Annotated in this window: 52 protein-coding genes (1 of these 52 running past the window's edge); 43 read left to right on the top strand and 9 right to left on the bottom strand. The window is 40.4% G+C overall.

What is annotated here, in order from left to right; translation table 11 throughout:
- The 3 genes from LG34_RS02955 to LG34_RS02945 all read right to left on the bottom strand — a co-directional run.
- Window positions 1-510: the beginning of a YgeY family selenium metabolism-linked hydrolase gene (locus LG34_RS02955; RefSeq protein ID WP_109214808.1), read on the bottom strand. The gene continues 801 nt to the left of window position 1, outside the view; 510 of the gene's 1,311 nt are visible here — the first part of the coding sequence; it begins with the start codon at window positions 508-510; its stop codon lies beyond the left edge, outside the window.
- Between the two features lie 78 nt (window positions 511-588).
- On the bottom strand, window positions 589-1,803 hold the full coding sequence (gene dpaL, locus LG34_RS02950) for a diaminopropionate ammonia-lyase (protein ID WP_109214807.1): 1,215 nt from the start codon (window positions 1,801-1,803) through the stop codon (window positions 589-591).
- A gap of 12 nt (window positions 1,804-1,815) precedes the next feature.
- Entirely contained in the window at window positions 1,816-2,466 is a 651-nt protein-coding gene (locus tag LG34_RS02945) for a helix-turn-helix transcriptional regulator (RefSeq protein ID WP_109214806.1), read from the bottom strand.
- 315 nt (window positions 2,467-2,781) lie between these two features.
- Here LG34_RS02945 and ssnA point away from each other — a divergent pair, with 315 nt between their 5' ends.
- The 19 genes from ssnA (at window position 2,782) to LG34_RS02850 (ending at window position 27,347) form a co-directional block, all read left to right on the top strand.
- Complete coding sequence (gene ssnA, locus LG34_RS02940; RefSeq protein WP_109214805.1) at window positions 2,782-4,113, top strand: putative aminohydrolase SsnA; 1,332 nt, start codon at window positions 2,782-2,784, stop codon at window positions 4,111-4,113.
- A gap of 152 nt (window positions 4,114-4,265) precedes the next feature.
- Window positions 4,266-7,256 (top strand): putative selenate reductase subunit YgfK, encoded by a 2,991-nt coding sequence (ygfK, locus tag LG34_RS02935; protein ID WP_109214804.1) that lies wholly within the window; start codon window positions 4,266-4,268, stop codon window positions 7,254-7,256.
- Window positions 7,257-7,332: 76 nt separating this feature from the next.
- Window positions 7,333-8,706 (top strand): dihydropyrimidinase, encoded by a 1,374-nt coding sequence (gene hydA, locus LG34_RS02930; protein ID WP_109214803.1) that lies wholly within the window; start codon window positions 7,333-7,335, stop codon window positions 8,704-8,706.
- A 191-nt stretch (window positions 8,707-8,897) separates the two neighbouring features.
- Complete coding sequence (locus LG34_RS02925) at window positions 8,898-9,275, top strand: RidA family protein (RefSeq protein ID WP_109214802.1); 378 nt, start codon at window positions 8,898-8,900, stop codon at window positions 9,273-9,275.
- Window positions 9,276-9,407: 132 nt separating this feature from the next.
- Window positions 9,408-10,022 (top strand): TetR/AcrR family transcriptional regulator, encoded by a 615-nt coding sequence (locus tag LG34_RS02920; RefSeq protein ID WP_109214801.1) that lies wholly within the window; start codon window positions 9,408-9,410, stop codon window positions 10,020-10,022.
- A 382-nt stretch (window positions 10,023-10,404) separates the two neighbouring features.
- Window positions 10,405-12,981 (top strand): selenium-dependent xanthine dehydrogenase, encoded by a 2,577-nt coding sequence (gene xdh, locus LG34_RS02915; RefSeq protein WP_109214800.1) that lies wholly within the window; start codon window positions 10,405-10,407, stop codon window positions 12,979-12,981.
- Between the two features lie 2 nt (window positions 12,982-12,983).
- Window positions 12,984-13,448, top strand: a complete 465-nt coding sequence (locus LG34_RS02910) for a 4Fe-4S binding protein (protein ID WP_109214799.1) — start codon at window positions 12,984-12,986, stop codon at window positions 13,446-13,448.
- Between the two features lie 37 nt (window positions 13,449-13,485).
- Complete coding sequence (locus LG34_RS02905; protein WP_109214798.1) at window positions 13,486-14,838, top strand: uracil-xanthine permease family protein; 1,353 nt, start codon at window positions 13,486-13,488, stop codon at window positions 14,836-14,838.
- A gap of 376 nt (window positions 14,839-15,214) precedes the next feature.
- A complete protein-coding gene (locus LG34_RS02900; RefSeq protein ID WP_109214797.1) occupies window positions 15,215-16,552 on the top strand; it encodes a uracil-xanthine permease family protein in 1,338 nt (445 codons plus the stop codon).
- Between the two features lie 109 nt (window positions 16,553-16,661).
- Window positions 16,662-17,801 (top strand): aminotransferase class V-fold PLP-dependent enzyme, encoded by a 1,140-nt coding sequence (locus tag LG34_RS02895; protein ID WP_109214796.1) that lies wholly within the window; start codon window positions 16,662-16,664, stop codon window positions 17,799-17,801.
- A gap of 326 nt (window positions 17,802-18,127) precedes the next feature.
- A complete protein-coding gene (locus tag LG34_RS02890) occupies window positions 18,128-19,447 on the top strand; it encodes a replication-associated recombination protein A (protein ID WP_109214795.1) in 1,320 nt (439 codons plus the stop codon).
- An 84-nt stretch (window positions 19,448-19,531) separates the two neighbouring features.
- A complete protein-coding gene (locus LG34_RS02885) occupies window positions 19,532-20,824 on the top strand; it encodes an aminotransferase class I/II-fold pyridoxal phosphate-dependent enzyme (RefSeq protein ID WP_109214794.1) in 1,293 nt (430 codons plus the stop codon).
- A 553-nt stretch (window positions 20,825-21,377) separates the two neighbouring features.
- Window positions 21,378-22,478 carry a helix-turn-helix transcriptional regulator gene (locus tag LG34_RS02880; protein WP_109214793.1) on the top strand — a complete coding sequence of 367 codons (1,101 nt, stop codon included), beginning with the start codon at window positions 21,378-21,380 and terminating at the stop codon, window positions 22,476-22,478.
- Window positions 22,479-22,538: 60 nt separating this feature from the next.
- A complete protein-coding gene (locus tag LG34_RS02875; protein WP_109214792.1) occupies window positions 22,539-23,495 on the top strand; it encodes a hypothetical protein in 957 nt (318 codons plus the stop codon).
- Between the two features lie 4 nt (window positions 23,496-23,499).
- Window positions 23,500-23,982, top strand: coding sequence for a hypothetical protein (locus LG34_RS02870; protein ID WP_242979787.1), 483 nt, complete (start codon window positions 23,500-23,502; stop codon window positions 23,980-23,982).
- A gap of 17 nt (window positions 23,983-23,999) precedes the next feature.
- Window positions 24,000-24,929, top strand: a complete 930-nt coding sequence (locus LG34_RS02865; protein WP_146190178.1) for a hypothetical protein — start codon at window positions 24,000-24,002, stop codon at window positions 24,927-24,929.
- A 36-nt stretch (window positions 24,930-24,965) separates the two neighbouring features.
- Window positions 24,966-25,244: a cyclic-phosphate processing receiver domain-containing protein gene (locus LG34_RS02860; protein WP_109214790.1), complete on the top strand. Its 279-nt coding sequence runs from the start codon at window positions 24,966-24,968 to the stop codon at window positions 25,242-25,244.
- A gap of 177 nt (window positions 25,245-25,421) precedes the next feature.
- Entirely contained in the window at window positions 25,422-25,811 is a 390-nt protein-coding gene (locus tag LG34_RS02855; RefSeq protein ID WP_109214789.1) for a thioesterase family protein, read from the top strand.
- A 141-nt stretch (window positions 25,812-25,952) separates the two neighbouring features.
- The gene (locus tag LG34_RS02850; RefSeq protein ID WP_242979786.1) at window positions 25,953-27,347 is read left to right on the top strand and encodes an MATE family efflux transporter; all 1,395 of its coding nucleotides are present in this window, start codon (window positions 25,953-25,955) and stop codon (window positions 27,345-27,347) included.
- On the opposite strand, the gene LG34_RS02845 is transcribed toward LG34_RS02850, so the two are convergent.
- Complete coding sequence (locus tag LG34_RS02845; protein WP_109214788.1) at window positions 27,325-27,912, bottom strand: TetR/AcrR family transcriptional regulator; 588 nt, start codon at window positions 27,910-27,912, stop codon at window positions 27,325-27,327. The genes LG34_RS02850 and LG34_RS02845 overlap by 23 nt on opposite strands.
- Window positions 27,913-28,192: 280 nt before the next feature.
- On the opposite strand from LG34_RS02845, the gene LG34_RS02840 reads away from it, so the two are divergent.
- On the top strand, window positions 28,193-30,229 hold the full coding sequence (locus tag LG34_RS02840; protein ID WP_109214787.1) for an FAD-dependent oxidoreductase: 2,037 nt from the start codon (window positions 28,193-28,195) through the stop codon (window positions 30,227-30,229).
- 140 nt (window positions 30,230-30,369) lie between these two features.
- Here LG34_RS02840 and LG34_RS02835 read toward each other — a convergent pair whose 3' ends face one another.
- Genes LG34_RS02835 through LG34_RS02820 form a run of 4 tightly spaced genes read right to left on the bottom strand, consistent with a single transcriptional unit; the run spans window position 30,370 to window position 33,249 of the window.
- On the bottom strand, window positions 30,370-31,104 hold the full coding sequence (locus tag LG34_RS02835; RefSeq protein ID WP_109214786.1) for an ABC transporter ATP-binding protein: 735 nt from the start codon (window positions 31,102-31,104) through the stop codon (window positions 30,370-30,372).
- A gap of 21 nt (window positions 31,105-31,125) precedes the next feature.
- Window positions 31,126-32,205 carry an ABC transporter substrate-binding protein gene (locus LG34_RS02830; protein WP_109214785.1) on the bottom strand — a complete coding sequence of 360 codons (1,080 nt, stop codon included), beginning with the start codon at window positions 32,203-32,205 and terminating at the stop codon, window positions 31,126-31,128.
- Window positions 32,202-32,984, bottom strand: coding sequence for an ABC transporter permease (locus LG34_RS02825; protein ID WP_181369272.1), 783 nt, complete (start codon window positions 32,982-32,984; stop codon window positions 32,202-32,204). Before LG34_RS02825 ends, LG34_RS02830 begins: the two co-directional genes overlap by 4 nt.
- On the bottom strand, window positions 32,953-33,249 hold the full coding sequence (locus LG34_RS02820; protein ID WP_109214784.1) for a thiamine-binding protein: 297 nt from the start codon (window positions 33,247-33,249) through the stop codon (window positions 32,953-32,955). Before LG34_RS02820 ends, LG34_RS02825 begins: the two co-directional genes overlap by 32 nt.
- A 604-nt stretch (window positions 33,250-33,853) precedes the next feature.
- Here LG34_RS02820 and LG34_RS02815 point away from each other — a divergent pair.
- From LG34_RS02815 to LG34_RS02805, 3 genes are all read left to right on the top strand, one after another.
- Entirely contained in the window at window positions 33,854-34,147 is a 294-nt protein-coding gene (locus LG34_RS02815; protein ID WP_109214783.1) for a hypothetical protein, read from the top strand.
- Window positions 34,148-34,285: 138 nt separating this feature from the next.
- Window positions 34,286-35,827, top strand: coding sequence for a hypothetical protein (locus LG34_RS02810; protein ID WP_109214782.1), 1,542 nt, complete (start codon window positions 34,286-34,288; stop codon window positions 35,825-35,827).
- A gap of 10 nt (window positions 35,828-35,837) precedes the next feature.
- Window positions 35,838-36,806 (top strand): glycosyltransferase family 2 protein, encoded by a 969-nt coding sequence (locus LG34_RS02805; protein WP_109214781.1) that lies wholly within the window; start codon window positions 35,838-35,840, stop codon window positions 36,804-36,806.
- On the opposite strand, the gene LG34_RS17440 is transcribed toward LG34_RS02805, so the two are convergent.
- The gene (locus LG34_RS17440; RefSeq protein ID WP_431602595.1) at window positions 36,690-37,226 is read right to left on the bottom strand and encodes a hypothetical protein; all 537 of its coding nucleotides are present in this window, start codon (window positions 37,224-37,226) and stop codon (window positions 36,690-36,692) included. The genes LG34_RS02805 and LG34_RS17440 overlap by 117 nt on opposite strands.
- 443 nt (window positions 37,227-37,669) lie before the next feature.
- Between LG34_RS17440 and LG34_RS02800 the strand changes: the two genes are divergently transcribed.
- The 20 genes from LG34_RS02800 to LG34_RS17435 form a co-directional block, all read left to right on the top strand.
- Window positions 37,670-39,109, top strand: coding sequence for a hypothetical protein (locus tag LG34_RS02800; protein WP_109214780.1), 1,440 nt, complete (start codon window positions 37,670-37,672; stop codon window positions 39,107-39,109).
- Between the two features lie 38 nt (window positions 39,110-39,147).
- Entirely contained in the window at window positions 39,148-39,612 is a 465-nt protein-coding gene (pssD, locus tag LG34_RS02795) for a PssD/Cps14F family polysaccharide biosynthesis glycosyltransferase (RefSeq protein WP_109214779.1), read from the top strand.
- An 11-nt stretch (window positions 39,613-39,623) separates the two neighbouring features.
- Window positions 39,624-40,121: a glycosyltransferase gene (locus LG34_RS02790; RefSeq protein ID WP_109214778.1), complete on the top strand. Its 498-nt coding sequence runs from the start codon at window positions 39,624-39,626 to the stop codon at window positions 40,119-40,121.
- Window positions 40,122-40,135: 14 nt separating this feature from the next.
- Window positions 40,136-41,236, top strand: coding sequence for a glycosyltransferase family 1 protein (locus LG34_RS02785; protein ID WP_109214777.1), 1,101 nt, complete (start codon window positions 40,136-40,138; stop codon window positions 41,234-41,236).
- Between the two features lie 113 nt (window positions 41,237-41,349).
- Window positions 41,350-41,802, top strand: coding sequence for an acyltransferase (locus tag LG34_RS17240; protein WP_181369271.1), 453 nt, complete (start codon window positions 41,350-41,352; stop codon window positions 41,800-41,802).
- A 14-nt stretch (window positions 41,803-41,816) separates the two neighbouring features.
- A complete protein-coding gene (locus LG34_RS16910; RefSeq protein ID WP_109214776.1) occupies window positions 41,817-42,962 on the top strand; it encodes an O-antigen ligase family protein in 1,146 nt (381 codons plus the stop codon).
- A 36-nt stretch (window positions 42,963-42,998) separates the two neighbouring features.
- Window positions 42,999-44,123 carry a glycosyltransferase family 4 protein gene (locus LG34_RS02770; RefSeq protein ID WP_109214775.1) on the top strand — a complete coding sequence of 375 codons (1,125 nt, stop codon included), beginning with the start codon at window positions 42,999-43,001 and terminating at the stop codon, window positions 44,121-44,123.
- Window positions 44,124-44,136: 13 nt separating this feature from the next.
- Window positions 44,137-44,952 (top strand): LicD family protein, encoded by an 816-nt coding sequence (locus tag LG34_RS02765; protein WP_207657017.1) that lies wholly within the window; start codon window positions 44,137-44,139, stop codon window positions 44,950-44,952.
- A 1-nt stretch (window position 44,953) separates the two neighbouring features.
- Window positions 44,954-45,460 carry an acyltransferase gene (locus LG34_RS02760; protein ID WP_207657016.1) on the top strand — a complete coding sequence of 169 codons (507 nt, stop codon included), beginning with the start codon at window positions 44,954-44,956 and terminating at the stop codon, window positions 45,458-45,460.
- 43 nt (window positions 45,461-45,503) lie between these two features.
- Window positions 45,504-46,955 (top strand): lipopolysaccharide biosynthesis protein, encoded by a 1,452-nt coding sequence (locus LG34_RS02755; RefSeq protein ID WP_109214772.1) that lies wholly within the window; start codon window positions 45,504-45,506, stop codon window positions 46,953-46,955.
- Window positions 46,956-46,981: 26 nt separating this feature from the next.
- The gene (locus LG34_RS02750; protein WP_109214771.1) at window positions 46,982-48,181 is read left to right on the top strand and encodes a CDP-glycerol glycerophosphotransferase family protein; all 1,200 of its coding nucleotides are present in this window, start codon (window positions 46,982-46,984) and stop codon (window positions 48,179-48,181) included.
- Between the two features lie 13 nt (window positions 48,182-48,194).
- Complete coding sequence (locus LG34_RS02745; RefSeq protein ID WP_109214770.1) at window positions 48,195-49,268, top strand: pyridoxal-phosphate-dependent aminotransferase family protein; 1,074 nt, start codon at window positions 48,195-48,197, stop codon at window positions 49,266-49,268.
- A gap of 33 nt (window positions 49,269-49,301) precedes the next feature.
- Window positions 49,302-50,639 (top strand): Gfo/Idh/MocA family oxidoreductase, encoded by a 1,338-nt coding sequence (locus LG34_RS02740; RefSeq protein WP_109214769.1) that lies wholly within the window; start codon window positions 49,302-49,304, stop codon window positions 50,637-50,639.
- 32 nt (window positions 50,640-50,671) lie between these two features.
- Window positions 50,672-51,526 carry a LicD family protein gene (locus LG34_RS02735; RefSeq protein WP_109214768.1) on the top strand — a complete coding sequence of 285 codons (855 nt, stop codon included), beginning with the start codon at window positions 50,672-50,674 and terminating at the stop codon, window positions 51,524-51,526.
- Between the two features lie 12 nt (window positions 51,527-51,538).
- Window positions 51,539-52,327 (top strand): GNAT family N-acetyltransferase, encoded by a 789-nt coding sequence (locus LG34_RS02730; protein WP_109214767.1) that lies wholly within the window; start codon window positions 51,539-51,541, stop codon window positions 52,325-52,327.
- Complete coding sequence (locus LG34_RS02725) at window positions 52,324-53,505, top strand: acyltransferase (protein WP_109214766.1); 1,182 nt, start codon at window positions 52,324-52,326, stop codon at window positions 53,503-53,505. Before LG34_RS02730 ends, LG34_RS02725 begins: the two co-directional genes overlap by 4 nt.
- An 18-nt stretch (window positions 53,506-53,523) precedes the next feature.
- Entirely contained in the window at window positions 53,524-54,831 is a 1,308-nt protein-coding gene (locus tag LG34_RS02720; RefSeq protein WP_146190177.1) for a hypothetical protein, read from the top strand.
- 80 nt (window positions 54,832-54,911) lie between these two features.
- Entirely contained in the window at window positions 54,912-56,060 is a 1,149-nt protein-coding gene (locus LG34_RS02715) for a hypothetical protein (RefSeq protein WP_146190176.1), read from the top strand.
- A complete protein-coding gene (locus LG34_RS02710; protein WP_109214763.1) occupies window positions 56,033-57,508 on the top strand; it encodes a flippase in 1,476 nt (491 codons plus the stop codon). The genes LG34_RS02715 and LG34_RS02710 overlap by 28 nt, the downstream gene beginning before the upstream one ends.
- On the top strand, window positions 57,498-57,671 hold a 174-nt coding region (locus LG34_RS17435; protein ID WP_146190175.1), incomplete at its 3' end, for a glycosyltransferase. The genes LG34_RS02710 and LG34_RS17435, both read left to right, overlap by 11 nt.

Raw genomic sequence — 57,671 nt, 5'->3', positions numbered from 1 at the left:
TGTGGAAACAACGAATTCCGGACGGATTTTATCTTCGTTGATGATGTACTGCCAGCAAAGACCATCACAGTCTTCTTCCTGAACAGTTCCGACTACCATGATCTTGCATCCTTCCGGAATCAGGTCAAGGTCTTTCATGATCTTAGCACCGTATGTAGCAGATACAAGACCGCCACACTGATCAGATACACCACGTCCACCGATCTCTTCGTCGTTCTCATATCCATCATATGGATCGAAGTTCCAGTTTTCAATGTTTCCGATACCTACTGTATCAATATGTGCATCGTAAGCGATGATCTTGTCGCCTGTTCCCATGTAACCGATGACGTTACCCTGCGGATCGATGACAACTTCGTCGAAGTCCAGTTTTTTCATCTCAGCAGCGATGGTCTCGATATGAGCTTTCTCATCACAGCTCTCGCCCGGATTCTTTACGATGGCACGTAAGAATTTGGTCATGTCGTCTTTGTAGCTCTCAGCGGTTGCTTTGATTTTGTTGTAATCCATAGTAGTAATACCTCCATACTATAATGTGAAATAGATTGATTGGTTAATCTAAAAATAACTCAAAAAATTTAAATCTGATTATTCATCTAAATAATCTTTTCCGTCCCAGACGATCTCTTTATAACGTTCCGGATCTGTATCTCCCTCAGTGGAGAAGAGCAGTACCTGTGAATTTTCATCTAACTGTAATGCTTCTTTCAGATCAGCGTATTCCGGGTTGGTCATGATCTCATTTAAAACTCCGAATGTAACGGCTCCTGATTCACCGGATGTTACCTGTGGATCACCTTTGATCGGAGCTGCAAGCATACGCATAGATTTTGCGGATACCCAGTCCGGAGCGGCAACGAATACAGATACATGGTTTTTCAGAATATCCCAGGAAGTTGTATTCGGTTCACCACATGCAAGACCAGCCATGATGGTTGGCATATCGCCTTCTACGTTGTACTCTGCGCCATCGCCTGCAACTGCACCTTTGTACAGACATGCAGCTGTATCAGCTTCTACTACACAGACGATCGGAGGATTGTCCGGATACTGATTTGCGAAATAACCCTGTACACCACCTGCTAAAGAACCAACACCTGCCTGAACAAATACATGTGTCGGACGTTTGATGCCAAGTTCATGAAGCTGTTCATTTGCTTCCATGGCCATGCTTCCGTATCCCTGCATGATCCAGGATGGGATTTCCTCATAACCTTTCCATGCAGTATCCTGTACAACGACACCGTTTTCTACTTTTGCAGCAGCTGCAGCAGCCATGCGGACACATTCGTCATAGTTTACTTCTTCGATGGTAGCAGTAGCGTTCTCTGCAAGAATGTGGTTCAGTCGGTTCTGCGTGGAACCCTTCGGCATAAATACAACCGCTTTCTGTTTTAAACGGTTTGCAGCCCATGCAACACCACGTCCATGGTTACCATCTGTCGCGGTAAAGAATGTAGCCTGTCCGAATTCCTCACGGAGTTTGTCGGATGTCAGTGTCTCAAAATCAAGTTCTGAGATATCGCGTCCAGTCTGTTTTGCAATGTATTTTGCCATTGCGAAAGATCCACCGAGCACTTTGAATGCATTCAGACCGAAACGGTAAGATTCATCTTTTACACAGACATCTTTCAGGCCAAGGCGGTCTGCCATGTGAGTCAGATGTGCAAGAGGTGTTCTCTCATATCCCGGAATTGTTTTGTGGAAAGCGCGGGCTTTTTCAACTTCTTCAAGTGCCATAACCGAAAGGTTTGCGTCATCGGTTTTTGGCATTGTGTTTTTTACCCATTTGATTTGTTTCATAAAAACCTCCTCCTAATTTTTATCTGCTTTGATGTAGCTGTACAAAGTATATTTTGAAATCCCGAAGTACTGGGAAACTTTGTCGCCCGATTTGGTAATAAGGAAAGCACCGGTATTATTCAGGAACTGAATGGCCTGTACCCTTTCATCCTTTGACATCAGGGATGCAGGTTTTCCAACCACCGCAACTGCCTGGGCGATCAGGTCGTCTAACAGGTCTGCCACGTTGGTGCAGATGCTTTCCGGTTCCTTATGATAGGAAGAAACCGCCGGTTCGCCGCTCTCACTGATGAGTGAGCGGACAGAATCCTGAAAATACAGGAGATTGGTAATGTCAAAATTGATGGCAAGGATATACTGGATTGGTCCACCTTCTTCTTCACGAACGAAAATCGTAGAAGATTTTAATGTTTTACCATCGTTTGTTTTGGTCAGATAACCGAGATGATCGGAAATCTTGGATGGATCTTTTCTCATGGTCTCCAATACGACTTTGGAAGGACCGTCACCGGTTTTTCTGTTTGTAATGTGGCCGTTTTCTATATAAACGATGGATTTATGAAGACTCTTGCGTGTCAGGTCATGAATCACAACTTCACAGTCATTTCCAAACTGAACAGCCAGTGCTTTTGCCAGTTGTTTTAAAAGCTCCAGTGTCATCATTTTGCTGTCTCCTTTTGTTTTGCTTTCTGTACTCATCATATCAGATTTTTTTCAGATGTCAACACTAAAATCAAAAATATTTTTAGGTATTTACAAAAAAAGTTTGAAAAGAATATTGCTTTTAATTTTGCGGTGTGGTAATATCATATTAGATTGAACGGTCAATAAAAACAGAGCCGTTGTGAATCGGAGAAAAACAACTTGGAAAAGGCAGGAATCTACCTGTTTCTTCTATATAGAAAGAGATATATTTTTGCTTTTTGAAAAGTTGTAAACATGATAAGAAACTACACGGGGAATGAAAGGAGAAGAAACATGATTCTGGTAGGAAAAGGAACCGTGATCACAAGAGATGAGACCAAGCCTCTGATCAAAGATGGTGGTGTTGTCCTTGACGGGGAACGAATTGTAAAGGTAGGCGATTATGAGACACTACGAAGCGAATATCCGCAGGCAGAGCTGATCGATGCAAAAGGTCAGATCATCATGCCGTCCCTTATTAATATGCACGAACATATTTACAGCGCATTTGCCAGAGGATTATCTATTAATGGATATAACCCAAACGGATTTTTAGATATTCTGGATGGACTGTGGTGGACGATTGACCGTCACCTGACACTGGAGCAGACATACTTAAGTGCTATTGCTACTTATATAGATTGTATCAAAAACGGTGTGACAACCGTATTTGATCATCATGCAAGTTTCGGTGCTATTGAAGGCAGCCTGTTTAAAATTGCGGAAGCATCTGAGAAGATGGGCGTAAGAAGCTGTCTGTGTTATGAAGTATCTGATCGTGACGGCGAGGAGAAAGCAAAAGCTTCCGTAAAAGAAAATGCAGACTTCATTAAATATGCCGCACAGCAGAACAATGACATGATCAAAGCCATGATGGGTATGCATGCACAGTTTACAATCTCTGATAAAACATTTGAAATGTGTCGCGAAAATATGCCGGAGGGCGTAGGCGCACACATTCATGTGGCAGAGGGTATCGAAGACCTGCATGACTGCTTACATAAATATGGAAAGAGAATCGTAAACAGACTGATGGATCACGATCTGTTAGGTCCGCAGACCATGACCGCACATTGTATTTATGTCAATGAGCAGGAGATGGATCTGCTGAAAGCGACAGATACGATGGTAGTGCACAATCCGGAGTCAAATATGGGAAATGCCTGTGGATGTCCGCCAACCATGAGAATTTTCCAGAAAGGCATTCTGACAGGACTTGGAACGGACGGTTATACACACGATATGTTTGAATCTTATAAGGTAGCGAATGTACTGCACAAACATTCCTTATGTGATGCAAACGCTGCCTGGGGCGAAGTTCCGGCAATGCTGTTTGAAGGAAATGCAAAAATGGCAAACCGCTATTTCAACATTCCGCTTGGCGTGTTAAAAGAAGGCGCAGCAGCAGACGTAGTTGTAGTCGCTTATGATCCGCTGACACCACTGACCGCAGACAATATCAACAGCCATATGTTATTCGGTATCAACGGTGCCATGACTCAGACAACCATCTGTAACGGAAAAGTTCTGATGAAAGACCGTGAGCTGACCGTGATCGATGAGGCAAAAGCAATGGCAGATTGCAGACAGGCAGCAGCAGAGCTGGCACACAGCATCAATGGATGATTTTATTGTGGGTTCCCGACAGTATGGTTTTGAATGTAGAGGAACTGTTGGGATTACAGAAAAACATATCTATTAGATGATGTAATAAATATTTAGGACGGGATAAGTTGAATTTATAAAACAATTATCATGACGAAGAGAGGTTAATTACAATGGGCGACAGAATGACACCGATTCCTTTCGGGAATCTGATGAACTGGGCGATGACAGAGCGCGCAAAGCGGCAGACCGTATTTGGCGTTCGCAAAGAGTATAAAGCAGATCCGGCGAAATGTCTTTCTATTTTCGGAGAGAAGATTGAGACACCGTACGGACCGGCGGCAGGACCAAACACACAGCTTGCACAGAATATCATAGCAGCATATCTGGCAGGCAGCCGTTTCTTTGAGTTAAAAACAGTACAGATCTTAGACGGCGAGGATCTTCCGGTAAGCAAACCGTGTATTCTTGCAGACGATGAATGCTACAACTGCGAGTGGTCTACAGAGCTGTATGTACCGCAGGCTTACGCAGAGTATGTCAAAGCATGGGTTGCATTAAAAGCACTCTCCAAAGAGTGGGGACTTGGTGCAACAGACGGATTTATTTTCAACATCAGTGTTGGATATGATCTGCAGGGCATCAAATCAGAAAAAATCGATACATTTTTAAATAATATGATCGAATCCAAAGACAATCCGGTATTTCAGGAGTGCATCCAGTGGCTGAAAGACAACAAAGACAGCTTCAGTAAACTGACAGATGCTGATATCGAGGCAATTCCATCTGATATCTGCAAATCTGTAACAGTATCCACTCTGCACGGATGTCCACCAGAGGAGATTGAGAGCATTGCTTCTTATCTGCTGACAGAAAAAGGATTAAATACATTTGTAAAATGTAATCCGACGCTGTTGGGATACGAAGAAGCCCGCAAGATCATGGACGATATGGGATATGATTACGTGGCATTCGGTGATTTCCATTTTAAAGATGATCTTCAGTTTGAGGATGCTGTACCGATGCTGACCAGACTGCAGGCACTGGCAGACAGCAAAGGACTTGCCTTCGGTGTAAAAATCACCAATACCTTCCCGGTAGATGTGACCAGAAACGAGCTTCCAAGCGAAGAGATGTACATGTCCGGAAAATCCTTATGTGCTTTGTCCTTAAGCGTAGCGCATAAGCTCAGTAAAGCGTTTGACGGAAAATTAAGAATTTCTTACTCCGGCGGAGCCGATGCATTTAACATTGACAAGATCTTCGGACTTGGCATTTGGCCGATCACAGTAGCTACAACTTTATTAAAACCAGGCGGATACAACCGTGGCATCCAGCTTGCAGACAAACTGAATGCAATGGAATTCAAACCGTTTGAAGGTGTAGATGTAGACGGACTGGCAGCTCTGATCGAGGAGATCAAACATGATCCGCATCATGTAAAACCGGTAAAACCGTTACCGAGCCGCAAGATGGACAAAGAAGTTCCGTTACTGGACTGCTTCACAGCACCATGTATGGAAGGATGTCCGATCCATCAGGATATTCCGGCATATGTAAAACTTGCCGGTGAAGGAAAAATGCAGGAAGCATTAGAGGTTATTCTTGATAAAAACCCGCTTCCGTTTATGACAGGTATCCTGTGTAACCACAGATGTATGAGCAAATGTACCAGAAACTTCTATGAAGAGCCGGTTGCGATCCGCGGTACCAAACTGCAGGCAGCAAAAGGCGGATATGACAGTGTTCTGGGTGGGCTGAAAGCAGAAGGAAACAGCGGCAAGAAAGTTGCCATCGTAGGTGGCGGCCCGGCTGGTATTGCCTGTTCCGCATTCCTTGCAAAAGGTGGAGCAGACGTTACCGTATTTGACAAAAAAGAGCATTTTGGCGGAACGGTTCGCAACGTGATCCCGTCCTTCCGTATTGATAACGAAGTAATCGCAAAAGATGTGGAGATTGCAAAAGCATACGGAGCAAAATTTGTAAATAACAGAAATATTGAAAATATTGAAAGTCTGAAAGAGGAAGGTTTTGATACCATCGTTCTTGCTATCGGTGCACACAAAGGTATGTCCATCGGTGTAGATACCGAGAAAGAACTGAATGCGGTAGACTTCCTTGAGGCAGCAAAAGAAGATCCGAAGGCACAGAACCTTGGCAGACATGTCGTTGTCATCGGAGCTGGTAACACAGCGATGGATGCGGCACGTATGGCGGGCAGAATTGAAGGCGTGGAAGACGTTACTGTGGTATACCGCAGAACCAAACGTTACATGCCAGCCGATGAGGATGAATTATTAGAAGCATTAGAAGACGGCGTTGTTATGAAAGAACTGTTGGCACCGAAGACACAGAAAGACGGCGTTCTGACCTGCAAGAAAGTAGTTCTTGGTGAGATGGATGCCAGCGGCAGACAGAAACCGGTGGAGACAGAGGAAGAAGTTCAGATCCCGGCGGACACGATTATCGCATCTCTGGGAGAGCGTGTAGACAGTGCACTGTATGAAGCAAACGGCATCAATGTCAACGAGAAAGGACAGCCGGTTCTCGATGCTGAAACCATGGAGACAAGCAAAACGGGTGTATACGCCATCGGTGATGGTGCAGGCGGAGCAGCAACCATTGTTTTAGCAATCCGTGATGCACAGAAAGCCGCAAGCCACATTCTTGGCGAGGCAGCAAAATCTGAGTATGTATACGATACAGATGTAGCCCGTGCAGCAGAAAAGAAAGGCATTCTGGTTCATTCCGCAGAAGGAAAAGCGGAAGAAGAGAGATGTCTGGAATGTAATCACATTTGTGAGAACTGCGTAGACGTATGTCCGAACCGTGCAAATGTAACAATCGCAGTACCGGGACAGAAAATGCCAGCCATCGTCCATGTGGATTACATGTGTAACGAGTGCGGCAACTGCAAGAGCTTCTGCCCGTACAGCAGTGCACCATATCAGGCGAAATTTACATTATTTGCAAATGAAGCAGATTTTGAAAACAGCAAAAATGACGGTTATGTGGTTCTGAACAGAGAGAACATGACAGTTAAAGTAAGACTGGCAGGTTTCGTGAAGGATTACAACCTGAAAGATGCTGACTGTACCTTATACGATGGATTAAAACAGGTGATTCTGACAATCGATGCAGATTATGATTATCTGTATCTGTAATAGATCAGAAATCAGTCTGAATGGAGAAATGTGAATCATGCTTGCATGAAACAGCATTTCAGATAAGGAGTTCATAATGGGATATTTAATCAAAAACGGTACCGTTGTTTACGCAAACGGCAGTTACACAGCCGATGTACTGGTAGAAGGTGAGAAAATAACCCAGGTGGCAAAAACCATTGATGCGCCGGGCATGACGGTCATCGATGCGTCCGGGAAATATATATTTCCCGGATTCATCGATACCCATACACATTTCGATCTGGATGCGGGAGATTTTCATACCGCAGATGATTTTTATACAGGAACAAAAGCTGCGATAGCAGGAGGAACCACATCGATCCTTGATTTTACCACGCAGGAAAAAGGGCAGACCTTAACCGAAGCGCTGGATGTCTGGCACAAGATGGCAGACGGAAAAAGTTCCTGTGATTACGGTTTTCATATGTCAATCACAGACTGGAACGACGAGTCAAAAAAGGAAATCAAAGAAATGACCCGTCAGGGTGTTACTTCTTATAAATTATATATGGCATATGATAATCTCAAAGTGAATGACAAAGAGTTATTCGAGATTTTATCAGCCATCGAGGAAGAACACGGTATCGTCGGTGTTCATTGTGAAAACGGTGACATCATCAAGGCGGTAACGGAAAAACTCAAATCCGAGGAACGCAACAGTGTACGCCTGCATCCGAAGAGCCGTCCGGCGGAGGCGGAAGCAGAGGCCATTAACCGGCTTCTGACCATTGCAAAGCTGGCAGGCACACCGGTGAATATCGTGCATTTAAGTTCAAAGCAGGGACTGAAAGTGGTCCAGAGAGCCAGAAAAGAAGGTCAGCAGGTATTTGTGGAGACCTGTCCACAGTATCTGATTCTGGATGAGAAAGAATATAATCGTCCGGGATTTGCAGGCGCAGCCTATGTATGTGCACCGCCCCTTCGAAAAAAAGAAGACCGGGAGGCACTCTGGGAGGCAGTTGAAAAGGACGAAGTTGATATGCTTGGCACTGACCACTGCAGTTTCAACATGGGTGGTCAGAAAACAAGAGGCAAGGATGATTTTACCAGAATTCCGGGAGGTATTCCGGGAACTGAACAGCGACCGATGCTGTTTTATCAGTATGGAGTGGTGGAAGGAAGAACTTCCATTGAGCGCATGTGCCAGCTTCTGGCGGAGCGTCCGGCAAAACTTTTTGGCATGTATCCGCAAAAAGGAGCCATTCTTCCGGGCAGCGATGCAGATCTGGTGATCTGGGATCCGGATAAGGCATGGACAATCTCAGCCAAGACACAGGTTCAGAACGTGGACAACACGCCATATGAAGGAATTTCGGGAACCGGAATGGCAGCACAGGTATTTTTAAGAGGCTGTCCGGTGGCAGAGTACGGAAAAGTACATACCGAATTAAAAGGAAAATACATCCACAGAACTGCACGGCAGTTATAGCATATGAGTAGAATGGAAACAGATTTTTAAATATTGTTTTCAAATATTACATAGGAATGATAGCAAATAGAATGTATATACGAATGTGTATTTACAGGATTGCTTGTAAAGCAGTGAGGTACTGCATTATAATAGAATCTAAATTGTTATTATGACAGTTTAAAAAGAATAAAAGAAAGAAGGAAATTATTATGAAACAGTCAATCAACGTAAACGGAGCACCGGCAGCAGTAGGTCCATATGTACACGCAGTAAAAACAGGAAACATGATCTTTATTTCCGGACAGTTAGGTTTAAACCCGGCAGATGGTACCCTTCCGGAAGGCATCGAGGCACAGACTGTACAGAGTCTTGAGAATCTGAAAACTATTCTGGAAGGTACAGGATCTGATTTTGATCATGTTGTAAAAACAACTATCTTCTTAGCAGACATTGCTGATTTCGGTAAAGTAAATGAGATCTATGCAAAATATTTTGCAAACGAAGTACCGGCCCGCTCCTGCGTAGAGGTTGCAAACCTTCCGAAAGCAGGTCTGGTAGAGATTGAAGCAGTTGCTGTAGAAAAATAAGAAATACAGGATTGTATACAAGACCGATAGGTTAACTCTAAAAAATTTTTAGCTAAATTCTTGACACTGCCTGTAAGAGAAAATACAATAGAATCCTAGTGCTAATGAATCTTATGGGCAGGAGGCAAGGACTTGAAAACAGAAACGTTACATGTTACAGAAACAGAAGAAAGAATTCTGAATGCGGCACTGAAAGTTGTAAATGATGTCACAATCAGTGGAACGAGAATGCATCTGATCGCAGACAAGGCAGATATGGTGCAGTCAAATGTTCACTATTATTATAAAACAAAGCAGGATCTGTTAAAGAGACTGCAGGAATGGATCTTAGAAGAATGCTACGATATGCAGCAGGTAAGCAAGAAATCAAGTAAAGATACACTGGAAGATCAGTTACACATTTTCTTCCAGCAGAAAAAAACTCTGCTGACCAAGAAAAAAGAGTATGATTTTGCAGAACTTGATTTCCTTGTTCAGACAAGGATCGATGCAGACATCAGAGCACGTTTTCAGGAAGCGTATGCAGTTTGGAGAGATAATATCCGGGCGATCATCATTCTTTTTTGCCCGAATATGGAGGAGACAGACAAGGAACTGATTCCGTATATGGCAGTATCGTTGCTTGAGGGGGCTTCGATCCAGGTGCTGGTAGATGGAAAAGGTTTTGACGCAGACAGCTATTTTGCATATGCAGAAGACATGGTGCTTCGCCAGATCAGAATTGCGATGGAGAAAAAAGAAGGGTAACAGGTCTGTCTACTGACAGAGGTTTGATTTCCAATGGATTTTACTGAAACTTTGCTATGGGGAAAAGCAAAGATGTAATGTATCATTCTGTTTGATTGAATATTCAGTCAAAGTACGCGGAATGTGGTGGGTTTTATATATCACAATCACGAAAACGCCGGATGAAAATGCCGGTTCTGTTCGTATACCTTATCTGACACAAATCTAAGGATAACTGGTCATTCCGGTTTGGTCGAATATTTAATCAAATCCAGACAAAATGAAACATAAATGAATCAGGTAAAAGCAAATATTGGAGCATCAAGTGTATGTCAGTATGCAGAGCAAATGCGAAAGGCATTCTGGATTTTTTATCCATCTGCATCAGAATGGGGGCATTTCGATGTATCAATTTTATGTAAATAATGAATTATATCAGGTGGAAGGCGATGGAAAGCTGCTGCCGTTCCTGCGGGATGTTTGTAAGTGCAAATCCGTAAAGGATGGCTGCAGTGAGGGAGCCTGCGGAACCTGTCATGTGCTGGTAGACGGAGTGGCGATGAAAGCCTGTATTCCGACTCTGTCCATGATGGATGGCAGATCGATCCTTACCGTGGAAGGCTTTTCGGATGAGGAAAAAGAACTGTATGCATACGCTTTTGCAGAGGCAGGAGCCGTGCAGTGCGGATTCTGTATTCCGGGAATGGTCATTTGTACAAAGGGACTTCTGGATAAGAACCCAAACCCGACGAGAGACGAGATCGCGTTTGCGCTGCGCAACAACATCTGCCGCTGCACCGGATATAAAAAAATCATGGATGCGGTGGAATTAGCCGCAAAGATCAAACGGGAAGGAAAGGGAATCCCGAAAAAAGAATTTACCTGGAAACTGGGCGAGCGCGTGCATCGTGTGGATGCCAGGGAAAAGACATTAGGATATGGAGAATACGTGGATGACATGGAGGTGGAAGGACTGCTTCACGCGAGTGCGGTCCGTTCCAAATATCCGAGAGCAAGGGTGTTGTCCATCGATACAGAAAAAGCAAAAGCAGTTCCGGGTATCGTAGATATTTTTACCGCTGCGGATATTCCGGGAGATGTGAAAGTCGGACATCTGGTTCAGGACTGGGATACGATGATTCCGGTTGGCTCCATTACCCATTATCTGGGAGATGCCATTGCACTTGTGGTTGGTGAGAACCTGGATGTGGTGGAAAAAGCGAAAAAACTGGTGAAAGTCGAATACGAGGAGCTGCCCTTTGTCAGCAGTCCGTATGAGGCGATGAAAGAGGATGCGCCGCAGGTACACGGAAGCGGAAACCTGTTGGCACACAAGCATGTATCAAGAGGAAACGCCAAGGAAGCCATTGCCAATGCAAAATATGTCTATACCGAGGAGTTCCATACTCCCTGGACGGAACATGCATTTCTGGAGCCGGAATGTGCGATTGCCATGCCGTATGAGGACGGCGTACTGATCTATTCCACAGATCAGGGAACTTACGCAACTCAGCACGAATGTTCCGAAATGCTTGGTCTTCCGAGCGAAAAAGTCCGGGTTGTCAACAAACTGGTGGGCGGCGGATTCGGCGGAAAAGAGGATATGTCCGTGCAGCATCATGCGTCACTGGCGGCTTATCTGCTGAAACGTCCGGTCAAAGTAAAACTAACGCGACAGGAAAGCATCCTGATCCATCCGAAACGGCATCCGATGGATATGAAATTTACGGTTGGATGTGATGAGAACGGCATTATTCAGGGCGTAACCGCTACCGTTATCGCAGATACCGGAGCATATGCATCTTTAGGCGGACCAGTTCTGGAGCGTGCCTGTACCCATGCGGCGGGTCCGTATAACTATCAGAACTTTGAAATCGATGGAAAAGCATATTATACAAACAATCCGCCGGGAGGCGCCTTCCGTGGATTCGGTGTAACCCAGACCTGCTTCTGCATGGAAATGATGCTGACGAAGCTGGCAGAGAAGATCGGCATTAGCGCCTGGGAGATCCGTTATCGCAATGCGATCCGACCGGGACAGGTACTTCCAAACGGACAGATCGTAGATGAATCCACCGGACTGGTGGAGACACTGGAAGCGGTGAAAGATGTATTTGAAAACAATCAGTATGTAGGTATTGCCTGTGCCATGAAAAATGCCGGTGTCGGCGTTGGTATTCCGGATTTTGGAAGAGCGATTCTTGCCATTAAGGATGGAAAAGCACATATCCGATCTGGTGCTTCCTGCATCGGTCAGGGACTTGGAACGGTACTGGTACAGATGACGATCGAAAATACGGATTTGACCCGTGAGGATATCGTATATGAAGCGGCAAATACCATCAACGCACCGGATTCCGGAACCACATCCGGCTCCAGACAGACGTTGGTTACCGGTGAGGCGATGCGCAGAGCCTGTGAATTATATAACGAAGCGAGAAAAACCAAAAGTCTTGCAGAGCTGGAAGGGGAAGAATTCTACGGCGAATATCTGGCAAAAACCGATAAACTTGGCGCAGATGTTCCAAACCCGGTATCTCACGTAGCTTACGGTTATGCGACTCAGGTATGTGTCCTAGACAAAGACGGAAGAGTGGAAAAAGTTGTGGCAGCTCACGATGTGGGACGTGCGGTAAATCCATTGTCTGTGGAAGGTCAGATCGAGGGCGGCGTGATCATGTCTCTTGGCTATGCCCTAAGAGAGCGCTACGACCTTAAGGACTGTAAACCGTTATCCAAATACGGAACTCTTGGTTTATTCCGGGCGAATGAGATTCCGGAAGTGGAAAGTATCATTGTAGAAAAAGCAGGACTGAATGTGGCATGCGGAGCCATCGGTATCGGAGAGATCACTTCCATTCCGACCGCACCGGCGATCGCGGCAGCTTACTACAGTTATGATGGCAAGTATCGTACCAGACTTCCACTTGCAGATACACCTTATGCTGCAGACCAGCAGTATAAAAAGGGGGTGCAGTGACAATGAAAAAACGAATTCGGAAGTTTGCTTATGTGGCATGTAACGGCGGAGAACACAATCACAACTGTCAATATGGATGTATCGGCTGTGGCGCCTGTGTGGAAGCCTGTCGGAAAAATGCCGTGAGCATCAATGCACAGGGCGTGGCAGAAATCGATCGTGACAACTGTGTGGGTTGTCGGTTGTGTGAAAAAGCCTGTCCGCAGCAGATCATCCACATGCACAATGTGGGAGAACCGTTTCTGGTACGCTGCTCCAATCGTGATATGGGAGCACCGGCGAGAAATGCCTGTGATGTGAGCTGCATCGGCTGTGGTCTGTGCCACAGAAGCTGCCCGAGTGAGGCAATACAGATTGAAGATAATTGTGCGGTAATATATGAAGCAGACTGTTTATCCTGTGGAAACTGTGTGGTGAAATGTCCGAGAAATGCAATTGTTGATATCCGTGAATTTATAAAAAAATGATATAAAATCACATACATATAAGAGGAGGATTTATGTAATGGAAAAGGCAAAAAGAAAATACGCGTCTATTTTCGAACTTGATGGAATTCCGCAGATGAGCAAAGCGCTTCCGCTGGCTTTGCAGCACGTTGTAGCGATGATCGTAGGCTGTGTAACACCGGCGATCATCGTAGCAGGAGTAGCAGGACTTGACAATGCAAACCGTGTTATGCTGATTCAGTCAGCACTGATCGTATCCGCAATTTCCACATTTTTGCAGTTGTTCCCGATCGGTAAAAAGGGCGGCTTCCGTCTGGGTTCCGGTTTGCCGGTGATCATGGGTGTCAGCTTTGCCTATGTAGCAAGTATGCAGGCAATTGCAGCAGATACGGGTATCGCAGCAATATTTGGTGCACAGATCGTCGGCGGTATTATCGCAGTCATTATCGGATTCTTCATCGACAAGATCCGTAAAGTATTCCCGCCGCTGGTAACAGGAACGGTTGTATTTACCATCGGACTTTCCCTGTATCCGACCGCTGTTAATTACATGGCAGGTGGTTCTTCTAGCGCAAACTATGGTCACTGGACAAACTGGCTGGTAGCATTTATCACACTGGCTATCGTTACATTTTTAAATCACTTTACAAAAGGTTTTGTAAAATTGGCTTCTATCCTGATCGGTATTATCTGTGGTTATATCATTGCAGCATTTTTTGGAATGGTAGATCTGACCGCAGTGGCACAGGCAAGCTTTTTCCAGGCTCCGCAGATCATGCATTTTGGTATCAAATTTGAGCCGTCATCCTGTATTGCCATCGGATTACTGTTTGCAATCAATGCAATTCAGGCTATCGGCGATTTCACAGCAACTACAACAGGTAGTATGGATCGTGAGCCGACGGATAAAGAGTTAAAAGGTGCCATCGTAGGTTACGGATGCATGAACGTTGTCGGTGCATTCCTTGGTGGTCTTCCGACAGCTTCCTACAGCCAGAACGTAGGTATCGTTACAACAACAAAAGTTATCAACCGTGTAGTCCTTGGAATGGGTGCTGGCATTCTGCTGATCGCAGGTCTGGTGCCGAAATTCTCCGCATTACTGACAACCATTCCGCAGTGTGTACTTGGTGGTGCAACCATTTCCGTATTTGCATCTATCGCAATGACAGGTATCAAACTGATCACCACACAGGAGATGAACTTCAGAAATACATCCGTTGTAGGTCTGGCTGTAGCACTTGGTGTTGGTGTAACTCAGGCTTCCGCATCTCTTGCAATGTTCCCGGCATGGGTAACAACTGTATTCGGAAAAACTCCGGTTGTTATCGCAACAGTAGCAGCTGTATTCTTAAATCTGGTATTGCCGAAAGAAAAACCAGAAGTGAAAAAAGAAACAGAAGAAAAATAAAATTTAATAAAATCTTGAGATGAATGATGAAAGCTCTCTTTTTTTACAGACTTTGAAAAATGTAAAAAGGAGAGCTTTTTTATTAGCACAACTAACAAATACTATAAATACAATTCATAAGCGGAGTGGTTGTAAATCGGAAAATATCTGCGTTATAATATCTGAGAAAAAAAGAGATGCGAACATGTTGCAGTTCACACGCGCCATTCGCAAAACGCCCTTTCGGGCTTCTCCGTAGCTTCGCTACTGCTTTTGCTCATTAAAAGGCGCTCCCTTCATCGCTATGTATCCAGATAATTCCTCATGCAAGCATGATCATTATCTGAATACATGTGATGAGTGAACTGTAACATAAAAAGATGGAGGATTTTAGTACATGAAAAAGACAGAGGGAAAAAATGCGTCTATTTTCGAGTTAAACGGTGTTCCGCAGCTGAGTAAGGCACTTCCGCTGGCACTGCAGCATGTAGTAGCGATGATCGTAGGCTGTGTAACCCCGGCAATCATTGTGGCAGGTGTCGCAGGTCTTGAGGGAGCCAACCGTGTTATGCTGATTCAGTCTGCACTGGTAGTTTCCGCACTTTCCACATTTTTACAGCTGTTTCCGATCGGACCGAAAAACGGCTTCCGCATGGGGGCAGGATTACCGGTTATTATGGGAACCAGTTTTGCATATGTGGCAAGTATGCAGGCGATTGCGGCAGATACAGGTATTGCGGCGATATTTGGAGCACAGATCATCGGTGGTATCATTGCGATGATCATTGGATTTTTTATTGATAAGATCCGAAAAGTATTTCCACCGCTGGTAACAGGAACCGTTGTATTTACGATTGGACTTTCTCTGTATCCGACTGCTGTCAATTACATGGCAGGTGGCGCATCCAGTGGAAATTACGGACATTGGACAAACTGGCTGGTAGCCATTATCACGTTAGCTATCGTTACATTTTTGAATCATTTTACCAAAGGATTTTTGAAACTGGCTTCTATTCTGATCGGTATTATTTGTGGTTATATTATTGCAGCATGTTTCGGTATGGTAGATCTGAGTGCGGTGGCGCAGGCAAGCTTTTTCCAGATGCCGCAGATCATGCATTTTGGCATTCAGTTTGATCCGTCTTCCTGCATTGCGATTGGTTTGTTATTTGCCATCAATGCAATTCAGGCGATCGGTGATTTTACCGCAACCACAACCGGCGGTATGGATCGTGAGCCGACGGATAAAGAGTTAAAAGGTGCCATTGTAGGATATGGATGTACGAATGTCATCGGTGCATTCCTTGGTGGTCTGCCGACTGCTTCCTACAGTCAGAATGTAGGTATCGTTACTACGACAAAAGTTATCAATCGTTCTGTACTCGGAATGTCTGCGGGTATTCTGCTGATTGCAGGTCTGGTGCCGAAGTTTTCTGCACTGCTGACAACCATTCCGCAGTGTGTGCTTGGTGGAGCAACGATTTCTGTATTTGCTTCCATCGCAATGACAGGTATCAAGCTGATCACAAGTCAGCCGATGAGTTATCGAAATACTTCTATTGTTGGTTTGTCGGTTGCGCTTGGTGTTGGTGTGACACAGGCGTCTGCGTCTCTGGGAATGTTCCCGGCATGGGTGACAACTGTATTTGGTAAGACACCGGTTGTTATTGCAACAGTAACTGCGGTATTCTTAAATCTGGTGCTGCCGAAGAATAAACCAGCAGAAAAGAAATAAGAAAATAATTATTTGGCTGAATATAGAAGGAGCTTTCGCTGATTGGCGGGAGCTCCTTTTTATGGTAAAATAAATAGTAATATGTGATATGAGAAAAGGGGATTTTACGATGATATATTTTGATAATGCGGCAACGACGCGACGGAAACCGCAGGAAGTTGTGCAGGCAGTCACAGAGGCGTTATGTTCACTTGGAAATGCAGGACGAGGGGCGCACGAAGCAACACTGCAGGCTTCTCGCACGATTTATGATACAAGACGAAAACTGGCAGAATTTTTCCATGCGGAAAATCCGGAGCGGATGGTGTTTACAAGCAATGCAACGGAGAGTCTGAATATTGTGATTAAAGGATTATTAAATCCGGGAGATCATGTGATCACCACGCAGCTGGAGCATAATTCTGTGCTCCGTCCGCTCTATGAGATGGAAGAAAAAGGTGTGGAACTGACGATTGTAAAAGCGGATGCACAGGGCAGATTTTCGTTAGAGAATATGGAGGCTGCAATCCGACCGGAGACAAAAGCCATCATCTGTACCCATGGATCCAATGTCACCGGAAATCTGGTGGACATTGCAGCAATCGGAGAACTGACGCAAAAGCACGGAATCCTTTTCGTGGTGGATGCGTCACAGACCGCAGGGGTATTTCCTATCGATGTGCAGGCAATGCATATAGATATTTTATGCTTTACCGGGCACAAAAGCTTGCTTGGCCCGCAGGGAACCGGCGGGCTCTATGTCAGAACCGGCCTGCAGCTTCGTCCGTTAAAGAGCGGCGGCAGCGGCGTGCAGACGTATAGTAAAAGGCATCCGCAGCAGATGCCGACGGCGCTGGAAGCCGGGACGCTGAACGGACATGGGATTGCAGGGTTGGATGCGGCCTTAGACTACCTGATGCGGACAGGCATTGACGCAATTCGGGAAAAAGAACAGAACCTGATGTGGCAGTTTTATGAAGGCATCCGTGAAATTCCGGGAGTGAAAATATACGGTGATTTTTCACAGAAAAATCGTTGCCCGATCGTGTCTTTTAATATCGGGGATTATGATTCTTCAGAGGTCAGTGATGAATTGTTTGAAGGATGGGAGATTTCTACAAGACCAGGCGGACATTGTGCACCGCTGATGCATGAGGCGCTTGGAACGGTTGAGCAGGGCGCTGTGCGGTTTAGTTTTTCCCATTACAATACCGAGGAAGAAGTGGAGGCGGCAATCGAGGCGGTGAGAGAACTGGCGGAAGAAGAGTAATGTAATTATGATATGATTTGTGATTTCAAATTGATATTATAAGTGGAAAACAGGGAAAAAATCTTCGGCACAATGTAGAAAACAGAAATACAAATCTTCCTATATTATGGAAAAATTGGAGAAATTGCAACTTTGACAAAAAAATAACTTGTCAGACCGGTTAATTTAATGTATTGTATAGCATGGATATGAAAGATATCATATCGGTATCATGCAAAAACATTTAAAATCCATGTATTTTACAGGATGAAAACAGTTAAAAATGAATTTTATATCATGAAAAGGATTCATTTTTGAAGGATGAAACGTGAAATGGAGATCAGAAAATGGATTTGTTTGATTACATGAGAGAACAAAATAAGGAAAAAGAATCACCGCTGGCATCCAGATTGCGACCAACGAAGCTGGAAGAAGTGGTTGGACAGCAGCACATTATCGGCAAAGACAAATTGCTGTATCGTGCCATTAAAGCGGACAAACTGCAGTCGGTTATTTTTTACGGACCTCCGGGAACCGGAAAAACCACACTGGCGAAAGTCATTGCGAAAACGACCAGCGCAGAATTTATGCAGATCAATGCGACTTCCGCCGGAAAAAAGGATATGGAAGCTGTGATTGAAAAGGCAAAACAGCTGCAGGGAATGTACGGAAAACGTACGATCCTGTTTATCGATGAGATTCACCGTTTTAACAAAGGTCAGCAGGATTATCTGCTTCCGTTTGTGGAGGACGGTACCGTGACACTGATCGGTGCTACCACGGAGAATCCGTATTTTGAGGTAAACGGAGCGCTGATTTCCCGATCTATTATTTTTGAATTAAAGCCGTTGGATAAAGAGGATATCAAAACGCTGCTGCACCGTGCCTTAGAGGACATGGAAAAAGGCATGGGAGCTTATCATGCGGTGGCGGATGAAGATGCACTGGAATTTCTGGAAGATGTGTCAAACGGGGATGCCCGCAGCGCATTAAATGCCATTGAACTGGGAATCCTTACCACAGAGCGCAGTGCAGACGGGCTCATCCATATTACGCTGGATGTGGCTTCCGAGTGTATCCAGAAGCGCGTGATCAAGTATGATAAGAATGGTGACAGCCATTACGATAACATTTCCGCATTTATCAAAAGTATGCGGGGGTCTGATCCGGACGCAGCGGTCTACTATCTGGCAAAAATGCTGTACGCCGGGGAAGATGTGACATTTATTGCCCGGAGAATTATGATCTGTGCATCAGAAGATGTGGGAAATGCAGACCCGAACGCCCTGACTGTGGCGGTCAGCGCAGCCCAGGCTGTAGAACGGCTTGGAATGCCGGAGGCACGGATTGTGCTGGCACAGGCAGTCACTTATGTGGCAAGCGCACCAAAGAGCAATGCGGCTTACCTGGCAGTGGACAAAGCACTTTCCGTTGTTCGGGAGTCGAGAACCGCACCGGTTCCAACGTATCTCTGCGATGCCCATTACAAAGGTGCTGCAAAACTTGGACGTGGGCTTGGATACAAATATGCCCACGATTATCCGAATCACTACGTGGAGCAGCAGTATCTGCCGGATGCATACAAAGATATGAAATTCTATGAGCCGACAGAAAACGGCTATGAGCAGACCATTCGGGAATATTTTAAAAAAATCAAACAGGAGTAAATTTTTGTCAAATCTCCTTTTGAATATAAAATAAAAAGAAGTTGTAAAAAATGATTTAATAATACACAGCAGGAGGAAAAATCAATGCAGTCTTATCAGGAAATGAGCAGAGAGGAATTATTAAAAGAAAAAGAGAGCCTGGAACAGCAGTACAAAGAAATCTGCAAAAAAGGCTTGAAGCTGGATATGTCCAGAGGAAAACCATCCAAAGAGCAGCTTGAGCTGTCCATGCCGATGATGGACGTTCTGACCAGCAAGACTCCGTTAGTCAGCAGAGCCGGTACAGATATCCGTAACTACGGTGTGATTGATGGTATCACAGAGGGACAGGAATTCATCGCAAGTTTAGTTGGACTTGGTCCGGAAGCATATGACAATGTCATTGTTTACGGAAATGCAAGTCTGAATATCATGTATGATTGCATTGCCCGCTCCATGCTTTTTGGTGTAAACGGAAGCACACCATGGTGCAAACTTGATAAAGTAAAATGGCTCTGCCCGGTTCCGGGATATGACCGTCATTTTGCCATCACAGAGTGCTTTGGCATCGAGATGATCAACGTACCACTTTACGAAGATGGCCCGGATATGGATATGGTAGAAAAATTAGTCAGCGAAGATGACAGCATCAAAGGTATCTGGTGTGTACCGAAATACTCCAACCCGATGGGAACATCTTACTCCGATGAGACCGTCCGCAGACTGGCACGTTTAAAACCGGCAGCAGAAGATTTCCGTATTTACTGGGATAACGCTTACTGTGTACATGATCTGTATGAGGACAAAGCAGATCAGATCCTTGAGATCCTTGGCGAGTGTGAGAAAGCCGGAAACCCGAACCTTCCGATCGAGTTCTGCTCCACATCCAAGATCACATTCTCAGGCGCAGGTGTATCCGGACTGATCACAAGTCTTGAGAACAAAGCAGACATCCTGAAACGTCTGACCATTCAGACTATCGGATTTGACAAGATCAACCAGCTTCGCCACGTAAAATTTTTAAAAGATATTGATGGCGTAAAAGCACATATGGCAAAACATGCAGCAATCATCCGTCCGAAATTTGAGATGATCCTGGATCGTTTTGAGGAAGAACTGAAAGGTCTTGGCGCAGGAAGCTGGATTCGTCCGAATGGTGGATATTTCATCACTTTCAAGGCAAATGAAGGATGTGCAAAGAACATCGTTGCAAAAGCAAAAGAGGCTGGTGTTGTACTGACAGGTGCAGGCGCACCATACCCATACAAAAAGGATCCGAAGGATTCCGTGATCCGTATCGCTCCGACACTTCCGCCAATGGAAGAACTGAAAGAGGCCTGCGAGGTATTTATCGTTTGTGCAAAACTTGCAAGTGTGGAAAAACTGTTAGAGGCATAATGCATTGTAATTGTTAATAAGATAAAAGTTGAAACAGACATTCTGAGTTCGAAAGAAACGGGATGTCTGTTTTGGGATTAATTTGTAAATTTGTGGTGTAAATAAAATTTGAACGTACGAGAGAGTGAATGGATTTTTGCTGTTCAGTCTTTTTTTTATAGGAAATTACGATAAAATTCCTATTAAATAAAATCATGTCGTGCAAACGATGCACATTTCCTTGTGTCCCCTTTTTGCCCCATTGGAATCATTAAAATAGAGTCAGTGAGAAATAAGTAGAAGAATTTTTGCGGCGAGAGTAGGAAATAAGGCGACACATAAGGATTGCTTGAACGAAGAATAAGCATTCCCCCACTTCAAGTGCGCAGAGCACTAAGTGGTGGGTAAAGGGGATGCTTATGTCAGTGGGAGTTAAAAGCTCCCACTGACAGGTCGCAAAGCGACTGCGTTCATGAGCAAGTAGCGAGAGCGGATTGCGAATGTCCGCTTTACATCTGCAAAGTGCAGGCATACAATAAAATTATATGAACTGCACAGAACGGAGAGAAAAAGTATGAGCGCGGAACATCCGAAAAAATTGTTGATTTTGTATATTTTAGATATTTTGCAAAAATATTCAGATGAAGAACACAGATTAAGTCAGAAAGACATTCAGGATATTTTGAAAAAAGAGTATGAGATGCCGGTTGATCGGAAAGCTGTGAAAAGGAATCTTTTAAATCTGATCGAATATGGTAGCAATATTGAATATAGGGAAGTGGCACGGAAAGATATTTTTAAGAAAAAAATTTGCATATCAGATGATAATCCACAGGTTTTAACGGAAAAAGAACATTCAGACGATAATTCGCTGTGGACTGATTTTTATCTGAAGCAGAAATTTACCAATGAAGAACTGAGATTATTAATAGACAGTTTGTTGTTTGCAAAGCATATTCCATACAAACAGGCAAAAGACATGATCTCAAAATTAGAATCGTTATCTAATATATATTTCAAATCGCGTTCGCAGTATATCTATTCATTTCCAGTAGATCGGACAGATAATAAGCAGGTATTTTACAATATTAGTGTTTTGGATGAAGCAATTCGGAAAAAGAAGAAAGTTTCATTTGAATATGCGGAATATCATACGGATAAAAAAATGCATTTGAAAAAACGAGAGGATGGAAGGATTCGTAAATATATAATCACGCCATACCAGATGGTTGCTCAGGATGGAAAGTATTATCTGATCTGTAATTATGATAAATATGATGATATTTCAAATTACCGGGTAGACAGAATTCGAAATATACAGATCCTTGAGGAAAATGGCAAGCCATTTGAAACATTAAAGTGGTCCGGACATCAGAAAATGGATCTGAACAAATATACGAAAGAACACGTTTATATGTATTCCAGTGAAAATGCGTTTGTTAAATTTCGAATCGTAAAAGCAATGATTTCTGACGTGATTGATCTGTTTGGAAAAGATGTTGTTTTTTCGGAAGAAACGGATACACATGTCGTGGTGAGCGTACATGTGAATGAACGTGCAGCAGAACAGTTTGCAAAAAATTATGCTCCGGATGTGATTGTGCTGCAGCCGAAGCGATTGCGAAATAAGTTAAGAGATGATCTGAAAAAATCTTGGGAAGCATATGAAGATTGAAGTATTGTAGAAAACGAATTACGGAAACATACATAGTTTAGGGAGAGGAAGAAAAATATAATGGATTGCACACATGATAATTTAGTAAAACTTTTTTGGAATGGTGAGAATGAAAAGAAAGAACGACTAAAGATAAATGAAGAGGGGATAAAATATGCATTTTTCATGGCTTTAAAAGATTTTACACCTAGAACGGAGAAACGAGAAGAAAGTGTTTCTTTTGCAGCTAAAGATATGTTGGAAGAACTTGAAAAGTCAGATACACATATAGAGCTAGAGCCATATAGTAAGAAGTTTTTGGATTTTTTTGATGAGAAAGAAAAAAATGAGAAAGAATTTGATGATTGGCATGAAAAGATTTGCGAAGATTTTTTAAAGCGGTTTAGATTAAAAGATAATAAATATGGAAAGGCACAAAAAGTGATTAATATGACTTTCAAATATATTTATTGTTTAGAAGGTGCCAAGGAGCGCGAAGATTATTTTAGATTTTGCCATATGCCATTAGATTCCATAACACTGGAATGGTTTTACCGATTAAAGGAAAAAGGTGTAAAGATTACGATAGATAATAAAGAAGAAAAAATATGCAGAAAATATCCATCCTGGAGTAACTTGAGAAAGACATCCAGTGGGGAAAAGAAAGATCGTGAATATGGGTATGTAGATATCCAAAATGTGATCAGGAAATATTTAGAAAATAATACAGAATTAACACCGTTAAAGGTAGAATTTATTATCTGGCCACAAATGCAGCTTGCGATGGCGGAAGAAGGACTATTTTCTCAATTGGTTGGGGCAGAGAAAGATTATTATGAGACGCAACCCTATCATAAAATTTTGGAGAAGTACGATAAGAAAATCCCGCTTCCTAAACAAATGGGAAACAACTATAAAAACAGACTTAATGAGTGGTTTCGGAAATTATCAGTGAAAGAAAAAACGCAGTGTTTAAATGAAATGCTCACACAAATATCTAAAGTGAAACAATCCGGATTACTTTTTGAGGAGATTTAGAAAAATGGCAGAGATGAAGATATTCATTTATTCAAGAAAAGCAATGGAAAAACTGTTAAAAAGTGATTTCCCTGAAAATGTGGCAATCATCAGTTTTTATGATCCACCAGGAAGTTTTCGTGATGCAGACTATCAACCTGTAGATTATTCTACAAAAACAGACTGCGTATTTGAAGTGGCGTTGCATGACATTGATTTTGCAGTATTGCCAAAATATCATTTAACATATGAGACTTATTTTCCAGAAGCAGATGAGCTGGCAGAATTTATTTTTACAGCAAAAAAAAATGGAAAGGATATTATTTGCCAATGTGAATATGGTGAAAGCAGAAGTTCTGGATGTGCAGCAGCTATTCACGAATATTTTTATAAAAATGGAATCGATGTGTTTGCAGATTACAGATATTATCCAAACCAGATGGTGTATCATAAGGTTTATGATGGGTTGAAAAAATATGGGACAAGGAATGGTAAGGCAGAAGAATAAGAATGGGGAGAACAAAATTGGAATCAAAATTAAAAAATAGGATTCTGGATTTAATTGAATCACCAGAGTTACATGCCTATTTAATGGAACATGCAGAACGATTGAAATTAAAAGATTATGTATCAATTATTGCCGGAGCGCCAATCAGTTTGGGGAGAAAGCAGGAGTTGTTACATGATATGAAGCGATCATCTTGCTTGAAAAAACAAGAGATGGATTATGTGAGCTTATGTTGTGCATGTATGGATCGTGCAGTTCAATTTTTGACAAGTGAAACTGGAACAATTTTTCTTATACAGCTAATGGGCTATGATGACAAGCATAAAAGTGATATTATGGATGGACCGTATATCATGACGTCCTTGGCTAATACCAAAAATGCAGTGAAGAATTATTATCGTGAGGATATGGATGAAGATGCGGATGCGGAATGGAAGACATTGTATTGGCGGGTAGAATTATATACTGCCAGTCAGGATGTGAACAACGGAGAAGATGGATTTTTATCAGCAGAGTATACCTATATTATGGATAAAGATGGAGAAGTTCAATATTATATACATGAATGGAATTCATCGAATCATTTAAATGGTTCACTAGGAAGAATGGTGGAAGATCAGTTTTTTTCTGTATCTCCAGATTTGAACTTACCTGTTCCATATCATCCGGGAGATGTTCTGTTTATAGATTGCAGACCGTATGCACCGGGAGCGTTTTATTGTCGGCTCAAAGAAGTTGGAGATGATTGCTGTGGAATACAGTGTGAATATGTAGATGCGGAAGGAAATATGGAAACCGGAGCATTAAAACATGGAGATTATTTCTTTAATCATCGGGAAGTAGAGCAGTATTTATCTCCATTATATAGGGCAAGGATTGTTTCAAAATATGAATTGAGTTGGGATGAAATTGTTAGGAGAAGCAAGAATGGAAACGAAAGCAGATAAAGACGAATAGTTACTGTAGAAGGAGAATGAAAAAATATGAAGATTTGGTTAGATGATATACGCCCTGCGCCGGAAGGCTATGTATGGTGTAAAAGTGTAAATAGCGCGAAAAGCGTCATTGAATCGGCAAAGGAACCGATTTTGCTGATTGATTGTGATCATGATCTGGGAGATTATGCTTATGATGGCGGAGATGGGATAAAACTGTTGGATTGGTTAGTGGAAAATAGTCTTTTTTATCCAATAAAGCTTCATACTATGAATCCGGTTGGGAGAGAGAATATGTTGCGGATGATTCGTAGATATTGGGGATGATACGAGAATTCCCTGTACAAAATGAAAATCAAATAAATCCACACTCCAGTGATGCAGAAAAACACTAGTCGCACACAAAAAGTTATGATATACTTACCAAAGACACATAAAAACAGAAAAAAACATTTGAAAACAAAAGCAACAAAAAATTCAGATGCTTGATAAGGAGGACATAAAATGTTAGAAGCAGGAGTCAAAGGGGAACAGAGCGTAGAAGTTGTATATGAGAATACAGCAACAGCAGTAGGAAGCGGTGTACTGGAAGTATTCGGAACACCATGCATGCTTGCATTAATGGAAAAAACAGCAAGCGAGAGCGTAGCTCCATATCTGGAAGAAGGCTGTGGCAGCGTTGGTACACAGGTAAATATCAGCCATGTAGCGGCTACTCCAATCGGAATGACTGTTCGTTGCGAGACAGAGCTTACCGAAGTAGACGGACGTCGTCTTGTATTCAAAGTAGCAGCTTATGATGAGGCAGGTCTGATCGGTGAAGGAACACATGAGCGTTTCGTTGTACAGAATGAGAAATTCCAGACAAAAGCAAACAACAAGCTTTCAAAATAATTTTATATCCGAAATAGCGAGATTAAAAACTCCTTTTGTGATAAGTGGTCACAGAAGGAGTTTTCGATTTCGCTTTATATATGTTATAATCGTACATAGCATAAAAACAGTAGCATCCCACAGGAAAGGACTGGTTTCCGAATGGAACAGACAAAGACGAAAGAAAAAAACAGAGAAATAGATATGCTAAATGGAAAAATTGCCGGAAAGCTGATCATGTTTGCCCTGCCGCTTGCTTTTAGCACGATCTTGCAGCAGTTATTCAATTCCGCAGACGTGGCAGTTGTCGGCAGATTTGCCGGAAGCAGTGCACTTGCAGCAGTTGGAAGCAGTGTCGCTCTGGTCGGAATATTTGTAAATCTGATCACAGGACTTTCCGTGGGACCGAATGCAGCTTTGGCAAATCTGATCGGTCAGAACAAACGGGAACAGATCAGTGCTATGCTGCATACGATTCTGACGTTTGGTCTGATTCTTGGCATCGGTCTGATGTGCCTTGGATTTATCATTGCAAAGCCGGTTCTTGTGGTGTCAGGAACGCCGGACAGCGTCATGGATCAGGCGATGCTGTATATCCGTATTTATCTTTTGAGTATTCCATTTATGCTGCTTTACAATTTTGGTGCGGCGGCTCTGCGAAGCTACGGAGACAGCAAACGTCCGATGTACTATCTTTTACTGGCAGGTGTGGTAAACGTTGTACTGAATCTTCTTTTGGTAGTAGGCGTTCATTTGGGCGTGGAAGGTGTTGCCATCGGTACGCTGGCATCTAATGTTCTTAGTGCGTCACTGGTTTTGCTCTGCCTGTATCGGAGAGAGGATGAATTTCAGTTCCGATTTGGAAAAATGCAGATTCGAAAAGATTTTTTGCGTCGTGTTCTGGTAATCGGAGTTCCGGCGGGAATTCAGGGAGCCATTTTTTCGGTATCAAACGTGTTTATCCAGAGTGGTATTAATTCTTTCGGGGAGGATGCCATTGCCGGTGCTTCGGTCGGATTGAATTTTGAATATTTTACCTATGCCATTGCATGTGCCTTTGCACAGGGCGCGGTAACTTTTACCAGTCAGAATTATGGAGCTGGCAATCTGAAACGATGCAAGAAAATTTTTGGCTTAAGTATGCTGTTTGGAATCGGATTTACCGAGATTTTAAGTGTGATTTTTATTGCAGGCGGCAATACATTTGTACATATTTATACTGCCAGTGACGCGGTAGCCATGTATGCACTGATCCGCATGCAGCATGTATGCTCTCTGGAAGGTCTGACCGCGACTTACGAAGTGGAGAGTGCAGCATTGCGTGGCATGGGAAAATCACTGGAGCCGGCAATCATTACTATTCTTGGAACGGTTGTATTTCGAATGATCTGGATGGTAACTGTGTTTAAACGGGTTCCGACGTATAACATGCTGATGAATGTTTATGTTACTTCATGGGTAGTTACCGGTGGCCTGATTTTTATCATATATATGCAGCATATGAAAAAAGAAGAGAAACGGAAGAACAATCTTGTTAGGACTGTTCTTTTAAAGTAGGAATTGTTCCTGAAATCATATGACGTTTCATCATAGCGGTGATCTGTTGTGGTGAAATGTCATCTTTACGGGAAAACCACCAGCGAACTGTCACAAGAAAATTGTTGACCAGAAGTTTTGCATACCAGTCAGCAAACTGTTTTTTCCCCGGTGAGATCGTTGGATGATTCTGAATTTCAGTTTCTACCTTGCGTGCACCGGCATTCATCATTTCATCAAAGACATTTCGACCGAGCAGCTGTTGCTTCCACAGAATTTCCAACTCACGTTTCTGAGTGCAAAGGTGAGCCAGACAATCCTGAAGCGCGCGGGTATGTTCGGCATCACTGACATCCATATGCAGAAAATCAACTTCCATATGATCTGCAAAATCCTGAACAATATGGTCGACCACTTCATCCCGCAACTCATATTTATCAGAGAAATAGCGGTAAAAGGTAGAACGGTTGATCAATGCCTGTTCTGATATTTTTCCAATCGTGATCTGAGAAAAATCTTCTTTTTCCATACAGTCAAAAAATGTGCGTATGATCAGTGATTTCATGCGGTCTGCGCGGTGGTCCATAGTGCTCTTTTCTCCTTTTTATGAACGATAAATGATTCATCTTATGAAATAAAAAATATCTCAGAAAATTATAATAGAAAAATGTGACAGATATTATTTATTCTTATTATAAAATCTGATTCGATTGTAGCACGTTTTTCTGTACTTATACAAGGACAATGCAACAAATATAATAAAAATATTGCAAAATGAAACAGCATGAAAAAAGCTGATGTTTGAATAAACAGGGGAGTTTCTGTTACAGTTTCAGTAACAAAAAAGAAGGATGAGGTAAGAGATTATGGCAGAAAAAAATCCGTATTTTCCACATTTATTTGAGCCGTTAAAAGTTGGTTCAAAAATCGTTAAAAACCGTATTGAGGCAGCTCCAGCATTATTTGCATTTGATCATTATATCGAGCTGGATCCGGATCCGTTTGGTTACACCACCCCGGTACCGGAGCGTGCATTCCGGATGCTGGAAGCGAAGGCAAAAGGCGGTGCAGGAATCGTCTGTCTGGGTGAGTTAAGCCCGAACCATGAGTATGACAAACGTTTCCCGTTTGAACCATACCTTGATTATACATCCAGATCCGATAAAAAATTCAACATCATTAAAGAAACCGCAGAGATGATCAAAAGCTATGGCGCACTGGCAATCGGTGAGCTGATTTCCTGTGGTGAGATCAAAACAAATATCGGAGACGGTATCAATCCAAAAGGACCATCTGAGAAAGATCTTCCGGATGGAACTCATGTAGATGCATTTACAAAAGAAGAAATCTTAAGCTGTTATCAGGATTATGTAACTGCCTGCAAATGGTTTGAGGCAGCAGGTTGGGAAGGCGTTATGATCCATTGCGGACATGGTTGGCTTCCGGCACAGTTCCTTTCTCCGCAGTACAATAAACGTACCGATGAGTACGGCGGATCCTTTGAAAACAGAGCAAGATTTACTGTTGATCTGTTAAAAACTATTCGTGAGGCTATGGGACCTGATTTTGTGATTGAGATTCGTGTCAGCAGTTCTGAACATCTGTCGGGTGGCTTAGAGCTGGAAGATGCTGTAAAATACTGTAAACTTTGTGAGCCGTACATTGATATGATTCATGTATCCTGTGGTCATTATCTGAGTTCTTCCAGAAGCTGGGAGTTCACAACTGCATATGCTCCGCATGGACCGAATATCGAGCCGGCATCTGTGATCAAACAAAACGTGTCTATCCCGGTTGCAGCAGTTGGAGGTATTAACTCTCCGGAACAGGCAGAAGAAGCAATTGCAGCAGGCAAAATTGATATGGTATCCATGGGACGTCAGTTCTTTGCTGATCCGGCATTCCCGAATAAGGCAAAAGCAGGTCATGCAGATGAAATTCGTCGCTGTCTACGCTGCGGAAGATGTTATCCGGGTCCGTCCGGTGAACATGAGACAGAGATTTGGACTGTGAAGTTCCCACCACTGGATTCCTGTACGATCAACCCATACGACGTATGGCCGGCTTCTCATCATAAAGTTCTTCCGGAGCGTATGCCAAAACCGGAAGCAAGCCGTAAAGTACTGGTAGTAGGTGGCGGCTGCGGTGGTCTGCAGACAGCAATCACAGCAGCAGATAGAGGGCATCAGGTAATCCTGTGCGAGAAAGCAGGCCTGTTAGGCGGTCTGATTAACTTTACAGATCATACCGATCATAAAGTAGATATCAGAAACTTCAAAGATCTGCTGATCCGTGACGTAGAGAAACGTCCGATCAAAGTAAGATTAAACTGTGAAGTAACACCGGAACTTATCAAAGAGATCGCTCCGGAAGCAGTTGTACTGGCAGTCGGATCTGATGATCTGATCCTTCCAATTGAGGGAATTGAAAATGCTGTCACAGCAATGGAGGTATATTACAACGATTTTGCTGGTCTTGGAAAAAGCACCATCGTACTCGGCGGTGGTCTGGTAGGCTGTGAGGCAGCAGCAGATTACATAGATCACGGTGTAGAGACAACCATCGTAGAGATGAAAGGTGCTTTGATGCCGGAGACAACCGGTTTGTACAGAACTGCTGTACATGACTTTATCGATAAAAACGGTGGTAAATACGAAGTAAATGCAAAAGTTATCAAAGTCGGCAAAGACTTTGTTGTAGCTGAGCAGAATGGAACAGAAATTACTATCAAAGCAGATTCTGTTGTCAATGCAATGGGACGCCGCGCACATGCGACAGAAGCACTTGAGGCGGCAATCAAAGAAGCTGGTATTCCGGTATGGAAGATCGGTGACTGTGTCCGTGCCCGTCAGATTGGTGATGCGGTAAGAGAAGGCTGGACCGCAGCAATGGAAATTATTTAAAAAGCTTGTTTTGTGGCAGAAAATTTGAGATTTTGAAAGGGACTGAGTTCATTTTGTCTTCGCGGCTAACAATCGCTCGCTAAGAAAAAATGAACTCAGTCCCTATTTACATACGTGGCAAAGGTAAAATGTTTAGCCACTTAAAGTCTGCTTATAATGTCACGTTTATAATTTAAAAACGTTTCCGTCAGATAAAAATCATCCGGTCGCGGTTTCTTCTCACGAATCACGATCTCATCTTTAATCTCGCCCGGTGTACCATTCAAGATGTAAATGCGGTCAGATAAAAGAATCGCTTCATCAATATCGTGCGTAATAAACAGCGTTGACAGATCAATGTGCGTCATAATATTCAGATACCACTTATGAATATTGGATTTTGTAATGGTATCCAGTGCGGAAAACGGTTCGTCCAGCAGCGCGACACCGTTGGATGACAGATATGTCCGCAGAAGCGCTGCACGCTGACGCATACCGCCGGAGAGCTGACTTGGATACTGATACTGTGTACCATCCAGACCAAAATCTGCAAACAGTGGATCTGCTTTCTGGCGTGCATCTGCTTTTTTCATGCCCTTTAAGACAAGGGGCAGCGATACATTATCAATAATTTTCTTATGAGGCAGCAGCAGATCTTTCTGAAGCATGTAGCTGATCTGTCCCGGAGTGGAAGTGATCTCTTTATCATTCAGATACACATGTCCTTCCTCCGGTGTAGTCAGGCCGGAAAGAATGTGAAACAATGTCGTCTTTCCGGAACCGCTGACACCAAGAAGGCATACTAGCTCACCCTGATTCAGTTCGATATTGATATCTTTGATGATCGTTCGCTGTCCATATATTTTTGTAATATGTTCTGCTTTTAATAATGCCATTTTTATTTCCTGTTTGAAATCTTAATTACCACCTAAGTAGTCGTTTGAAAATCCCTGTCCGGTCAGATCTTTGGAGGTAAGTCCGTTATCTGCCAGCCATTTGTAGAATGTATTCCAACGATCCTCATCGATGAATCCCCATTTCTGAGCATCTGCGATGTACTGCTCGGAAATATACTGCTGAGAAGCCTGAACCAGATCTTCAGATCCGCTTAAGGAACCCGTGTTGTCACCGGCGATCAGCATGTTTGCGGCATCTACCGGATTCTGGATGGCATATTCATAACCTTTCTGAGTTGCCTCAAGGAATTTTTTAGCAACATCCGGGCTGTTCTGTAAAAATTCATTGTTTGCGATGATAACCGGTGTGTAGTAATCAAATACCGGGTTTACATCTTTAAAGAAGAAGAAATCACAAGGTGTTTTCTCTACGTTTGCATTGATTCCGCCCCATCCGTAGAATACCCAGATGGCATCTGTCTGATGAGCAGCCAGAGCAGCCGGTTCATCTGTGATATCGTTCGGGATCAGATTTACTTTATCAAAATCACCACCGTCACCGTTGATAACAGTTTTTAAAGTAGCAAGTTCGATCGGGGACTCCCATGTAGAATAAGTTTTGCCTGTCATTCCTTTCGGAGTGTCGATACCGTCACCCTGACGGGAGAGGATACCGGAAGTGTTGTGCTGGAGAACAGCAGCAACCGCTGTGATACCAAGTGGATTATCGGAATCCAGAGATGCAGCCATAGTATCCTGCGCTTCAATGGCGAACTGAGCCTGACCGGAAGCACACATTAATGCAGCACCGTCCTCTGGTGGCTGAACGATCTGGACATCCAGACCTGCCTGCTCATAGTAACCAAGCTGCTGAGCAACGTATAAACCGGTATGGTTTGTGTTCGGTGTCCAGTCCAGGCAGAATGTGATCTTTGTCAGATCTTTATCAGAGCTGGAAGTGTTCTCTGCGGCAGCAGAAGAGCTGTCGGAGGCATTTCCTTTTGCAGCGTTGTTGTCAGCATTTCCGCATGCAGCCATGGAAAATATCATAGCAGCTGCTAAAGATGCAGCAGCAAGTTTCTTTAAAAATTTGTTTTTCATACTTCTTTTCCCTCTTTTTCTGTTCTTATCCAAGGCATGGATAAGTTTCTGATAATGTTGACAGCGAGCATCAGCAGCAAACTGATGATCACGATAAAAATAATAACAGCAAACATTTTGTCGAATGCGTATGCCTTTTTGACACGGGTCATATAAACACCAAGTCCGTTGAATCCACCGAGCCATTCTGCAACAACAGCGCCAACCACAGCGTAGGAAGCAGAAATCTTCAAACCGGAGAAAAACTGGTTCAAAGCGGATGGAAATTTTAAATGCCGGAAAATCTGAAATTTTGTCGCTCCCATGGCGCGCATCAGATTGACCGCATCCTGATCCACACTTTTATATCCGTCCAGCAGACCGACTGCGATCGGGAAAAATGTGGTGATGACAACCAATGCAATTTTTGGTGCCATGCCAAATCCCATCCAGAGCACCAGAACCGGCGCAATGGCAATGGTAGGAATCGTCTGTGTGATTACCATCAGCGGATAAAATGCCCGGTTGATGGTCAGAAAACGATCCATCAGTGTGGCACTGACAAAAGCCAGCAGGATACCGATGCAAAGACCGTAAAATGCCTCCTGCAGGGTGTATCTTGCATGCATCAGGATCAGCGGCATGTCTGAGATCAGCGCTTTTGCCACATTGACCGGTGACGGCAGCATATAAGCCGGAACCAGTCCGGATACACAGATCAGATACCATGCCAGCACGATCAGGCATAACGCGATGATTGCCGGAATCTTACTGGTGATGCTTTGTAACTTTTTTGTCAATGGTCAGTACATCTCCCTCTGGTTTAAAAGAAATTTTTACATAAGTATTCATAGCCGGGCAGCCTGCTTTTGCAGCAACGAGCTGACAGTTTTTTACGATTTCCATCAGTTCGTCATAATCGCCTTCGATGGATGTCTCGCATGGTCCCACATAATAGTTCAGACCTGTAGATTTGATATAAGCAATGACTTCGTCTACGATACGAATGACTTCATCTTCATCTGTGACTGTCGGTAATACTTGAATAGCTACACTTGCGTTCATTATTTGTTCCTCCCTGAAAATAAAAGTGAAATTTAAGATCCATCTGTGAACCTTATTACATTAAGTAACCATAACTCCCATGCCATATCACATATTCGCAGCAGAAATAAGAGGCATTTTTGAACGCAGAATAAGCATTCCCCCCCCCATTTCAAGTGCGTAGAGCACTAAGCGGTGGGTAAGGGGGATACTTATGTCAGTGGGAGTTAAAAGCTCCCACTGACAGGTCGCAAAGCGACTGCGTTCATGAGCAAGTAGCGAAAAACGGATTGCGAATGGCCGCTTTACTTGATTATGCAATACATGTGGTGCTGCACATTTTTACAATCAAAAAAGCACCAACCGGTTGGCAGATGCTTTAAGAATGTCTGATAGTTTTCTCTACTATTATATTCTGTAACACTTCCTACGATGGCATTGTCCAACAGGTATAAGGGTCAAAGGTCTGTCCTTACTCTCAGCGATATGCTCCCCTGGTTAATTATGAAACAGAAAATCCGTTTGTATGGCACTTTACGGGTAAGATGTTAACGCAGGAGAGTGGAATTGTCAAGGAAAAACAGCAAGAGAATGATATTGTGAAAAATCTCAAGGAGATGGAATTATGATATATGAATTCGCTTTTAAAAACTTTAGCTCCTATAAATCAATGGCAGACCTTCTATGTCTATTGAGGAACTGGAAAATACAGTTAAAATATCAACAATTGAGAATTCATATTTCATATATCGTTCAGTCAGAGGATTCTTTCTTTCAATCAGAAATTTATAAAAATATGTCTGGAGGGCATCCAACGGCTGTTGCATATAGTGGAATGGCAAATGCTTATGAAAGACTTTTAAACGAGTGTATAACTGAAAATCAAGATTATTTTTTTGATACATATATATATGATTGACGAGTGGCAAGGATTTGAAAATACACAGCTTTTAGATTTTAAAATAGCAGGTTTGGTGAAGAATTTCTTTACAATGTAAGAAAATGAATGCATAATGTTGAAGGTGAAAACAAAAAATCAGATGGGAGAATCTAAATAATGAAACGAGTACAGGAAATCGTACAAAGTATGTTTAGAATGCTAAATAGTGCCATTGCTGGTATATATGGTTTAATGATGATATTTATCGTGATATGTTGTATTTTCTTTGCGCACATACGTTATTGGAGATTATCTTATAGTGAAAACTTTTTGCCTGCAATTGTATTATTAATATTTGGTGGAATCACAATATGTGGCATTGTGACAATTTGCAAAAGGGCAGATAGAGAATGTAAAATAAAACCTATAATTTTCTGGATAGTTGTTCCGGTAATGATATTTTTAATGCAGATATATTTTGTGTGGAATTATTATGTGTATACAGATTGGGATGTGGCTTCAGTAGTAGGACTTGCTGATAAAATTGCACATAATGAATCAACAGATATATATATTAATTATTTTTCGAGATATCCAAATAATTTATTTTTGGTATTTGTCTTTTCGAAGATAATGGAAATTGTTCATTTTTTGGGCGGTCATGCGCATGAATATTTTATGCTTTTGTGCGTACAATGTGCGTTTAATACATGTACAGGAGTACTTCTTGCAAAAATAATAAGTAAATTGTTTCATAATCGTGTTTTAACGATGGTGGGATATAGTATATATTTTTTTTTAATAAGCTTGTCACCTTGGGTTTCGATTCCATACTCTGATTCGATAGCATTAGTATTTCCGATTTTGATAATGTACATTTATGTCAATAGAGAAAAATTTAAGTGTTTTTCGTGGTTTGCGATTCCGTTTTTATCTTATATTGGATATAAAATTAAACCACAAACAATGATAGTCGCTATTGCAATTATGTTAATAACAATTTTAAATATAAAATTAAGCTGCATTGGAAGAGGATATTTAAAAAAAGTGGCAGCTCTTATCTTGGGATTCTTATTAGCATTAGGAATTTCAATAGCCGCAGTGAGAAGCCTGAATATACAGCTTGATGATGAAAAAGCTTTTGGAATAAAACATTTTTTTATGATGGGAATGAATACCCAGACAATGGGAGTATGGGCCGGGGACGATGTTTCTTATTCAGATTCATTTCAAACGGTGGAAGAACGTGATCAAGCAGATCTGCAGAAAGCATTTGAGCGTATTGAAAATATGGGTGCAGTGGGTTTCTCAAAACAAATGATAAGAAAAACGCTAACAAATTATAATGACGGAACTTTTTTCTGGGGTGGAGAAGGGGCGTTTTACATAAATGTTATGGAAAGAAATACAAAAATCAGTGGTTTCTTGAGAGGACTTTATTATAATAGAAATTATAGTTCTGTTGGAAAATATAATACAGTTTGGATAAATTTTGTCCAAATGATTTGGTTAACTTGTCTGGGATTAGGAATTCTGGGAGTATGCTATAAAAATCAAAAAGAAAGAAGTGTACTAATGCTTTCTGTTATAGGATTAACGATATTTGAATTACTTTTTGAGGCAAGATCCAGATATTTATATGCTTATGTTCCATTATACATATTGTTGGCAATATATGGAGTAGCACTTTTACTAAATAGAGCAGAGAAAAAGAAATGAGGTGTTTGAGTTGGATACAGTGTTGTGGATAGTGATACCATGCTATAATGAAGAAGACGTTTTGCCAATTACATCAGAATTGTTTTTGAAAGAGTTAAGCCTGTTGATTGAAAAAGAAAAAATTTCGAGCAAAAGCAGAATACTATTTATAAATGATGGAAGCAGAGATAAAACATGGGAAATTATAAAAAATCTGGCGGAAAAGGATGAACATTATATTGGTATTTGCCAAAGCAGGAATCGAGGACATCAAAATGCTGTATTGGCAGGTTTAATGGAAGCAAAAAAATATGCGGATATTACAATTTCTATTGATTGCGATGGACAGGACGATATTACAGCTATGGAAGCTATGATAAATGAATATCATAATGGATGTGAAATTGTATATGGTGTCAGAAGTAAACGAGATACAGATACTTTTTTTAAAAGAGTAACAGCAGAAGGCTTTTACAAGTTGCTGAATACTATGGGAGCAGAGGTTGTTTATAATCATGCAGATTATCGATTGGTTTCCCGAAAAGTGTTGGAAGCATTTTCAGAGTTTAAAGAAGTGAATCTGTTTTTGAGAGGCATGTTTCCGCTTGTGGGATTTAAAAGTACATCTGTTTATTACGAGCGGCAGGAACGTATGGCTGGTAAATCTCATTATCCACTCAGAAAAATGCTTGCTTTGGCATTTGATGGTATAACAAGTCTGTCGGTTAAGCCTATCCAGATGATTACTAATTTCGGAATATTGGTGTCAATTATAGGATTTATAGGAGTTATATGGGCTGTTATTAGCTGGGCACTTGGAAATACGGTTTCGGGCTGGGCAAGTATGATATGTGTGATATGTTTTATTGGTGGTGTTCAATTGTTATGTACAGGTGTGATTGGTCAGTACATTGGGAAAGTTTATATGGAAACAAAACATCGTCCACGTTATATCATAAGTGATCGAACGTATGAAAAGCAAAATATGGACGACAAATAGTATAATATTGATATGGCAATAAAAGTAGGACGGGAAGATAAAAGACAAGTCTTCACGTCCATATTTTATTTCTTCCTGATAATAAGACTTAAGCTGCATTCTGGAACTGTCGTTTACTTCCCAAAGAACATTGCCCTTTGAAACCTGATAATATCTGTCGTTTACCTGACATAATCCTGTATAGTCGTAATTTACTTTCCCATTCTGAACCAGCCAACGGCTGTTTTTCCCATCTGCAACAGTAGTTGCACTATAGTCTAGCTTCCTATTTCGGCAGTACCATGTTCCATACTGATTGTCGCCGAAGCCGGTATAGTTGGAAGAAATATGTCCGTTTTTGGTATAAAACCAGCTGTTGCCAATTTTTTCAACATTATTCTTTGATTTTGCACTTGCGGATAATGGATTTAGACATAACATGCAGAATACCATTATCAACAGTAATAGAGTAACTTTTTTTAAAAACTTTATTTCTAACCTCCATCATTTATAAAATGTATTCTCGGAATCTTCCTAGATGAAGAAGTCTATGAAGAATTCTGAGAGTACATAATAAATACACAGTGTATTATAACTATTCCACACCATGCAATAGTTTACTACAATTAATAAAATAATTCAAATTATGAAATTATGAAGGAAATTTAATAAATTTATGAAGAAACGAATGGAAGGGGATTACAAATTGACAGTTCCTGTTTGCATATGCTATATTTCATTGCTGTATGTATGATATTCTGTTCAGAATGGGTGAGGAAAGGATTATTTCTTGTAAAAATAACGAAAAAGTGATAAAGTGAAACATATTAAATACTTACAGAATGTACGAAAATTGTCTGTTGGTATTATAATGGAGGAAATTTATGAATTCAAAAAAAGATTATAAGAAAGTTCAGGACAGCAGAATTGTAAGCGTGACAGAATTACTTTTGGAACTTTTTAAACGAATTAAGCTAATAATGTTGGCTGCAGTTGTCTTTGCAGTTGCTTTGGGCGGATATAAGTACATAAAGGATAAAAAATCCGCAGATATTAGTCCAGCAGAGGTGTCAATAGAAGAGGCGGGAAAAAGCCTCACAGAGGAAGAACTGGAACAGGTAAGATTAACAGAATATACACAGACATCTCTGGAAAAGAAGCAGGAGTATGCAGAGAAATCTGTATTGATGCAGCTGGATCCGTATAATGTCAGTACAGCGTCCATTCAGCTTCTCATTGGAACAGATAATAATGAACAGCTGGCGGATCTTAAATATGCATATTATATGTATGTAAATGATGGACAGTTACTGGAAGATTTAGAAGACAGCGGAGTAAAAGAAGAAACACAGTATCTGAATGAAATCATCAGTTATGAAGATGCTTCGGCAAATAATGGAAGCAATACGACTGGCAATATGGTAACGACGAATACAGGTAGTACTTTTGGAGTGAAGGTAAAGTATGCAGACAGGGAATCCTGTGAAAAACTTGCGAATAATATTATTTCCTGTATCTCAGATTATGCAAAAACACTGAGTGGAAAAATGTATACTCATACAGTAACAATGGTTAACTGCTCTTATTCCAATATGGTTGATTCTTCTGTTGCACAGAAACAGTCAGATTGTATGACAGCGATCACTACGTTGAAAGATCAGACAAAACAGTTGACAGAGCAGTTAAACGCGACACAGAAGCTTATGCTGGAAAAAGAGAATCAGGAATCATCTTCTGATGAAGATAAAGCAGCAGTTGTTACAAAAGTTTCTATTAGTAAAAAGTATATTGGACTTGGCGGAGCGATAGGAATTGTTCTTGCCGTTCTCTATATAATTATTGCATATTTGCTGCGTGGAACAATCAACTCAAGTAACGACATTAAATATTTATATAATAGCAGAGTGCTAGCTGAAATCCCGGTATCCGGAAAAAATGTTCTTTACAGAAAAGTAAGAAAGAAACTTTTAAAAGACAGTGCGTCAAATGACAAAGAATCAGCATTAAAGTTACTGGTGTCAAATGTAAAATACGAATGTGAGAAAAATGATATCCACGAAATGATTATGGCATACGCATGCGAAGATAAATATATGCAGACATGGGTTGGAGAAGCGGAACAGCAGTTACAGGAGGCAGGAATTAAACTTTGTAAAGTAGCAGGTGGATTGGAACAGGCGCAGGCGGTGGAAGAAATGAGCCGTTTAAAAAATATTGTTCTTGTAGAAAAGCTTTCCGGTGCCCGTTATGAAACCATAACCCGTGAAATGGAAATCTGCATGGAACATAATATGGAGCTTATAGGTATTGTTGCATTGAATTAGAGGAGATTACAATGACTGAAAGGAGAGGGGTCTACTCAATGAAAAAAGATAATATAAAAGTATGCTTGGTTGGATCTTCAGGAGGTCACCTGACGCATTTATATATGTTAAAGCCATTTTGGAGTACCAGGGAACGTTTTTGGGTTACTTTTGATAAAGAAGATGCACGAAGTTTATTGAAAGATGAAAAAATGTATCCATGCTATTTCCCGACAAACAGAAGTTTGAAAGCATTGATCAAAAATACAAAAATTGCATGGAAGGTACTGAGAAAGGAACGACCGGATCTGATCATTTCATCAGGAGCAGCAGTATCTGTTCCGTTCTTTTATCTGGGAAAACTGTTCGGTGCAAAGTTGATCTATGTGGAAGTGTTTGACAGAATCGATAAACCGACAATGTCAGGTAAAATGGTATATCCGATTGCAGATAAATTTATTGTGCAATGGGAAGAACAGAAACAGGTATATAAGAAAGCAATCAATTTAGGAAGCATTTTTTAAAGGAAAAAACAATGATATTTGTTACAGTAGGAACTCACGAACAGCCTTTTGACCGTCTGGTAAAGGCAATTGATGAGTTAAAAAGGGATCAGCTGATCACTGATGATATATTTATTCAGACGGGGTATAGCACATATTCTCCAAAATATTGTGAATGGAGTAAGTTTGTACCGTATGCGGATATGGAGAAAAAGATGGCAGAAGCCAGAATCGTTATTACACATGGTGGTCCGGCAAGCTTTATTATGCCTTTGCAGATGGGAAAGACACCTGTGGTAGTGCCAAGACAGGCAGAATATGGAGAACATGTAAACAATCATCAGGTGGAATTTGTTGAAAATGTTTCAAAGCGTATGGGAACAATTATTCCGGTGTATGATATCGCCGATCTGCGGAATGCCGTATGCAACTATGATACGATTATTTCGACAATGACACAGGGCGCAAAAAGTCATAATGAAGAATTTAACCGGGAATTTGAAAAAATTGTAGATAATCTATTTCAATAGGATGTAAAGCAACGATGAAAACAAAAAAGAAAAAGGTATTGATAATCAGTACAGTTGGTTTAAAATATGAAGGAATTACCAGTGTGATTTTGGCAAATCTGGAAGCTATGAAGCGGGATGATCTTGAAATTTATCTGGCTGGAACGATAGAAGTACATCCGGAAATTGCGGAGAAGATTACTGGACTTGGATGTGAGATCATTGATCTCCCAAACAGAAGAACAGATACCACAGCATATTTTAAAGCGCTGATCAGAGTGATTCGAAGAAAGAAAATTGATGTAGTTCATGCACATGGTAACAGTGCTACTATGACAATTGAAATGGCGGCTGCTTTTTTTGGAGGATGCAGACGTCGAATCGCGCATTCACATAATACCTGTTGCGAACAGGTAAGAGCGGATAAGATGTTACGCCCTTTCTTTTATTTGTTATGTAATAAACATCTGGCATGTGGTGAAGCGGCAGGAGAATGGCTTTTTGGAAACCGTCCGTTTACGATCATTGCAAATGGCCGAAATATTGAAAAATATAAATTTGATTCGGAGATACGAAGGTCGATAAGGGAAAAGTATCATTGGGAAAATAAGACGGTGATCGGACATGTCGGCGGTTTTTTGCCGCAGAAAAATCATGCATTTTTAATAGATATATTTCAGGCTGTTCATAAGAAACAGCCTGATACAGAGCTGGTTTTGTTTGGTGATGGACCATTGCGTGGAGAGATAGAACAGAAGGTTGAAAAGCTGGGATTAAAAGACTGCGTAAAATTTATGGGACTGTCAGATCAGGTGAACTGTTTCCTGCAGGCAATGGATGGTATGCTTCTTCCGTCTGTGTTTGAGGGACTTCCGCTTGTTGCTGTTGAGTGGCAGATCGCAGCACTTCCGTGTGTATTGTCGAATGAAGTTACAACAGACTGTGCTTTTTCTGATTTGGTGGAATTTTGCTCATTAGAAGAAAACCCGGATGTGTGGGCTGATATTTTGTTGAAGAAAATTGAAAATACAGACAGAAATGAAGAAGCTTTGAATGTGATAGCTGAGACAAAAAGAGCTGGGTTTGATATACGGGATAATGCAGAGTTGCTGCATGACATATACTGCGGAAAATAAGCAGTAAATGTTTGCAGTAAGGAAGGAAGAACAATATGAAAAAGGTAATCATAGGATGCAAGAGTGTATTTACCTATATGAAATATAAAATATTATACGGAAGTCGTATACAAATGGCAAAAATCAATTCACTGAAAGGCAGGATTGAGATAGATCTGTTTTCAGATGCAAAATGCAGGATTGGTAATTTTTTGATGACGGCAGGACCTTTTTATATAAAGTGTACGGATAAGGCGGAGATTACAATAGGTGATAACTGCTTTTTTAATCATAATTGCAGTCTGACGGCAGCAGAGAATATTGTGATAGGCAATCAGTGCATGTTTGCAAATAATTTTGTGGTGGTGGATCATGACCATGACAGAAAAGATGGAAAAATATTAAAAGAATTGGTGAGTGCACCTGTTAAAATCGGAAATAATGTATGGTGTGGTGCAAATGTAACTGTATTAAAAGGGGTTACGATCGGGGATGGTGCGGTCATAGCTGCCGGCTCTGTTGTAAACAGAGATGTAGCTGCTTATTCCGTTGTTGCAGGAGTTCCGGCACGAAAAATTAGTAAGTAAGGATTGATAATTGTATGACTGCAAAGGTACGTGAGATTAATATACATAATATAATCGGTTATTTTATCCTGATCCCATTTTTAAATCCAAGAGGATTTTATGATGCCGTTCCGTTTTATAAGCCATTCATGACGGCGTGGGTTTATCTGGCATTACTCCTGATTATATTTGAGATGTGTTTACAATATAGAGGAAATTTAATTCATATGGAAAAAAGGGCGGAGATTGCCATTTTTTCCTATTTTGTAGCTGTGATTTTGATTACATTGACAGCGCAGGGAGGATTACATGAGGGGTTACAGAATATGATAGCAACTCCTTTTTTGTGTGTATATGCCATTTTATGTCTGCGCAACGATCCAAAGCATTTTATAAAAATGATATCCAATATCCTGATTGTGTTGTTTTTGTTGAACCTGACAATATTCAACCCATATATTATGCAGTATAAGATTGCGGAATATCATATTATTTTTTTGGGACATGTTCAGGTGGCAGCGCAGTTTGGGGTATTGGGAATTTTGTGTGGAGCATTGGAATTCAGGAGTAGAAAGAAAACGGCATTGTTGCTGGAACTTCTTTCTATCTTAACAATGTTGACCAGTAATGCTGCCAGTGCTATTTTAACTGTAGTCCTGCTTGTTGTGTTTATCGTTTTAGTAATCTTTAAAGTATATGGTATCTTTTGTAAAGGAATTCCAATTTATATCGTGCTATATACAATATTTAGTGCAATTCTGGTTATGGTGAATGTTCGCTTGCCAGGTTTTGTGATTTCAATGTTGAATTCGAGACAGAGTATTTGGGCAGTAGCACTTCAACATATAAAAGAAGCTCCAGTGATTGGCTATGGCGTTCAGGGAGTGACTTTGGAGTTATACTGGGGCGGAAAATTTAACTATGCACATAGTCAATTTGCACAAAATCTGCTGGATGGCGGAATTGTATTGTCGATTCTGTTTTTTGTTATGTTTGTTGCAGTGGCATTTTGTGTCAGAAAGACAGAGAATAAGATTTTAAGAAGCATAGGAACTTTAACAATGATCGCATTTATGTGTGTTGCATTGTTTGACAGTATTTCTTTTTACCCGTATTTTATGCTTACATTAATGATATTACTGTATTTGCCGGACATTTCAAAAATACAGAGCAGAACATGATTTTGTATACAGGTTGTGAATGAGGAGAACGAACATATGGCTTATAAAGTTTTAAATTTGTTATCAGATGGCGGTGTTGGTGGCATCGAGAATTTATGTAAATGTATTTCTGATATACGAACAGAGGAAAATTGTTTCTGTTGTTTGTTTGAGGAAGGTGCAATTTATGAGGAAATGAAAAAAAATGGAGATGCTGTTTCTCTGGTTTCCTGTGGAAGTAAAAAAGTAACGAAAGAAAGAATTCGTGCGCTGCTTTCTCTTGCAAAAAAATATGATATCATTGTAGTTCATCATAGTGCTATTGTAATTCAGTTCTATTATTCGCTGCTCAAATTTCTGTTACCGGGTAAAAAATATGTGTTGGTGGCACATAGTTGCTTTTCACCGGAATTTTATTATGATTACAGTTCAAACTTTAAGAATAAAGTTCGAGCATGGCTGCAAAAACATGTATTGAACATTTCTGACAGGGTCGTATTTGTGTCAAAGGCCGGAGAAAAATCATATAGAGATTATTTTAAAATTCCGGATTCCAAGTGCAGAGTTGTATATAATGGGGTAGTCCCGCAGACAGAATACCGCAAACCAAAGAAGGGAGCGGTAGAGAGAAATCATATATTTAAAATCGTTTTTATTGGAAGATTAGAGAAAATAAAAGGTGTACATTTGCTGATTGAGGCAACAGATGAACTGAGAAAAAAATATCCGGTACAGCTTGAAGTTGTCGGTTATGGCGGAGAGCAGGAAAATCTGCAGATGATGTCTGAAAAACTGGGCCTGGGAGAAATCGTACATTTTGCGGGCATGCAGCGTGATATAGGAAAATATTTAAAAACAGCTGATATTTTTGTATATCCTTCTATTTGCGAAGAGGTATTTGGTATTTCACTGGTTGAGGCAATGTCTTATGGAGTACCTTGTGTTGCAAATGAAGTAGGTGGAATTCCGGAAATTATTACAGAACATAAAAATGGTGTGCTGACCAGTGAAAAAACAGGAAAAGCAGTTGCAGAGGCAATTGCATCTCTGATAGAAGCTTATTACGAAGGAAAAGCAGATGAGATAGCTGAAAATTGTTATGAGACAGCCCAGTATTTTTCTATTGACCATACCGTAGAAGGTTTGGAAAAATGTTACATGGAATTAGTAAACAGAAAATAATATGGAGTTTAAGATGACAGAGACACAAAAAATACAGAAATTGATTTTATATATTGCAAATGAAGTGATTCGTATTTGTGATAAAAATGATATACCGTATAACATTACGGCAGGTACTTTGCTTGGAGCTGTTCGTCATAAAGGTTTTATCCCGTGGGATGATGACTTTGATTTTGCCATGACAAGAAATGATTATGAACGTTTCCTCAAAGCCTGCAAGAAAGATTTGAATACAGATATTTTTTTCCTGCAGACAGCAGAAACGGACAGAAATTTTGCTTATTCGATGGCGAAGCTACAGTTGCTCGGAACAGAGATCATAGAGGATTTTTCCATTGGTGTAGACATTCATCATGGAATTTTTGTAGATATTTTTCCTTATGACAAGCTTCCAGATGGGGACGTGAAAAGAAAAAAATTCTTGAAAAAAAATCATTTGTTAAAGACAATGCTCTGGATCAAATGCGGGTATGGGGTAAAAGAACATTCCGGACGGACAGGATATAAAATCCTTCATTTCCTGGGAAGATTTGTAACGATTGAAAAATTAAAGAAAAAAATATATGCTCACATTACAAAATATAATAATACGAACTTCAATGATTGTTTTACCAGTGACTATCCGGATGAAAAAATGGAAGAAAAGTGGCTGGTGAACAGAACTGAATATCCGTTTGAAGGCTATAATTTTAAAGGATTCAGGGATTATGATGAATACCTGAGTTCTCTTTATGGCGATTATATGACACTGCCGCCGGAAAATGAGCGTGAAACACATACAAATGCAAAAGTTGATTACGGTCAATATGATAAATGGTTTGAGGAGTAATATGTCAAAAATTAGAGAAACCCTGAGCAGATGGGAAGGAAAATATTATAAGCAAAAAATTCAAAAGACAGCAAAATGCTGTGGTGCAAATCTGTATTGTGGCGGAAAATCTTTTGTTACGTCAAATACAGAGCTTGGAATGAATGTAAATTTTAATGGAATGTCTATATTTGGAAATGGTAAAATTATGATTGGAAATAATTTTCATTCCGGTCCGGGCTGCCAGATCATTTCATCTTTCCACAATTATGATACAGATGATGCGATTCCGTATGGAAATCAGTATATCCATAAAGATGTTACGATTGGTGATAATGTCTGGCTTGGAAACAATGTGATCATTCTAGGGGGAGTAGAAATCGGAGAAGGCGCAATTATCCAGGCTGGAAGTGTGGTCTGTAAGAATATTCCGGCTTATGCGATTGCAGGAGGCCATCCGGCAGTTCCGTTTAAAACACGTGATATAGAACATTATGAAAAGCTTAAAAAAGAAAAGAAGTTTCATTAATTGATTAATAAATTGATTAATAAAATAGAAATGGAAGTGTAATATGCGAATTTCAACATGGATTCAAAAATATAAAGATATGTCACAACCGGTAAAAGCTTCGTTCTGGTTTACGGTCTGTAACATTTTAAATAAAGGAATTGCGCTGATTTCCACACCTGTTTTTGTCAGAATTCTGACAACAGATGAGTACGGTGATTATTCGGTATTCCAATCCTGGTACAGTATATTGGTTATTTTTGCAACATTAAATTTGTTTTCCGGTGAATATGGAAAAGGTCTGATAGAGTTTGATGATGATAAGGATCGTTTTACATCATCTGTATTAGGTCTGACGTCAGTGATCACGTTGCTGGTGTTTGCGGTATTTGCGTGCAATCTGACGTTCTGGTCAGGAAAATTAAGCTTATCACCGATATTGATCATTGCCTTGTTTGTGGAAATATTTACAATGTCTGCCTATGAGTTCTGGTCAACAAAACAGCGTTTTGAGTATAAATACAAAAAAGTTGTGCTGAGTACACTGGGAATGAGCGTGGGAAGTATTCTACTTGGAATTATTTCCGTGCTTGCTACAGATAACTATAAGTTGGAAGCACGAGTATTTTCCGATGTATTTGTGAAAGCAGTTATTTCTCTGGTCGCATTTTTTGTGATTGTCAGAAATGGAAAGAAGCTGTTTGATAAGAAATACTGGAAATATGCGTTATTATTTAACTTACCTTTGATCCCTCATTTTCTTTCAACTATGGTGCTCAGTCAGTCAGACCGTATTATGATTAAAGATATGGTTGGAAGCTCGGCAGCAGCGGTATATAGTATTGCCTACACAATTGGTACGATGGTTCTGTTGATTACAAATGCAATTAATAACTCATTTACACCGTATACATATCAGGCGTTAAAAGATAAAGAATATGACGGAATCAAAAAGAACGCGACCCTGCTTTGCGTGCTGGTCGCAGTGCTGGTTATCTTGTCCATGGCTTTTGCCCCGGAAATTATTTTAATTTTTGGTGGAAGAAAATATTACGAGGCAATCTGGGTTGTACCGCCGGTTGCAGTATCTATGTTTTTGATTTTCCTGTATTCTCTGTTCAGTAATATTGAATATTATTTTAAGAAGACAGGATTTATTGCCCTGGCATCTATCGTGTGTGCGGTTGCAAACTTAGGATTAAATAAAGTTTTTATCGAATTATTTGGATATTATGCGGCAGGTTATACAACATTGGTCTGTTATGGACTGTTAGCATTGATGCACTACTTTTTCTATCGAAAAGCGTTACATCAGGAAGGAGTTCGAGCATCAGAAGTATATAATTTGAAACAATTGCTGCTTATTCTGGCAGCTGTTCTGTGCGTGATGTTTGTGATGACCTTTACATACAGGCATATTGTTATTCGTTATGCAATTGTTGCAGTTATTCTGGCTGTAATGTTTGTAAACAGAAAAAAAATCATAGGCTGGCTGAAGAATATCAGAAATTCCTGATGAGCTGGTAATAAAGGAGAAAAACGATGAATGCCGTTAGTTATATTAAAAAGAATGGAATAAAAAGGGTTTTTGATGTCTTTTATCATTATAAGCTTGACCTGATCCTGCAAAAAGGCTGTAATTTCTTTTTGAAACACAGACCGTTACAGAATATCATTATTATTGAAAGTCATAATGATTTTGATTCCAATGGCGGTGCTTTTTATGACTACCTGATAAAAAATCATTATAATGACAAGTACAAAATTGTATGGCTGTTAAAAAATAAGGCTCCGAAATCTTTACCAGCGAATGTTGACTGGTGCTGGTTATATAAACCGAGTCTGAAAAAAGCGTTGTATGTATGCAAGGCAAAAGTATTTACAGCTGACTGTGTGGTGACAAATAAAGTTCGTGCCGACCAGAAATCATTTTATTTTACTCATGGAGCGGTTTGCCTGAAAAGTGTAATTGGGAAATGTAATCTGTCTGATACGGTTGATTATATTCTGTCTCCATCAGAAGCATATGGACCAATTCAGGCAAAGCAGGGAGGCTTGCCATTCCCAAATGACAGATTTGTATATCTTGGATATCCAAGTTATGACCGGCTGTTTACGCCATCAGAACATGAACTGGCGAAAGTGACGAAAGAGTCCTATCGAAAAGTGGTGATCTGGATGCCTACATTCCGTAAAGGCGGAGGTTATAAGCGGAACGACAGTACGAAGGAGCAACCATTGGGGATTCCAATTATTGAATCTGAGGAAGAATTAAAACAACTGAATGATGAACTTGTGAAAATGGACATGCTTTTGATCATAAAAATACATCCGATGCAGGATCCGGAGACAATAAAAGTACATGGCATGTCAAATGTCTGTGTGCTTACAGGAAGCACTGTGAAAAATCTGAATGTAGACAATTACAGACTGTTAAAAGATTCAGATGCTTTATTAAGTGATTATTCCAGTATTGCATATGATTATTTAATGCTGAACAGACCAATTGGATATGATTTTTCAGATCTTGATTCATATACGAACGGTCTTTGTGTGGATAATCCGGATGAATATATTGCAGGTCCTAAAATTTATTGTTATGATGAGTTATTGGGATTCCTGAAAGATGTTTCAGAGGAAAAAGATTCTTATAAAAAGCAGAGAGAAGAACTTTGCGGAAGAATTTATAAATATACAGATGGGAACAACAGCAAGAGAATTGCTGAATTTATGAAGTTATAAAGGAGTGACAAAAATGCTTAATTTTACAGTAGGACCAGTAATGTCATGTGAAGAGGTTCGTACAATTGGAGCGGAGCAGGTACCGTATTTCAGAACACCGGAATTTTCAAAAATCATGTTTGAAAATGAGAATCTTATGAAGAAATTTGCAAAAGCAGATGAAAATGCGCGTGTTGTATTTCTGACCGGATCAGGTACAGCTGCGATGGAAGCAGCAGTCATCAACGTTTTTGATACAAAGGATAAAGTACTTATCGTAAATGGCGGAAGTTTTGGTCAGCGTTTTGTGAAAATCTGTCAGATTCATCAGATTCCATATACAGAGATCAAACTTGAAATCGGGAAAAAACTGACACAGGAAATGTTAGATCAGTATGATGGAAAAGATTATACAGGATTTCTTGTAAATATTCATGAGACATCCACCGGTGTACACTATGACCCGGTTATGATCAGTGAATTCTGCAAAAAGAACAATATGTTCCTTTTGGTGGATGCGATTAGTTCTTTCCTGGCAGATGAGTTTGATATGGAGAAACTTGGCGTAGACCTTATGCTGACAGGATCACAGAAAGCACTTGCGTGCCCTCCGGGTATTTCTGTGATCGTTTTATCTGAACATGCAGTACAGCGTGTATATGAAAAAACACCACAGTGCCTGTATTTAGATTTGAAAGAAGCGTTAAAAAACGGAGAGCGCGGGCAGACTCCATTCACGCCGGCCGTTGGTATCCTGAGACAGATTCATGCCCGTTTACTGGAAATTGAAAAAGCAGGCGGTGTAGAGGCTGAAACAGCAAAGATTGCTTCACTGGCAGCAGATTTCAGAGAAAAAATCAAAGATATGCCATTTGAAATTCCGTCTGAATCTATGTCAAATGCGGTGACACCACTTCATCCATTGAATGTTTCTGCTTATAAAATATTTGAGACACTGAAAGATGAGTATCATATCTGGGTTTGCCCAAATGGTGGTGATCTGGCAGAAAAGATTTTCAGAGTTGGTCATATAGGTGCACTTACAACAGACGATAATACATCACTGGTGGAAGCTTTGAAAGATATGCAGAACAGAGGACTGTTATAATCGTTAAGCAGGGGAGAGAAAGGTAATTAAAAGATGACAAAGGTAATAACATATGGAACATATGATCTGCTTCATTATGGGCATATACGATTGCTGGAACGTGCGAAGGCACTGGGAGATTATCTGATCGTCGGTGTGACGGCAGATGATTTTGATAAAACCAGAGGAAAGATAAATGTGCAGCAGTCTTTGATGGAACGTGTACTGGCGGTAAAAAAGACAGGACTTGCAGATGAAATTATCATCGAGGAATATGAAGGGCAGAAAATCGATGATATTTTGCGTTATAATGTTGATATTTTTACAGTTGGTTCAGACTGGAAGGGAAAATTTGATTATTTAAATGAGTACTGTAAGGTGGTATATCTGGACAGAACGCAGGGTGTTTCAAGTACAGAGTTACGTTCTCAGAAGCGGCTTGTAAAAATGGGACTTGTCGGAGATACAGGAATTTTTGAAAAATATCGGCAGGAAGCTGCATTTGCCAATGGTGTGGAAGTTGTAGCGGCTTATACGGAAGATGTTTCTTTAAAACAGAAAGATAATGATATTGTATTTACAAATGATTATGATAAATTGCTGGAAATTGTAGATGCAGTTTTTATTGTCTCACATCCATCCAAACACTATGAACAGATAAAGAAAGCGCTTCTGAGTGGAAAACATGTATTATGTGAATCTCCGATCGCATTAAAAAAATCTGAGTGTCAGGAACTTTTTGAAATTGCAGAAAAGAATGATCTGATTCTCATGGATGCAATCAAAACAGCGTATGCAACTGCTTACCATAGATTACTGCTGCTGGCTAAATCGGGAAAAATTGGAAATATTGTCTCGGTAGATGCTACCTGTACAAGTACAAAAGAAATGGAAACGCAGACCAGTACCTACGAACGTAGGAACAGCATCTGTGCATGGGGACCAACAGCGCTGCTTCCGGTATTCCAGCTGCTTGGAACTGATTATGAAAAAAAAGAAGCAAGTTCTTATTTTATGCCGGAAAATGATAACTTTGATCTGTTTACAAAAATTAATTTTAACTATAAGAATGCAGTGGCTTCTGTAAAAGTTGGCAAAGGTGTAAAAGCTGAGGGAAATCTGATCATTGCTGGTACAAAGGGATATATTTATGTCCCGGCACCGTGGTGGAAGACTGATTATTTTGAAATCCGTTATGAAAATCAGGAAGAAAACAAACGTTATTTTTATCAGTTGGATGGAGAAGGAATCAGATATCAGATTGTTGCTTTTATCAGATCAATTGAAAGTAAGCAGTCAAATTCCTATATTTCACAGGAACTGTCAGAAAAGATCTGTTCTGTCATTGAAGAATGGAATGAAAAAAAGGATCTGCACACAATTACTGTATAAAAACAGAAAATAAATAAAGAGGATTGAGTACAATGGGAGAGATAAAAGAATTATCACCGGAAGAGTTCAGACAGATGCAGCTGCTTCAGCTTGATATGTTAGTTGAGTTAGACCGTGTCTGCCGCGAGAATAATATTAATTATACGATTTTTGGTGGAACACTTCTGGGAGCTGTCCGACATAAAGGATATATTCCGTGGGATGACGACGCAGATGTTGCCATGTTGCGTGAAGATTATGATAAATTCAAAAAAATAACAGACCAGTTAAATTCAGAAATCTGTTATTTTCAGGATCATGATACGGATCCGGAATATCGCTGGGGTTATGGAAAGTTAAGAAGAACAGGCACAACTTATGTGCGCGTAGGCCAGGAGCATTTAAAATGTAAAACAGGTGTTTTTATTGATGTTTTCCCTATGGACGACATTCCACATTCAACCATCGGCCAGATGCTGAATGATTTTTACTGTTTCTGTCTGCGAAAAATTCTGTGGTCTGAAGTAGGAAAATACAGTACTTCCGAGGACGGAATTCACAGATTATATTATAAGATCGTATCTCATATATCACCGTCTTGGGTGTTTAAACGTGTGGAAAAAATTGCTGTAAAAAGCAGAAACAGCAGTACAAACCGAGTTCGTACATTGTTGTTTCCGGCGACAGGAAAGCTGTATCGGAAAAGAGAGAACAGCTTAAAGACCAGATACGGTATGCCAAAGGAATGGTTTCTGGATTTGCAGGAATATGAATTTGAAGGAAAGAAACTGATGGGTACCAGAGATTATGATACAATCTTAAAATATATTTATAATGATTATATGAAATTGCCACCAGAAGATAAAAGAGATCCACATGCACCGGTTTCAAGTTACTTTTTTGGATAAAGGAGAAGAACATTGATAAGAAAATGCTGCGTGGAAGATATAGAATATCTGAAAGGTATAATTAAAAAAGATATATTTCAAAACGTGTATCTGTATATTGATACAAGTACCTATGGATTTGAAAATCAGGATATCCAGACTTGGATTATTTCTGATTCTGAGGCGGATACGGTAATTGTATATAAATATTATAACAGTCTGCAGATTTTTGGAATATCAGATCCAAGTGATGAAAATATAAGAGAAATATGTTTTTTGATTGAAAAAAATGACAGTCAAATGTTGTCGGGATCAGTAGAATTGATACGAAAAATCTCTTGCCTGCTTTCAGAATGGAAAAAAACAGAAGGCATTATCATGAAAGCCGGGCAGGAAGCGGCAAAAGTTGATTCAGAAGTCTGCAAGGCAAGTGTGGATGAGTGTTATGAAATCGCATCACTTATTTGTGCAGATGAAGGAATCGGCGGACATTATTCTGTGGCACTATTAGAAGAACAGCTGCAAGATAGAATGAAAAACTGGCATTGCCAAAATTTTGTCTTAAAAGAAAATGGAACAATCGTTGCACATATGGGAACATATGCAGATGTGGAAGGTCTTGCAGTTTTAGGCGGACTGGTAACGGCTCCGGCAGCACGGGGACAGGGATACGGAAAGCGTGTACTGCAAAGCCTGACGGCACAGGTGATAAAGGAGCAGAAAGTTCCAGTATTATATTGTTATGAACAAAATGTAATGGACTGGTATAGACATCTTGGCTGGACACAGGTTTATAAATGTGCGAAGCTGGAACGTAAATGACAGGAGGAATACTGGTGCCAAATCTGATGGAAAAAAGTAGGATGATAAAATCCAATAGCAGGGAAAGTGTTGCCACAAAACAGAAAGAATATAACTGGGGAATCGATTTTTTACGGATTGTTTCCATGTTTATGGTTGTATGTCTTCATATGCTTGGAAGAGGTGGAATCCTGGATTATGCCCCTTTTTTATCCGGAAAATATGAAGTGGTGTGGCTGATTGAAATCGCTGCTTACTGTGCGGTAAACTGCTATGCATTAATTTCCGGATATGTGGGAATACATGGAAAATACCGGTATTCAAACTGGGTACTCCTGTGGCTGAGAGTATTATTTTATTCCATTCTGATTACAGTGTTTTTCAAATTTGCTGCACCTTCTGTAGTGGGACGGTATGAGTGGACAAGTGCGATCTTCCCGACATCGAGAGAACAATACTGGTATTTTACAGCGTATACAGGATTATTTCTCCTGATCCCGGTACTTAATTTTTTTATATCGCATGCATCAAGAAAACAATTGAAACTGGTTGTTATGTTGGGGATTGTACTGTATTCTGTATTGCCGGAATTATTCAGACGGGATATTTTTGTTACGAAAGAGGGATACAGTCCAATCTGGATGATCGTTTTGTATATTATTGGCGGTTATCTTGGAAAATACCAGGGATGGAAGAAAAAATCAAAACGACACCTTGGTTTTATTTATATCGTATGCATAGCGGTAACCTGGTTAGGAAAATTTGTGATTGAACATCATCGTTTTGGTGTGAGTGGAGATACGAATCAGACAACATTTCTGGTGAGTTACACATCACCGACCATACTATTGGCCGGAATTGCACTGGTTATACTTTTTTCAAAGCTGAATGTAACTGAAAAATGGAAGAAGTTCATAAAACTATTTGCACCGGTCTCATTCAGTGTATATCTGATACATTTCCATCCATTGGTGAAAGCGTATATATTGCAGGATCGGTTAAAGGGACTATTAAATTATAATGTGGTGCTGATGCTGCTGGCATTTCTGGCAATTATTGTATCGGTATATTTTATATGTTCTTTTATTGATATGATCAGGGAATATATATTTAAAAAATTGAAAGTGAAAGATAGACTGATAAAACTGGAACATAAATATCTTGAAAATACCTGGGATAACATAGAAAGAAAGGGTTAACAAATGGAATCAGTATCTATGAAAAAAATGTGGGACTCTATCTGGAAGCATAAAAAAATCATAATCATATTTGTGCTGCTCTGCTTTGTGGCAGGAGCCGGTCTGGGTGTAAAGAAAGCGAAATCTGCATCATCCGCATCTGAAGTACAGAAGATTGAAGATTATAAGAGTGGCCTTGATAAGTATGCGGAGGTTATGAAGAATATTGAAGCAAATATTTCAACCACGCAGGATCAGATTGATGCTTTGCAGAGTTATTGTGATTCATCTATTTATATGAAGCTTGATGCATTAAAAGTAAATGTGGCTTCTGTGCAGTACCGTATTACCGTGAATGGTACAGACAACACACAGGTTTCTTCATCTGGTGTAAGTGAAAAAGTTACAGATATTATAAACGAGTTAACTGCATATGTGAAAAATGGTGAATGGAAAGCTGCGGTAGAAGAAAAATTGACGGATGTGCCGGTAGAATATTTGCCGGAAGTGGTTGGCAGCAATTCAACCGGAAATATTTTTACTTTGACTGTTATGCATTATGATGCTGATCAGGCAGCGAAAATCAGTAAGGTAATTGATGAGCAGATTCAGAAATATGCCGCTTCTACATTAAAAGAAAACGGTGATTTTTCATTTTCTGTTATTTCAAGCAATGTATCTGCCAAGGCAATACCAGAGGTACAGTCAGCACAAAACAGTTATCTTACTTCATTGAAAAACTATAAAGACAGCCTGTCTGATCTGCAAAAAGATCAGTTATCACAGCAGATATCAGAGAAGGGTTATATAAAGGACTATAAACCAGACAGCATGGATGCACCAACTGCAAAAAAAGTGCTGGTTCAGTATGCCGCTCTGGGAATCATTGCCGGACTGGTGATCAGTTGTGCTCTATTAGCGCTTTTATATGTGTTAAGTGATAAATTAAAAGGAAAAGAAAATATAAAGGCGGCCGGAATTACTGTTCTTGGTAATTATTCCGCAAAAGAGGGATATCGTCCGGCATTGGAACGCGAAATGATAGATTTTGATCTGATCAGAAAAGAACATTCTGTTGAACAGGTATTTTTTGGAATGTTGAGTGATGCGGAAATTGTACAGAAAGCTGTGCAGGAATATCAGGCTGCAATGGAAAAGAAATCACTTGCTGTAGAAGTCGGAAGCAATATTGAGAATGATTCTGAGATGATGAAGCGATTCGTTGAAATTGGAAACTGTATTTTATTTGTTGAAGTCGGAAAAACCACATACACACAGATCAAAGCTTATTTGGAAATTTGCAAAAAATTTAATGTTTCTGTTTTAGGATGTGTTGTAGTTGAATAATTATGAAAATATTAAGTAAAACAAAACGGAAAATGTTGTCCGGAATAAATAAACCGAGTGCAGGAGAACAATTGTACCTGTTGGCATTTTTTATTTTTCTGATTAGTGAGACGTTTTCGACAACCATGTTTCAACTTCCGGGGAGTGCATATACACTTTGCAAAGCAGTGGCATGTTTATTGCTGATTATAAAAGTGTTTCGCTTTGATGAATTTTCGAGAAGAACATTTTTTATATTTGTATTGTTAATACTGGAAGCTATTCTGGTATATGTTAATTCCGGATATATGGAAGTATTCTTTTGGGTACTTTTTGTGATGGGCGCAAAAAACGTTTCATTTAAGAAAATACTGAAGGTATATCTGATCGTTACGATCAGCATTGTGCTTTTAGCTTTTTGCGCATCCATGTTGCAGGTGATAGAAAATCTGCAGTATACCAGAGGTGATGGAAAACGGGTCAGAAATTCATTTGGTGCAATTTATACAACGGATTTTGCATCACATATTTTTATGATCACGATGTCTGCGTTTTATTTGCTGAAGGACAAACTGAAGACATGGCATTTTATTCTTGGAGCGGTTGTGGGAGTATTGGTTTACTGGTTTTGCAATACACGTCTGGATATGGGCTGTCTGTTTCTTATGCTGATCTGTTTTTATTGCATCAGCCAGAGATATGTTGCAAACGGTAGAAATATTTTCAGTACAGGAAAAGCAAAGAAGGCTTTACCTTACAGCATGCCAATTGCAGCAGGATTTATGTTTGTTGTATCCTATTTTTACAGTTCTGGAAATCCTATTTTCCTGGCATTAGACAGTTTTATGTCAACTAGATTGAAATTGGGGCATAAGGGATTGATGAAATATGGAATGACATTATTTGGACAGTCGATAAAAATGGTTGGAAATGGTGGGACTACAAAGATATCGGCTTCCCAATATTTCTTTATAGACTGTTCGTACCTGTATATTTTTCTGCGATATGGAGTGTTTTTTTTACTGATCACATTGGCGGTATACATGATGTGCTGCAAAAAGTTTCAAAATGATCCGTATTTTATAGTGGTTATCATTCTGATATCTATTAATTGTATGATTGCGCATCATATCATAGAATTAACGTACAATCCATTTGCACTGGCATTATTTGCAACGGCACCGCATCTGGAACAAAGATACTGTAGGAGTAATAATAATAAATGGTCAAGATTAAATCTGTTAAAGTAAATTTTATAATGAATATGATTCTCACGGCATCTACATTCATTTTTCCGCTGATCACATTGCCGTATATCACGCGTGTGCTTTCGGTAGAAGGTGTTGGTAAGGTAAACGTAGCTACTTCGATTGCTCAGTATTTTTCTATGGTAGCGATGCTTGGCGTGCCAACTTATGGTATTCGTGCATGTGCACAGGTAAGAGATGACAGAGAGAAGCTGACCAAAACAGTACAGGAGATTCTATTGCTGAATCTCCTTATTTCTGTTTTTGTGTATGCTGCTTATTTTGTGGCAATATGGAAAGTGCCGAAGATACACAATGATGCTGCTTTATACTGGATCATGAGTTCTACGATTATTTTTAATGTAATTGGTGTGGAATGGCTGTATAAAGGTTTGGAGCAGTATACTTATATTACAGTGCGGTCGATTATCTTTAAAGCAATCGGTCTGGTGCTGATGTTCCTGTTTGTCAGACATCAGGGAGATTACGTTATCTATGGAGCAATCAGCATTGTGGCTACGGTTGGATCTAATTTCCTGAATTTTATTAATCTGAGAAAGTATGTTAATCTGCGACCGGTAGGTCATTATGATTTAAAACACCATTTCAAAGAAGTAATGATTTTCTTTGCAATGGCAGCAGCAACGACAATTTATACGAATCTGGATAACGTTATGCTTGGTTTCCTGAAAAATGAAACGCAGGCAGGCTATTATGGAACATCCATAAAAATTAAAGGATTACTGGTAAGTTTTGTTACAGCTTTGAGTACTGTATTGCTGCCAAGGGTTTCTTATTATATTGAGCGTGGAATGAAAGAGGAATTCAAACGGGTGAGCAGAAAAGCATTACATTTTGTGGTGCTGCTTGCGCTACCGGTGACGGTATATTTTATTTTGTATTCCAGGGAGTCTATCTTTTTGCTGGCCTCCAAAACATATGAAAATTCTATTATACCAATGCAGATCATTATGCCTACAGTACTTCTGATCGGCCTGACAAATGTTTTAGGATTGCAGATCATGGTGCCGATCGGAAAAGAAAAAATGGTATTTTATTCTGTACTTGCCGGAGGAATTGCAGATTTTGTTGCAAATATGATTTTTATTCCAACAATGTCGGCAGCTGGTGCTGCGCTTGGAACACTGATCGCAGAGACTGTTGTTCTGATTGTTCAGCTCATTGTATTGCGTGACTGGATCAGGGATTTGTTTTCAGAAGTACAATGGGTAAAAGCATGTGTATCTACCGCGGTAGCAGGAGTTGCCTGTTATGGAGTAAAAGCACTGAATTTATCAAATTTTATAGCCCTAGTAATATCGGTATGTGTTTTTGGAGCAGTATATGCGGTATTACTTTTGATTATGCGGGAACCGTTATTCCTTGAGGTATTACAGGATGTATTGCATGGGAAAGTGAAACGTGGAAAGGCAGAGAAAGATGGAGAATAACATTGTCATTTCTTTTATTATACCGGCACATAATTCAGAAAAGTTTCTGAAAAGATGTGTGGAAAGTGTAGTAAAAGAGGAAAAGCAACCAAAAGATAACAACCTGGCTGAAGTCATAATTATAGAGAATGGTTCTTCCGATCATACAAAACAGATTGGAACA

The sequence above is a fragment of the Eubacterium ramulus genome, from assembly GCF_003122485.1.
GTDB lineage: Bacteria > Bacillota > Clostridia > Lachnospirales > Lachnospiraceae > Eubacterium_I > Eubacterium_I ramulus_A.
The sequence above is the reverse complement of the archived record's forward strand: the minus strand, read 5'-3'. Positions and strand labels throughout refer to the sequence as shown.

Coding starts and splice junctions, on each gene's coding strand:
- dpaL (WP_109214807.1), bottom strand. CDS start 1,803: ATGAAACAAATCAAATGGGTAAAAAACACAATGCCAAAAACCGATGAC.
- LG34_RS02945 (WP_109214806.1), bottom strand. CDS start 2,466: ATGATGACACTGGAGCTTTTAAAACAACTGGCAAAAGCACTGGCTGTT.
- ssnA (WP_109214805.1), top strand. CDS start 2,782: ATGATTCTGGTAGGAAAAGGAACCGTGATCACAAGAGATGAGACCAAG.
- ygfK (WP_109214804.1), top strand. CDS start 4,266: ATGGGCGACAGAATGACACCGATTCCTTTCGGGAATCTGATGAACTGG.
- hydA (WP_109214803.1), top strand. CDS start 7,333: ATGGGATATTTAATCAAAAACGGTACCGTTGTTTACGCAAACGGCAGT.
- LG34_RS02925 (WP_109214802.1), top strand. CDS start 8,898: ATGAAACAGTCAATCAACGTAAACGGAGCACCGGCAGCAGTAGGTCCA.
- xdh (WP_109214800.1), top strand. CDS start 10,405: ATGTATCAATTTTATGTAAATAATGAATTATATCAGGTGGAAGGCGAT.
- LG34_RS02910 (WP_109214799.1), top strand. CDS start 12,984: ATGAAAAAACGAATTCGGAAGTTTGCTTATGTGGCATGTAACGGCGGA.
- LG34_RS02905 (WP_109214798.1), top strand. CDS start 13,486: ATGGAAAAGGCAAAAAGAAAATACGCGTCTATTTTCGAACTTGATGGA.
- LG34_RS02900 (WP_109214797.1), top strand. CDS start 15,215: ATGAAAAAGACAGAGGGAAAAAATGCGTCTATTTTCGAGTTAAACGGT.
- LG34_RS02895 (WP_109214796.1), top strand. CDS start 16,662: ATGATATATTTTGATAATGCGGCAACGACGCGACGGAAACCGCAGGAA.
- LG34_RS02890 (WP_109214795.1), top strand. CDS start 18,128: ATGGATTTGTTTGATTACATGAGAGAACAAAATAAGGAAAAAGAATCA.
- LG34_RS02885 (WP_109214794.1), top strand. CDS start 19,532: ATGCAGTCTTATCAGGAAATGAGCAGAGAGGAATTATTAAAAGAAAAA.
- LG34_RS02880 (WP_109214793.1), top strand. CDS start 21,378: ATGAGCGCGGAACATCCGAAAAAATTGTTGATTTTGTATATTTTAGAT.
- LG34_RS02875 (WP_109214792.1), top strand. CDS start 22,539: ATGGATTGCACACATGATAATTTAGTAAAACTTTTTTGGAATGGTGAG.
- LG34_RS02870 (WP_242979787.1), top strand. CDS start 23,500: ATGGCAGAGATGAAGATATTCATTTATTCAAGAAAAGCAATGGAAAAA.
- LG34_RS02860 (WP_109214790.1), top strand. CDS start 24,966: ATGAAGATTTGGTTAGATGATATACGCCCTGCGCCGGAAGGCTATGTA.
- LG34_RS02855 (WP_109214789.1), top strand. CDS start 25,422: ATGTTAGAAGCAGGAGTCAAAGGGGAACAGAGCGTAGAAGTTGTATAT.
- LG34_RS02850 (WP_242979786.1), top strand. CDS start 25,953: ATGGAACAGACAAAGACGAAAGAAAAAAACAGAGAAATAGATATGCTA.
- LG34_RS02845 (WP_109214788.1), bottom strand. CDS start 27,912: ATGGACCACCGCGCAGACCGCATGAAATCACTGATCATACGCACATTT.
- LG34_RS02840 (WP_109214787.1), top strand. CDS start 28,193: ATGGCAGAAAAAAATCCGTATTTTCCACATTTATTTGAGCCGTTAAAA.
- LG34_RS02835 (WP_109214786.1), bottom strand. CDS start 31,104: ATGGCATTATTAAAAGCAGAACATATTACAAAAATATATGGACAGCGA.
- LG34_RS02830 (WP_109214785.1), bottom strand. CDS start 32,205: ATGAAAAACAAATTTTTAAAGAAACTTGCTGCTGCATCTTTAGCAGCT.
- LG34_RS02820 (WP_109214784.1), bottom strand. CDS start 33,249: ATGAACGCAAGTGTAGCTATTCAAGTATTACCGACAGTCACAGATGAA.
- LG34_RS02815 (WP_109214783.1), top strand. CDS start 33,854: ATGATATATGAATTCGCTTTTAAAAACTTTAGCTCCTATAAATCAATG.
- LG34_RS02810 (WP_109214782.1), top strand. CDS start 34,286: ATGAAACGAGTACAGGAAATCGTACAAAGTATGTTTAGAATGCTAAAT.
- LG34_RS17440 (WP_431602595.1), bottom strand. CDS start 37,226: ATGTTATGTCTAAATCCATTATCCGCAAGTGCAAAATCAAAGAATAAT.
- LG34_RS02800 (WP_109214780.1), top strand. CDS start 37,670: ATGAATTCAAAAAAAGATTATAAGAAAGTTCAGGACAGCAGAATTGTA.
- pssD (WP_109214779.1), top strand. CDS start 39,148: ATGAAAAAAGATAATATAAAAGTATGCTTGGTTGGATCTTCAGGAGGT.
- LG34_RS02790 (WP_109214778.1), top strand. CDS start 39,624: ATGATATTTGTTACAGTAGGAACTCACGAACAGCCTTTTGACCGTCTG.
- LG34_RS02785 (WP_109214777.1), top strand. CDS start 40,136: ATGAAAACAAAAAAGAAAAAGGTATTGATAATCAGTACAGTTGGTTTA.
- LG34_RS17240 (WP_181369271.1), top strand. CDS start 41,350: ATGGCAAAAATCAATTCACTGAAAGGCAGGATTGAGATAGATCTGTTT.
- LG34_RS16910 (WP_109214776.1), top strand. CDS start 41,817: ATGACTGCAAAGGTACGTGAGATTAATATACATAATATAATCGGTTAT.
- LG34_RS02770 (WP_109214775.1), top strand. CDS start 42,999: ATGGCTTATAAAGTTTTAAATTTGTTATCAGATGGCGGTGTTGGTGGC.
- LG34_RS02765 (WP_207657017.1), top strand. CDS start 44,137: ATGACAGAGACACAAAAAATACAGAAATTGATTTTATATATTGCAAAT.
- LG34_RS02760 (WP_207657016.1), top strand. CDS start 44,954: ATGTCAAAAATTAGAGAAACCCTGAGCAGATGGGAAGGAAAATATTAT.
- LG34_RS02755 (WP_109214772.1), top strand. CDS start 45,504: ATGCGAATTTCAACATGGATTCAAAAATATAAAGATATGTCACAACCG.
- LG34_RS02750 (WP_109214771.1), top strand. CDS start 46,982: ATGAATGCCGTTAGTTATATTAAAAAGAATGGAATAAAAAGGGTTTTT.
- LG34_RS02745 (WP_109214770.1), top strand. CDS start 48,195: ATGCTTAATTTTACAGTAGGACCAGTAATGTCATGTGAAGAGGTTCGT.
- LG34_RS02740 (WP_109214769.1), top strand. CDS start 49,302: ATGACAAAGGTAATAACATATGGAACATATGATCTGCTTCATTATGGG.
- LG34_RS02735 (WP_109214768.1), top strand. CDS start 50,672: ATGGGAGAGATAAAAGAATTATCACCGGAAGAGTTCAGACAGATGCAG.
- LG34_RS02725 (WP_109214766.1), top strand. CDS start 52,324: ATGACAGGAGGAATACTGGTGCCAAATCTGATGGAAAAAAGTAGGATG.
- LG34_RS02720 (WP_146190177.1), top strand. CDS start 53,524: ATGAAAAAAATGTGGGACTCTATCTGGAAGCATAAAAAAATCATAATC.
- LG34_RS02710 (WP_109214763.1), top strand. CDS start 56,033: ATGGTCAAGATTAAATCTGTTAAAGTAAATTTTATAATGAATATGATT.